The following is a 57671-nucleotide window of genomic DNA, read 5'->3' as shown; positions in this document are numbered from 1 at the left end:
TTGGTTCAGTAGCTTGTAAAATTGATACCAGTTTTGCAGGTGAAGCTCCTAGTCCAAAGGTCGAAGCTCCAAAAGAAGAAGTTGTTGGAGAGAAAGCAGAAAAAACATCAAGTTCAGCTCCAGCAGCCGATATCAAATCTGAAAATTACAAGGATGTAAAAATCTCTCCGGTTGCCAAAAAGCTGATGGAAGAAAACCAGCTTTCGGTTGATGATGTTATTGCAGGCTTGCAAAGATTATCCAAAAAAGATATTCAGGCAGTTGTTGACAACAAAAACAATCAACCTATAACAGTTGCTGCTGCTCCAAAAGAAATTTCACGCGAAGAGAAACGCACCAAAATGACCAATCTTCGCAAGAAGTTAAGTGCTCGTTTGGTATCGGTGAAGAACGAAACTGCCATGTTAACTACCTTTAACGAGGTTGACATGAGTGCAGTAATGGAGTTAAGAAAAAAGTATCAGAAGAAATTCGTTGAGACTCATGACATCAAATTGGGTTTCATGTCATTCTTTACCAAAGCGGTTACCGAGGCCTTAAAGGCTCACCCAATGGTGAACTCGATGATTGATGGAGAAGAAATTGTAACGCCTGATTTTGCCGATGTTGCAATTGCCGTGCAAACACCAAAAGGATTGATGGTTCCTGTTATCAGAAATGCAGAATCGTTAGGTTTGGCTGATATCGAAAAGAAACTAATGGAGCTGGCTACCAAGGCTCGCGCGGGTAAAATTAGCCTGGATGAAATGACTGGCGGAACCTTTACCATCACCAATGGTGGTGTGTTTGGATCTCTTTTGAGTACCCCAATTATCAACCCACCTCAATCGGGAATTTTAGGAATGCACAATATTGTTGAGCGACCAGTTGCTGTAAACGGCAAGGTAGAAATTCGCCCAATGATGTACATTGCACTTTCCTACGACCACCGTGTAATTGATGGTAAGGATTCGGTAGGATTCCTGGTGAAAATCAAAGAAATGATTGAAAACCCACACAAAATGTTGTTCGACGGAAAAGATCCGGATAGCATGCTGCTGGGATTATAAAAATAAAAGAAGAGCGATGAAATTTCATCGCTCTTCTTTTTTTATAATTTACTCACATATTTCTTTTTTTCTCGTCTGCTAAATTCTTGAGTTATTAACTCATCATTGCAATCTGACGAATAGTAATTATTTGGAAGCAACAAAGATCTACCTCCTTTGTAACAAAAAATTGGATTCACATATCCGTATTGATTGTGTTTATTTTCTTCTTGCTTAGAATCAAACAATTTTTTTGTTTTAAGGTAATACACCATTAATGTCAGCCTGCAATTTTTATTAGAGTCGAACCTTCCCACAATTCCTATTGGATCCATTGGGTTTACCATATCCCCTTCTTTTACATTTATGGTTCCTGATTTAAATCCAGAGTATTCAGCTAAAGTGCCATCTTTATGCTCTATGAGAACTCTATTCGTAGAACTCACAAAACTGTATTTTCGCGTGGTATCAGCTATATGTTTATCTTCAACTTGCACTACCAATCCTTTTCGTGCAGCAACAACAGTTTCCTCTTTTTCAACATTAAACACAAATGCATTAAAATCATCAGGAGAACCATTTCCAAAGGTAAGTCCCATGTATTCTGCCTTACGCACTTTTACTTTTGTGCCTGGTTTAAAAGGCAACATATAAACCATATCATCTTTAATTTTAGGGTTCACCTTTCCCCTCTGATAAATGTAAGTATAAGAAAATCCTATGCCATTAGCCGGATTTTTTGGTTTCAAAGTAAAAAAACGACCTGTACGTCCACTTACATGCGATCCATAACTTGTTTGCATGGCATTAGTTAAATCATCAAATTTAATTAGCAAATAGTAGGTTCCATAAACCTTTTTGGAATAGGTAAAATCAACACTATTATCACTTTTTCTTTCGTATTTCAACTCAATATCAGATTGAGCTAAAGATGTTTTACCTACTACAACAAGCAAGCAAAAACAAATACACAAGGTAATTTTATTCATAAAGGTAATATTAACTGATCATATACTTTACAAATGTACATTTTATTTTTACAACATAAAAAAAATACAATAAAGTAAAATGTTCTTTAACAGATTAAAGTCATAAGCAAACACTTGCAAATAGTCTAAAATCGTAATACAACTATTCCTTTTTCTTTGTTTTATTTTTCCTCCTGATCAATTCCAAAGCCTCATCGTAAAAAAAGCCTGACAGAACACTGCCAGGCTTTAAGCTATATCATTGAACCTAGATTTTATAATCTTTGTCCTCTCAAAATCACCGCATCAATCAAATTACTTCCATAAGCATATGGCATAAATTCAATAGATGGAATTTCTTTAGTAATAAAGACGTTCGCAATCTTACCACGTGCAATACTTCCCAACTCTTCCTGAACACCCATTGCGTAAGCCGAATTGATGGTTGTAGCATTCACTGCCTCCTGTGGCAACATTTTGTAATTGATACAAGCCAACGACATAATGAATTTCATATTTCCAGATGGTGATGAACCTGGATTAAAGTCAGAAGCCAAAGCTACTGGTAATCCTGCATTCATCATATCGCGCACAGGTGAACAAACCATGTTCAAAAAGAAAGCTGCACCCGGTAATACAGTTGGCATGGTTTCAGAATCTTTCAAACACTTGATTTCTTCCTCTCCAACAAACTCAAGGTGATCAACCGAAAGTGCATTATACTTCACTCCTACTTGAATACCTCCCGAGTAATCCAACTCATTGGCATGGATTTTAGGACGCATACCATACTTCATCCCTGCATTCAAAATACGATCAGTCTCTTCTACAGTAAAGAATCCCTCGTCACAGAACACATCAATGTAGTCTGCCAATTCTTCTGCAGCAACCATAGGAATCATTTCGTTGATTACCAAATCAACATACTCTCCCTGACGACCTCTGTATTCTGCAGGTACAGCATGTGCACCCAAAAAGCTCGATTTAACGGTTAGTGGTGTTGTTTCTTTAATTCGCTTGATTACTCGAAGCATCTTCAACTCATCCTCAACAGTCAATCCATAACCACTCTTGATTTCAACCGCACCGGTTCCCATGCTGATGATTTCATGAATGCGTTCCATAGCTGCTTCGTACAATTCATCTTCGGTTGCATTGTGCATCCGTTTTGCTGAATTCAAAATTCCACCTCCACGCTTTGCTATTTCTTCGTACGAAAGGCCTTTAATCTTATCTGTATATTCAATCTCACGACTACCAGCATATACCAAATGAGTATGCGAATCGCAAAATGATGGAAATACCATGCGACCTGTAGCATCGATCTCTTCTACATGATCAAAACCTTCCATTTCATCGTAATTTGGCATATCTTCCATTTTACCAAAATCCGAAATCTTCTCATCCTCAATAAGCAAATATGCATCATCAATGCAATTCAAATTTGCCATATCGGTACCAGCAACCCACTTTCGTGGAGTTTCCTCAACCTGAACAAGAGTTTTTATATTACTTATTAACAGTTTCATATCTATATCAATTAATAATTAGCAATTCATAATGAACCATTTGAAGGAAAGAATTAATACTGAAGGTATCACTGTTTCAATCCATATCCACTCATTCACTTTAACATGCAAATATTAGCTAATTCTGAACAAATTGCAAACCTTTTCGATCTGCTCTTTAAAATTATTTTATATCACTGATTCTGTACATATTTTTCTATTTTTACGCATTCAATTTTAAGGGGTAAAACCAAAACACAATCTAAATCAACCTATATGTTTAAAAAGATACCACACACTTATGTAATTGTATTTGCAATAGTTGTATTATCTGCAATATTAACTTGGATCATTCCAGGAGGAGAATTTGATCGAACAACAGTAAACGTGAATGGCACCGACCGTGAAGTTATTGTTCAAGGGTCATATCATCAAATTGAAAGCCAAGGACAAAGTTGGGAAATTTTTTCTTCTTTCTTTAAAGGATTTGTTGACAAGGCCGATATTATCATGTTTATTTTGGTAATTGGTGGGGCATTCTGGATTATGAATGCCAGTAAATCTATTGATGTAGGGATTTATTCATTTCTTAAATTCACACAGAAACTCGAGAAGAATAAAACCATACGGAAAATTGGAGTCAACAACATTATACTGACCTTAATCATGCTGGTATTTAGTGCCTTTGGCGCCACATTTGGGATGAGTGAGGAAACCATTGCCTTTGTCATCATTTTTGTTCCGATGTCCATTAAAATGGGATATGATTCTATTGTTGGGGTTTGTATCTGTTTTGTGGCTGCCGGACTTGGATTTGCAGGAGCACTTTTAAATCCATTTACCATTGGTATTGCACAAGGTTTATCGAATTTGCCATTATTCTCGGGTATTGAATACAGGTTATTTTGCTGGCTGGTAATTAATGTAATAGGATTTGCTTTCATTTTAAGATATGCAGCTAAGATTCGCAAAAACCCACAAGCATCTTTGGTATACTCCGATGATGCTTACTGGAGAAAACATACCGATACAGATATCGAAGAGTTGGAATTCTATACTCCAAAATCAGCATGGGTTACCTATTTCATTCTTTTAATTACAATGGTAGTTTTCTCTTTCCATTATCCAATGACTACCTTGAAAGTTGGTAATTCGGAAATGACAACCTATGTACTACCAATTGTTACAGGACTATTTGCAATTTTAGGTCTGGTATCTCTTCTTAAGTCAGTACACTTTTACATTCTAAACCTATTACTTTTTACAATTATTTACCTGATTGTTGGTGTAATGGGATATGGTTGGTACATCATGGAGATTGCGACCTTATTCTTTGCCATGGGTATTTTCTCGGGTATTGCATTCAATAATACTGCCAACGAAATCACAAACCTATTTCTTGAAGGAGCAAGAGACATTCTTTCTGCTGCAATGATTGTAGGTTTAGCAGGTGGTATTCTAATTGTATTGGAAGAAGGAAATGTGATCGATTCGATTCTTTACTATATTTCACAATCGATGAACGATTTTGGTAAGATGGCTTCAGTTTCTATCATGTATCTGATTCAGAATATTATTAATGTAATCATCCCTTCGGGATCTGCCAAAGCAGCTTTAACTATGCCAATGATGTCTCAGTTTTCTGATTTAATTGGTGTATCGCGTCAGGCAACTGTAATGGCATTCCAGTTTGGGGATGGTTTTACCAATATGATAACACCAACTTCGGGCGTATTAATCGGCGTTCTTGGAGTTGCAAAAATTCCATACGACAAGTGGGTAAAATGGATTGGCGGATTTATGGCAATTCTGATCATTCTAGGATTATTACTTTTGATTCCTACTGTTACCATGGAGTTAAATGGATTCTAAAAAAATATACAAACAAAGGGGCTCAAAAGAGCCCCTTTTTAATTCTACTAACCACACGGGAAATTAATATCCGGGATTTTGGGAAAATAATGGATTCAAATCTCTTTCTCGTGTTGGAATAGGCCAAACTGTTTTACCAGCACCAAATGCGGCTGCAGAAAAATTTGGATCTCCTACAGGTCTTAAACCCTGTTCATTTCTTAAAAGATCCATTCTTCTATGCCCCTCGAAACAAAGTTCCTTTCTTCTTTCCTCTAAAATATCATCTAGCTCAACGAAGATAAATCAGCCAAACCAGCACGATCTCTAAGAGTATTAATGTCATCTAAAGGATCTTCACCTGTTGAGGTTCCTGCTCTGAAGTTAGCCTCTGCTCTTGTCAAGTACATTTCTGTAATTCTTATTACTGGTGCATTATCAGCGTTGGTTATTCCATCAACGTATTTTGTAGTAAAGAACGAAATTGTATTCTGAGCATCAGTACCTTGCTCCGTAAGAGTTGTAAAACGCAAGTCATTATCAGTATCATACGCATTAATTAAATAATCAGAGAAAGGAGCATCTCCACGTCCTTCTGGTGATGGATTGTATAATCCAGAAAATCCTTCTCCACTATTCTGTCCATCTGCCGCAGTGTTAACCAAAGTGAAAATATGTTCCTTGGAACCTTCGTTTTGGAAGAAACTATAATCCTCGGCTAATTCAAAATTAGTATCGTTGATTACTGCATTAGCTAAAGTTGCCGCATCCGACCATTCACCTCTATATAGGTGCAGTCTGGCTCTCAGTGCTTGAGCGGCTCCTCTTGTAGCCAAAGTACGATCTGTTCCTGTTAAGTTTGCTATAGCAAAGTCCAAATCTGCAGCAATAAATGCATGTACATCATTTAAACTAGATCTTGGAATTTCAAACTCTGTTGTACTACCAGTAAAAATAAAATCTACAATAGGCAAACAGTCGTTTGAACCATTAGAAAGCTGATATGGTGCCGAAAACCAATTGGCCATATTAAAATAGATCAATGCTCGAATAAATCTTGCTTCTGCAATTAAGGCATTCTTATCTGCTTCTTCAAAACCAGGTTCATCTAAAGCTGGCACACCATCAATAACAAAATTAGCGGCCATTACAACTTCAAAGCAGTCTCTCCAAACTTCTTCAATTGAAGTATTATTTGCAAGTATTGTAAAATCTCTTACTTGCAAGAAAGTTGGGAAAGATCCTACAAATCTAACATTATCAGCATGCCACTCTCCCATTGATTGTGGAGTACCATTTAATACATCATCATCCTGACATTTACTATACAACCCCATTACAGCTAATTCTGCTCCCTGACTTGTTGTAAAAATAACATCTTGTGATACATCATCTTCCGGTACCAAATCCAAATCATTATCGCACGACGCCATAACTAATAGCATTGTGAAAAATATTGGTAATATATATTTAATTTTTTTCATCATTTTTTTAAGAATTAGGTTCAACATTATTAAAAGCTTACTCTTAAACCAAGAATGTATGATTTAGACTGAGGAGGCGTAAAGAAAGTCTCTCCTTGTGCAAGAGGATCGGTATCATCCGTAACTTCTGGATCAATACCTTCAAGATCATTACTCTTAATGGTAAACACATTATTCATGGTAACATAGAATCTAGCAGACTTAATAAATCCACCCATTAAATTAAGGGTTGACTCAGGTAGTGTATATCCTAAGGTTAAGTTCTTCATGCGTAAGTATGATGCATTAAATAAGAATAAATCTGATCGTTGAGCAAAAATACCAGCTGTAGAACTTGATGGTGATGGGGCATAAGCATTATCGCCAGGCTGCTTCCAATAATTCAATACTTTTTTACGAATATTAAAGGTAGCTGTTGCACGATCTGTAAATCTAAAGCCATCAACCATAATCTTGTTTCCAGAACTGTAATTAAAGAAACCACTCAAATCGAAGCCCTTGTATTTTAATGTAGTACTAAATCCTCCAAAAAAATCTGGTTGTGCACTACCAACATAAACACGGTCAGAATCACCTGGGTCAGTTGTTTTTTCTCCATCTGCAGTCAACCATTCAGCATCTCCAGTTTGAGGGTTAATTCCTGAATATCTAATTAAATAGAATTCATTTGCTGATTTTCCTACTACTGCTCTTTGTGCACTTGTACCTGCAATAAAGTTAGATCCATTTACATCTGTACTTGTATTAGGTAAAGCAGTAATTTCGTTTTTAACAGTAGTCATATTAAAGTTGGCACTCCATTCCAATTCAGGAGTTTTAACAATTGTAGCATTAATATCAAATTCAAAACCACTGTTTTGCATTTCACCAACATTTTTAGCAACTGCATCATATCCTGTAATATAGGTTAGTGGTTGATTAATTAACAAATCAGAAATGTCCTTACGATAATACGTCACATCAAATCTTAATCTACCATTTAACCAACGAGATCTTAATCCAAGATCTAATGACTTATTTTCCTCCCACTTCAAACCTTCATTACCAGCCTGGTCTGGAACCAAACCCGGATTACCATTATAGTTTCCATCTGCACCAGCTGTATATAGGAAAAATGAAGGGTAATATCCTATCTTATCATTACCTGACACACCATAACTTGCAGTAAGTTTTAAGAAGTCCAATCCAGGTATTGCATCCTGCATAAATTCCTCTTCAGAAATTGCGTAACCACCAGCAACAGACCAGAATGTACCGTATTTATTCTCTGGTCCAAATCGAGAAGATCCATCTCGTCTTAACGACCCCTCAAAAGTATATTTCCCAGCATAACTATATCCAATTCTGGAGAAAAGTGAGAATAATGACCATTGGTTTCGAATATGCGAAGTTGTTGTTTTTTCTGCAGCAGACTCCACATTTCGTAAGGCATCAAGAGGAAAATTAGATCCTTCAACCCAAGTTCTTCCTAAAGTAGATTCCTCATAAGATATACCCCCTAATGCTGTAACCCTATGCATTCCATTAATTAGTTTATCAAAACTCGCCGTAGTTGTAGTCAACCATTTTGAATCCTCAACAATTCTGTTAGAACCATATCCTCCTGATGAATTAATTTCATATGAACGTTCGGTTTCCTCTACTGAGAGTTGATCAAAACCAAAATCGGTTTTTAGCTTCAACCCATCGATAATATCTAATTCTGCATAAAAATTTCCATAACTTCTTTTCGAGACTACATCATCAAGATCTAGATCCTCTATTGCAATTACATTAGCAATAAAACCTGTGTTTATATAATTTCCATTTTCATCATATGGCTCTACCCAAGGATATTGGAGGTAAGCTGAAGTCATTGGAGCAAATGTAGAATTCTCCAATCCCACACGGTCAATCTTATTCTGACTCACATTTAGGTTGGCACCAATATTTAGATATTCTTTAGCTTTCACTTCAAAATTTAAACGACCTCCAATACGTTGCATTTCATTCCCAACAACAAATCCCTCCTGATCAGAATAAGTTGCTCCCAAATAGTATTTAATACGTTCAGATCCGCCTCGAACAGAAACATCAGCATTATAAGAAAAACCCGTTTGTGTTACCGCAGAAGGCCAATCGAATGATCCTTGTGGCAATTCATCAACACTAGAAGCATCTCCTATATCCACCAAATACTGTCTATATTCATCAGCATTTGTCATATCAATTTCATCTGTTGATTCGGTCCATTGAGTATAGAAATCTGCTGTTACAGTAGCATCTTGTTTATATGAACCACTCTTTGTTTTAATGATAATAACACCATTAGCTCCTCTAGATCCATAAATGGCGGTTGCTGATGCATCTTTTAATACATTCATCGACTCAATATCATTTGGGTTGATATCAATTAAGGTATTCAATCCAGTGTTACCACCTTGTGTATTCGTGTAGTTAAAGTCTGCACCATCATTCATTGGAACTCCATCAACTACAACCAATGGCGAAGAACCTGCTGTTAAAGATCCTACACCACGCACACGAACAACGGAAAATGCACCAAGTACACCTGAAGATTGTGTCATTTGTACACCTGAAGCTCGACCTTGTAACAGTTCCTGAGAAGATGTAGCTGTTAAATTTTCCAATGTTTCTTCATCAATTACAGCAACATTTTGCACCAAGCGTTTCTCATCAACCGTGCCATAACCTACAACTACAACCTCATCCATTCCAATTGATTCTGTTTCTAAAGTTACATTAATAACAGTTTGGCTACCTACAGGTATTTCCTGAGCCACCATACCAACAAAACTAAATACCAAAATGTCAGATGACTTGACCTCTATTGAGTATTTTCCATCAATATCAGTACTGGTTCCTGAGGTTGTACCTTTAATAACGACCGAAACTCCGGGCATTCCCATGCCATCATCGGCACTTGTTACTGTACCTGAAACCTGCTTTGTTTGAGCACTTATCAATTGAGTAGACATGATAATAGCACAAACAATAAATATCAGTCTTTTCATAAATTTCATTTTTTGTTAGAATTACATCAGTAAGGATCGGACTTGCACCCGATAAAATTTTTCAATCCTTAAAACACAAATGCTAATTCAAACCATATAAAATAGCGTGTGCAGTAATACACCTACAACTACAATAGTCTAGTCTAAATTGAACGTAACACCTCTCTACAAAGCCATATAGGCTATGCAATTACAATAAATGGTGGTGGATTTGGGCTTAAGGCGAACAGAGAGTTAGGTCAGTTTATTGAATCCCACTGTCGACAAAAAAGGATTCAATAACAAATCAAATTATAAAACTAATTTGATGTTAATAAAAATGTTTATTGAATTCTACAGATAGTAACTTCATTTTAAAGATTCTTTTCGTTAGTAGAATTAATAACAACAAAGCAATTTCCCCTACAGAATTTGACATGTTGTTTAAAGTTAAAAATTAAGGTCCCTTATATAAAAGATGATCTTCTGATCAAATTCCCTATCAATTTAATGATTTTTTTTCATTAAAAACAAAAATAAAAAAGGAACCTAGCTAGGTTCCTCTCAAGTATTCAGTCATTTAGCTAAATCAATCAGCTTCTGAAATAGCCTCTACAGGACATACTTCTGCGCATGCACCACAGTCAATACAGGTATCTGGATCGATAACATAAATATCTCCCTCTGATATTGCATCAACAGGGCATTCATTGATACAAGAACCGCAAGCGGTACAGTCATCTGATATAATGTAAGCCATAACAATTCGTTTTTAATTGATAAATCACTTGTAATTAAAATTACAATTTGGTTTCAATCAAAACAAGATGTTAATATCCTAAATTCTTATTTAGAATTATTCCAATTAATCATTATATTTACTCCATCAAAACAATTAAACAGACTAAAAAACAATACATGGAATTCGAATATTCTTCAACAACAGTATTAATAGCATTTGGTTTGACATTATTTGCAGGTTTATCTACAGGTATAGGAAGTGCTATAGCCTTTTTTGCAAAGCGGACCAACACCAAATTTTTATCTCTATCCTTAGGATTTTCAGCCGGTGTAATGATTTATGTATCTCTTATTGAGATTTTTCAGAAAGCAAAAGATGCTTTAATCACAGATCATGGCGAAGTTGCAGGAACTTGGTATACTGTACTTTCATTCTTTGGTGGCATTTTATTTATTGCAGTCATAGATCAATTAATTCCTTCTTTTGAAAACCCACATGAGGTTAAAAAGATTGAAGACATTGATGAGACAAATATCAAAAACAAAAAATTGATGAGGATGGGTATATTCTCTGCATTAGCCATTGCAATTCATAACTTTCCTGAAGGATTAGCGACTTTTGCTGCAGCTCTTGCCGATCCAACAATTGCTGTTCCAATTGCTGTTGCCATCGCAATTCATAACGTACCTGAAGGAATTGCCGTTTCCGTTCCAATTTATTATGCTACAGGTAGCAAGAAAAAAGCATTCTTACTATCATTTCTTTCTGGTTTGGCAGAGCCTATTGGAGCTTTAATAGGATTTATTCTTATCTATTCTTTGCTAGGCTTAAACAATACAATTTTTGGCGTATTGTTCGGAGGTGTTGCAGGAATTATGGTGTTCATTTCCTTAGATGAACTATTACCAACAGCAGAAGAATATGGAGAACATCACAATGCAATATATGGATTGATAGCCGGAATGGCAGTAATGGCAGTAAGTCTCTTATTATTTCTTTAAAATACAAAAGCCTCAAACGAGGCTTTTTTTATTTCTTTTCTTTCTTCTTTTCTTCTCTTTGGAAGTATCTACAATATTCCTTTAATCCACATGATTTACATTTGGGTTTTCGAGCCAAACAAACATATCTTCCATGAAGAATTATCCAATGATGAGCTGTAGCAATCAATTCCTCCGGAATATAACTCACCAAAACCTTTTCTGTTTCTAATGGCGTTTTTGACTTGGTTGTTAACCCTAGTCTTTCCGAAACTCTAAAAACATGAGTATCCACCGCCATTGCAGGCTTATCGTAAACAACCGATGCAATTACATTCGCAGTTTTTCTTCCAACTCCCGGAAGTTTTTGTAGCTCTTTTACATCATCAGGAACCACTTCCTTAAAATCCTCTACCAACATCTTTGCCATTCCTAACAAGTGCTTTGCCTTATTATTTGGATACGAACATGATCGGATCAAGTCAAAAATATCATCCTGAGTTGCATGAGACAAATCAAATGCACTGGGATACTTTTCAAATAATGGAGGTGTAATCTGGTTAACCCTTTTATCGGTACATTGAGCTGACAATATAACGGCAACCAATAATTCGTAGGGATTGGTATAATTTAATTCAGTTTCAGCAATTGGCATGTTCTCCTGAAACCAAGCTATTATTTTTTCAAATCTTTCTTTCTTACGCATAGTTAATTCTGTTTTACAATTGCGAGCTAACGAAATTAATAAACTCTAACGAAAAACCTTATTTGCTTGTAGAAAAGTAAGTATTGAGATACTTATTCTTAAATTTGCATCACAATTTTAGCAAAGAACACAATGATATCATATTTACAGGTTGAAAACCTAAGCAAAAGTTACGGAGATCTAACATTATTTGAAGGCATTGGTTTTGGAGTTGGCCAAGGTCAGAAAATTGCATTAATTGCAAAAAATGGTACCGGAAAAACTTCTCTTCTAAATATTATTGCAGGAATCGACTCTCAAGATTCTGGAGATGTAATTTTTCGCAATGATATCAAAGTTGCCTACTTACAACAAAACCCCAATCTGGAAAACAGCAATACTGTTCTTAACGAAGTTTTTAACTCCGATGATCCTGTACTTTCTGTAATCAGAGAATATGAAGAAGCAATTAATTCGAATGATCAGGAAAAAATGACTGAGATTCTCGAGAAAATGGATCAATACAAAGCCTGGGATTACGAGAATAAAGTCAAGCAAATTCTATCTAAACTTAAAATTACCAATTTCGATCAGGTAGTAGGACAACTTTCGGGTGGGCAAAAAAAGAGAGTTGGATTGGCAAAAGTATTAATTACAGACCCTGACTTTTTGATTTTGGATGAGCCAACCAACCATCTGGACTTGGAGATGATTGAATGGCTGGAGGAGTATTTGAACAAGTCGAAAGGAACTTTGCTGATGGTTACTCACGATCGTTATTTTTTGGACCGAGTTTGTAATGAAATCATTGAAATGGATGCAAATTCCATTTATACCTATAAAGGCAATTATTCCTATTATCTTGAGAAGAGAGCTGAAAGAATTGAAAATATAAATGCTGAAGTTGGAAAAGCTCAAAAACTATTAAAAACAGAGCAAGAATGGATGCGAAGAATGCCTCAGGCGCGTGGAACAAAGGCAAAATATCGTATTGATGCATTTTACGATCTTAAGAAAAAAGCAGCAGCTGGTTTCAAAGAAGATAGCATGGAGCTGGATATTAAATCAGCTCGATTGGGAAAGAAAATTCTGGAATTGGAAGGTTTGTACAAGAGCTTTGGAGATTTAAAAATTCTTGAAGATTTCAGTTACAAATTTCAACGTGGAGAAAAAATTGGAATTGTAGGTAAAAATGGAACAGGAAAATCTACTTTTCTAAACATCATAACCAGAAATCTTGAACCTGATTCGGGCTCAATTGAAATCGGCGAAACCGTTGTGTACGGTTATTACAGACAGGATGGAATTACAATCAATGAAAATGAGAGAATCATCGATGTAATAAAAGATATAGCAGAATCTATTGATCTTGGTAATGGCAAAGTGATGTCGGCATCTCAGTTTTTGGAATATTTCCTATTTCCACCAAAAACCCAATACAACTATGTATCAAAATTAAGTGGTGGAGAAAAACGTCGTTTGTATTTGATGACGGTTTTAATGAAAAATCCAAACTTCCTGATTTTGGATGAGCCTACAAACGATTTGGATATCATGACTCTTAATGTTTTGGAGGAATACCTGATGAACTTTAAAGGTTGCTTAATCATTGTTTCTCACGACCGTTACTTTATGGATAAAGTAGTTGACCAGATGTTTGCTTTCGAAGGAATGGGAAAAATCAGAAACTTCCCGGGAAATTATACAATTTACCGAGATACAATTGATGAAGAGGAAAAAGAGCTCAAGAAAATTGAAAAACCTGCAAAACCTAAAAAAGAAAAACCAAAGTCCAATAATACTGCTAAAAAACTCTCTTTTAACGAAAAACGTGAATTTGAGCAATTGGAAGTTGATTTAGAAGCATTAAATACCGAAAAAGAGGAATTGGAAACCGCAATGAGCTCTGGCACATTAACAAATGATGAATTATTGCAAAAAGCTAGCAGAATTGAAGAAGTGATCAATTTGATTGATGAGAAAGAAATGCGTTGGCTAGAATTAAGTGAACGAGCTTAGTTGTTAACCACTGTTAAACATTTGTATTTTTTTTGAGAATGATGATAAAATTGAGAGCTTTGTAACCCTACAAAAAAGCTGAATGAAAGATTTTACAAGCGGAAACGTAACCAAGTTAATTTTCAACTTTACGCTACCAATGCTATTGGGAAATGTATTTCAACAACTATACAATGTTGTTGATAGCATTATTGTGGGTAAAGTTTTGGGCAAAGAGGCCTTAGCTTCTGTAGGTGCATCATTTCCAATCATTTTCACACTAATTGCATTGTTAATAGGAATTGGTTCTGGTTTCTCTATTGTTATATCACAATTTTATGGAGCAAAAGATATCAACAGCGTAAAAAAATCCATCGATACTATGTATATATTCCTGTTCGTAGCAGGTTTTTTTGCGTCAATATTTGGCATTTACTATAGCGAAGTGCTTTTCCTTCTTTTACAATTGCCCCAAGAGCTAATCCCTCAGGCTACTACTTATCTTGACATTTATATGGCAGGAATGATCCTGTTCTTTGGGTTTAACGGAACAAGTTCGGTTCTACGAGGTTTGGGAGATTCTAAAACTCCTCTCTATTTTTTAATCCTTGCATCGCTTTTTAATATCCTATTTGATGTACTGTTTGTAATGGTATTTAAATGGGGAATTGCAGGTGCAGCCTGGGCAACGGTAATCGCTCAAGGAGGTGCATTTGTTACTGGCATCTTATACCTTAATCGCACACATAATATCATGAAATTTTCTCTGTCAAAACTCGCTTTTGATAAAGATCTTTTCATTAAGAGTTTAAAAATTGGTTTGCCATCGGGTATTCAACACACATTTGTAGCTCTTGGAATGATGGCCTTGCTTGGAATTGTAAATACCTTTGGTACCGATGTCATAGCAGCTTACACTGCCGCTGGTAGAATAGATTCGCTAGCCATGATGCCAGCCATGAACTTTTCTCAAGCCGTAGCTGCATTCGTTGGTCAAAACCTGGGAGCCAACAAAATTGAAAGAGTACGAAAAGGATTTAAAGCAACATTTTTAATGTCAAATCTGTTCTGCATTTTAATGACGGCCATTATTGTGATATTCGGAAGTCAACTTATGAAAATGTTTACCACCGATCCCAACGTAATTGCAATTGGCGAAAAGTACTTAATCATTGTAAGTTCCTTCTACTTGTTATTTTCAACTCTATTCACAACAAACGGGGTATTACGTGGAGCAGGTGATACATTAATACCAATGTTCATAACCTTATTCTCTTTATGGATTATAAGAATTCCTGTTGCGTATTTTCTTTCTGCAAAAATTGGAGAAACAGGAATTTGGTGGTCAATTCCAATTGGATGGTCAATGGGAGCTCTTCTTTCCTATTTGTATTATTTGACAGGAAAATGGAAAAGTAAATCCGTTGTACCTAACAAAGCTTGATTCCTACAATCCAATTAGTTTGTAATTCCACTTCAATCTCTTACCTTTGCGAAAATAAATATTTCGTATATGTTAATATCGATGACCGGCTTTGGTAAAGCCACTCTAGAATTGGAAAACAAAAAGGTTTCCATCGAAATTAAGTCTCTAAACAGCAAGCAGCTGGATATAAATACCAGAATTCCTAACCTTTATAAAGAAAAGGATTTGGTTCTTAGGAACGAAATCAAAAATCAACTTGAACGTGGTAAAGTTGAACTATCTGTTTTTATAGAGAGTGTTGGTACCGATAAAGATACTAAAATAAACAAACCAATTGTTGAAGCTTACTATCAACAACTTACTGAACTTTCTTCAGAATTAGGTATTCCTATGGATAAAGAACCTATTCTTCAAACTATCGTAAAGCTTCCGGATGCATTAAAAACAGAGCATCAAGAGCTGGATGAAGAAGAATGGAACCAAATTTTTGCAGGATTTAAATCGGCTGTTGCTGATCTAAACTCATTTAGAAAGCAAGAAGGAGATGCTTTACAAGCGGATATATTTGAACGAATTTCCAATATTGAAAAACTATTGGAAAAGGTTCCTCAATACGAATCAAAACGTATCGAAACTGTTAAAACAAGAATCAACGATAACTTGAAAGAATTTGTTGAAAAACAAAATGTAGATAAAAACAGATTCGAGCAGGAGATTATCTATTATCTTGAAAAACTAGATATTACCGAAGAAAAAGTCCGTTTGGCAAACCATTGCAAATACTTTATTGAAACGGCTAACAATGGCAATTCAATTGGCAAAAAATTAGGTTTTATCGCTCAGGAAATTGGTAGAGAAATAAACACTTTGGGATCGAAAGCAAACGATTCTGATATTCAAAAAATAGTGATTCAGATGAAGGACGAGTTGGAGAAGATAAAAGAACAGCTCCTAAACGTCTTATAAGATATAAAAAACGAAATTCAATAGAAGCGTAGGGTCAAAACTCTGCGCTTTTTTATAATTTTAAAACAACATACAAATTAAATATGTCAGGAAAATTATTCATTTTTTCAGCTCCAAGTGGTTCAGGTAAAACAACCATTGTTCGTCATTTACTTGAACAGGATTTTAAACTTGAATTTTCTGTTTCAGCAACCAGTCGTGCCAGCAGAGCCAAGGAAGTACATGGTAAGGATTATTACTTCTTAAGCACCGAGGAATTCAAACAAAAAATTGAAAATGATGAATTTTTGGAGTGGGAAGAAGTGTACGAAGGATGTTTTTACGGCACTCTAAAAAGTGAAATTGAAAGAATAAGAAATAAAGGCAACAATGTTATTTTTGATGTTGACGTTGTAGGTGGTGTGAACATCAAAAAATACTACAAAGATGATGCTTTGGCTGTTTTTATTCAACCACCATCAATTGAAGAATTAGAAAAAAGGTTAAGAGGAAGAAATACTGATAGCAAAGAAGTAATTGCTGAACGAATTAAAAAATTTCAATTTGAATTGGGATTTGCAGATCAGTTTGATAAGGTAATTATTAACGACAAGCTTGAGGATGCTTTACAAGAAGCAGAAAATACTTTAAGCGAATTCATAAAAAAATAATATGAGGCTTAAAATTGGATTATATTTTGGATCGTTCAATCCAATTCACATTGGACATTTGGCCATTGCAAATTACATGGCCGAATACTCCGATTTAGATCAAATCTGGTTTGTCGTAAGTCCACAAAACCCATTTAAGCAAAAAACAAGTCTACTTAACGATTATCACAGGTTAGAGTTGGTAAATCGCTCAATTGAGACATATCCTAAGTTGAAAGCCTCAAATATTGAATTTGGTTTACCTAAACCGTCCTATACAATTGATACGCTTACTTATTTAAAAGAGAAATACTCCGAGTATGAGTTTTCTTTAATTATGGGTTCGGATAACCTGAAAAATTTCGAAAAGTGGAAAAACTACGAATTAATTCTGCAGGAACATGATTTGTATGTGTATCCAAGGCCTGGATTTAAGGATAAAGAAGTTGAGTTAAAAGGAACTGTTCATTTGGTGAATGCACCGCTTATGGAAATATCATCAAGCTTTATTAGAGAGGCTATAAAGGAGAAGAAAGATATTCCATATTTTATGCCTGAGGCGGCATACAGTTACTTAAAAGAGATGCACTTCTACGAAAAATGATAAAAACAAAAAGGCAGGTCCCCACCTGCCTTTTTCTAACCCAAAATGATTTCCAATACGAAACTTTAACCCTAAAACCTTATACAATTCATATTGAAATGTCGATTCGTTCAACGTGCCTAACCACTACACTCCCGAATCGGAGTGCAAAGGTAGACATTATTTTTAATCTGCAAAGGAAATTTAAATTATTTTTCTAAAATTTAGTTCTAAGTAAATAGAACACTATCTAAAAGCCTTATTCAAAAAGTCTTCATGCAAAAAAAGAGGCTACAATTGCAGCCTCTTTAAATATATTATCTAATCTTGTTAGTTAAAAATTGAATCATCCACACCTTTGTTTACAAGCAATTCTTTAATGGTTAAAGGCATTTCCTGTGGTCCCATCTTTGTAATGGTTTGGAATGGAAACTTCACGCCATCAACTTCTTTGTAATCCTTGTACAACATGATCATGCTCATGCCTTGTTGCTGTGCAACGGTCTTAACTTTCAAACCTGTATTGGCATTAAAGAAATCAAATCTTGAATTTCCTTGTGGGTCTTTAATTTCCAGTTTATAAGCTTTTTCACCATCTACTTTCTCAGCACCAACAAGTTCCATTTCATAACCTAATTTCTCCATAGATAGTTCAGGACACATTTGTGCTTGTTGTTTAAATCCAACCAATTGTGCTTCATTGGCTGCCATTTCCTGCCCCTGTGCAACTACTCTACCAGCAATCCCATTGTAATACATTGCTTGCATTACCTGGCCATTCATGGTCATTTTCATACAGAATTTCTCATTGTTTTTCTGTGCCGTCTCAACATTAATACTCATTGGACCCATTTTCATTTCTCCTTTGATGCTAATGTCTTTTACAGCTTCCCACTTATCACGACCTCCAATTGCAGCAACGTAATTTTCAATTACTGATTTACAGGTCAATCCTTCTGGAATAGCATTAGGATCTTCTTTTACGATATCACCTTTGTAGTCATATTCTTCAACTTCACCATCAGAATCTAACTTTGCCAATCTCGTTTTGTATTTTTTATCACCAACAACCAAGTAAACTGCGTTATTAGGATCAACATACTTTTTAGCCATTGCCTGAACATCTTCCAAAGTAACTTTATCTAATTTTTCAAGATAAGTTGCATAATAATCAGAAGGCAAGTTGTAACGTTCAATAGCCATTGCAAATCTTGCAATAGTACCTGGATCTTCAAGAGATCTGGCAAAGTCACCTGCCATAGTTGCTTTGGTCATATTCAAATGATCTTGAGTCAACTTCGTATCTCTGATTCGATTCATTTCAACAACCATTTCCATTAAAGCGCTATCAGTTACTTCAGCTTTAACTTCTGAACTAGTGTAAAAACCACCAACCAATCTATCTGAATATAATCTAGAGCCTGCACCGTAAGTATATGCTTTATCTTCACGCAAATTTTTCATTAATAATCCAGAAAAACCACGTCCTAACATTGCATTCATAACTGATGCTGGAATCACATCAGGATTACCTTTCTTCAATTCAAATGAGTTGTAGATTCTCACCAAAGACTGAGGAGCAGCATCTTTATTTGCCAATACTACACGCTTACCTTCCATTTTTGCAAGCATTTCATAAGAATGACTTGGAACTTCAGTATCTTCCCACTCTCCAAAATACTTTTTAACCAACTTTTTAGCCTCTTTGGCAGTAATATCACCAACAATTGCCATTAATGCTTTATTTGGCTTAAAATAGGTTTCGTAGTACTTTTTACAATCATCAATAGTAATGCTCTTAACAGTCTCTTCTGTTACAACATCTCGGTAAGGGTGATTGGCAGGATAAAGCACTTTGCTTCTCATATTTCCTGCCATTGATTTAGGATCTGTTTTATTGGCTTCCAAACCTGATAAAGTTTGTTTTACGATTTTATCAAATTCCTCTTGTGGAAAAGTTGGATTCAACAACACATCAGCCATCAATTCAAGAATTTGTTCCTTATATCTGGACAAACCACCAGCATCAACTCCTGATGAAGAAACTCCCAATTCAGCACCAATAAAATCAATTTCATCAGCAATTTGCTTTGAAGATCTTGTTGCTGTACCACGATCAAGAAGTTGCCCCATAATCGACAAATAACCAGCCTTGTCACCTTCAGCAATAGGATCATTTAACAACGAGATTGCAAAACCAACTTGAGGTAACTTATGGTTTTCAACAACCAATACTTTCATTCCGTTTTTAAGGGTAAAACTATCGTAATCACCCAATTGTACTTTTGGAGCCGGACCCGCCTTAGGAGCTTTTGTTCGGTCAACCTGAGCACTAGCTGTAAATACAAAACATACAACTACAACAAGTGCAAAAAATCTATATAAGTTTTTCATTTTCATATATTTTCTTTTCTGGAAATTTCAATTAAGAACTTCTATATTATTTCTGCTTTGGTAAGTAATACAAAACAACTCTGTTCTCTGGAACAAAATACTTCTTAGCAACATTTCTAATGTCATCTTTTGTTACAGCAAAATATTTTTCAAGCTCCTTGTTTACTCTTTCTGTATCTTTAAAATAAGTATAAGAAGTAGCAAGGTTTTCTGCACGATCGGCAATCGTTGCATTAGAACTTACAAGCTCGTTCTCAATTTTGTTTCTTAGCTTTTGGAATTCTCGATCTGAGATTAATTCGTCTCTTACGACAGAAAACTGTTTGTCCATTTCATCCTCTAAAGCTTTTGGATCTACTCCCATGTTTGGAATACCAAAAGCAAGGGTCAAACCTGGATCCTCATAAGGCATTGGGAAAGCCATTAACTGAATTGCTTTTTGTTGGTTATCAACCAATTCTTTGTAAAGACGAGAACTCTTTCCATCAGTCATCAATTTTGATAACATATCCACTGCATAAAAATCAGGAGTTCCAACTGCAGGAATGTGATATGCTTGAATAACTGCAGGCAATTGAATATTATCAAATACTGTATCTCTAACCTCAGCAGTCTTTTTAGGCTCTTCAATATTTGGACGGTAGATTTCTTTGGTTCCTTTAGGAATTTCAGCGAAATAATCATTTACTAATTTTTTAGCTTCAGCTTTGTCAAAATCTCCACAAATCGTTAATACAGCATTATTTGGCACATAAAACTCCTTGTAAAAGTTCACGAAGTCCTCATCCTTTGCATTACTTATGTGTTCTTCATCTCCAATTGGAGTCCAACGATATGGATGCTTTTCGTAGGCATGAGCCATTGTTTGAGGCAAAATTGTACCATATGGAGGGTTATCATATCGCTGCTTCTTCTCCTGAATTACAACACCTTTTTGCGTCTTAATTCCAATTTCTTCAACTTTTGCATGCAACATTCTTTCCGACTCTAACCATAAGCCCAATGCCAATTGGTTTGATGGAAGCATTTCAAAGTAATAGGTTCTATCAGTAGAAGTATTCGCATTCAATTCACCACCTGCTCTTGACACATATTTGTCATATTGGTGACGAGGAATATTTTTTGTTCCTTCAAACATTAAATGCTCAAAGAAATGTGCAAAACCAGTAAGTTCAGGATTCTCGTTCTTCGAACCTACATGGTACATTACCGAAACTACAATGTTTGGTGTAGTATGATCTTGTTGCAAAATAACGTGCAAGCCATTGTCCAAATCATACTCTTCGAACTCAATTTTTCCATTTTGGGAAAAGCCACTTGCCAGACCAAATACAACTAGCAATGAAAGTAGTAGAAGCTTTTTCATCATCATTTGATATTGTTTTACATTATTAATTGGATTCTATTAGAATCTAAAAACTGCTAAACAATATTAAATGATTAAATCTCCAATATCAATTTTTTTGGATAAACTACGTTTTAACTCGATAAAACGATGTATTAAACTGTTAAACCTATTTAACTGAACAAAACAGTTAAAATTTGTTAATAATTTAATGTAAAAAGAGGAGCTCTAATGAACTCCTCTAAACTTATGAAATGTATGTTATGTCTGTTTTGATTACAGCACTTGAACATTTTCAACACTATCGATTCCTTTTTGAATTGCTTCAATATTTAGAGGAATCAATTTGTGGTGACGTTCTGGTAAAGATTTCTCCAAACCTTTCTTAACATTTTCAATTTTAACAATAGGCTTCACATTTAAGAAACCTCCTAATATAATCATGTTAAAAGTTTTAGGATTCCCCATCTCAGCAGCCAAAGCAGCTCCAGGAATCTTAAAAATGTTAATATCTTTTCTTTCAGGATGACGAGTGATACCATTTGGATCATACAATAATGTTCCTCCTGGTTTAACATCATTTTCGAATTTATCCATCGACTGTTGATTAAGAATGATAGCTGTATCAAACTTCTTCAAAACAGGTGAACTAATTCTGTCATCACTTAAAATTACTGTTACGTTAGCAGTACCTCCACGCATCTCAGGACCATATGATGGCATCCACGAAACTTCCTGATCTTGCATAATACCTGAGTAAGCTAAAATTTTACCCATTGAAAGTACACCTTGACCACCAAATCCTGCAATGATAATTTCTTCTGTCATTTTTTTACAGTTTTTATTGATTTAAAATGGAGTTCTATTCATCTTTTAATGTACCCAATGGATAATAAGGGAACATATTTTCTTTCATCCATTCATTTGATTGAGTTGGAGACAATTTCCAACCTGAAGAACAAGTTCCAACAATTTCGATGAAAGAAAGACCTTTCTTCTCTCTAGTATTCTCAAATCCTTTACGGATAGCTTTCTTCAACTTTCTTACTGCACCTGCAGTTTCTGCTGATTGACGAGTCACAAAGCGTGTACCCGGTAACAAGCTAACCATTTCACTCATTTTCATTGGGTAACCAGTAGAAGTACAATCACGTCCGTAAGGAGAAGTTGCAGTTACCTGATTCTCCAAAGTAGTTGGAGCCATTTGACCACCAGTCATACCGTAAATTGCATTGTTTACGAATACAACTACTATGTTTTCTCCACGGTTACAAGCGTGAATAATTTCACCACATCCAATAGATGCCAAGTCACCATCACCTTGATAAGTAAAAACATATTTATCTGGCATTAAACGAGATGTAGCTGTAGCTAATGCAGGAGCACGTCCATGAGCTGCTTGTTGCCAGTCAATATCTATATAATTATAGGCTAATACAGAACAACCTACTGGCGAAACACCAATTGTCTTATCCTGAATATCCATTTCCTCGATAACCTCAGCAATTACCTTATGAATTACACCATGTGTACAACCTGGGCAATAGTGCATTTCGTTATCTAGAAGAACATCGGTTTTCTTGTAAACCAAGTTCTCTTCACTAATAATATTATTGATTTCAGTTGTTGCTGTCATAACTTATTTTCCTAAAATTTTTTCTTCCAATGCTTCCACAACCTCTTCTGGTGTTGGAATAATTCCACCATAGCGTCCGAAGTGTTCTACTGGAACTTTACCTTCAACTGCTAGTCTAACATCTTCAACCATTTGACCAGCACTCATTTCTACAGATAGGATACCCTTAACCTGTCCCAACATTTCCTGAATTTGTTTTGTTGGATAAGGGAATAGAGTTATTGGACGTAACAAACCAACTTTAATACCTTTTTCTCTTGCTAGCTCAATTGATTTTTGGCAAATTCTTGCACTTGAACCATAAGCTACGAATAAGTATTCCGCATCGTCACAGGCAATTTTTTCGAAACGAACATCGTTTTCTTCCATTGCTCTGTATTTAGCTTGAAGTTTGTGATTGAACACTTCTTGCTTTGCAGAATCCAAATCCAAAGAAGTTGAAATATTACGTTCGCTACCAGCTTTCTTACCATTAGTTGCCCATGATCCTGAAATCTTTTCGATTTCTTCATCTGTCCAACGTGGTTTGTAATCAGACAATTCTACCTTTTCCATCATCTGACCGATAACACCATCAGATAGAATCATTGCTGGATTTAAGTATTTAAATGAAAGCTCAAACCCTAAGTCAACAAAATCGTTCATTTCCTGAACTGAAGCTGGAGCCAAAACGATCAATTTATAATCACCATGACCACCACCTTTTACCGCCTGGAAATAATCCGACTGAGCAGGTTGAATAGTTCCCAAACCTGGGCCTCCTCGTACAATATTTACAATTAATGCAGGAAGTTCAGCACCTGCCAAATAAGTAATACCTTCTGCTTTCAAACTAATCCCTGGACTAGATGAAGAAGTCATTACTTTCTTACCGCAAGAAGCTCCACCATAAACCATGTTAATAGCAGCAACCTCACTCTCAGCTTGTAGAACCACCATACCAGTTTCTTCTGCTGGCTTGCGGATCATTAGGGTCTCCATAATTTCGGATTGAGGAGTAATTGGATATCCGAAATATCCATCGCAACCACAGCGAATTGCTGCTTCTGCAATTACCTCATTTCCTTTCATTAAACGAACGTCTCCCATTACGAATATTTTTTATGAATTTTTCAGATTTTAGTAATAAGTACTTATTGTACTAGCTAGCCTTGGCTCTGTAAACCGTAATTACAGTATCAGGACAAACCAAGCCACAGCTTGAACAACCAATACAAGCATCTGGATTGGCCATATGAGCATAATGATAACCTTTACCATTTACTCCTCTTGCCAGTTCGATAACCGCTGTTGGACAAGACACTACACAAAGTCCACATCCTTTACATTTTTCGGTATCAACTACAATAGCACCTTTAAATTTTGCCATAGCATTTATAATTAAAAATTAAATGTTTTTACACTCTAAAGGTAACAAATTAAAAGCAATACTTAAGTTTTCACTTTCAATTTATCATCCCATTAAATCGACTGAATTTCAACTCCTTACACCTAAACACTAGAATTTACAATCAGTCTAAATAATATAATCCATTAAGGATTAAAACATTATATCTTTTTCTTTAGCTTAACTTACTTTCCAATTGATGATGCTTTTCAAACTCTTTTAATCTGAACTCAAGATCTTTGAATTGATCACGAGAAATTTGAGAAACACATGCTCTTAGTCCTTCTTTTAAACTACCTGTTTCGTTCAAACAAATTGCTGAAATTCCATAATACAATAATTCTTTGTTCAACTCAGCACCTGTCATTCCCGGATATGAAACCGTAAAATAGAATCCATCAGCCAATGGAACATTTACATCAGTATCATAAACCAACTCAAAACCATTTTCAAGAAACATTTTTTTCATGATTTGAGCTCTTTCACCATACTCTTTCACATCATTGATAAAATCAAAACTTCCTTCGTTTGCAGCTTTCAACATCGCACATAAAGCATATTGTGCAGAATGCGCTGTTCCTGAAGAAAGTGTATAAATAATTCTATAGATGATTGTATATCCAAACTCACCAGTTCCACCAAATCTTTTCTTAAGATTTTCAAACTTGCGATTATACAATTTGTCTGAAATACAAAGTAAACCAATTCGCTGACCAGCATAACTAAATGCTTTTGAACTCGAAATCATCAACACATAGTTGTCTGTATAATTTGCAACACTTGGCTGATAAGGAGCTACACCCGGTTTACCGAGATCCGAACGGAAATCCATAGCAAAATATGCCAAGTCTTCCATCACGATCGTATCATATTTATTAGCTAGTTCGCCAATAATTTTAAGTTCTTCTTCGTTAAAGCAAATCCATGCCGGATTGTTTGGATTTGAATAAATCATTCCAGCGATATTGCCTTTTGAAAGGAATTCTTCTAATTTTTCTCTTAGTTTTTCTCCTCTATAATTGTATACATCGAACGATTCGTATTTCTGTCCCATAACCTCCAGCTGTGTTTTCTGCACAGGAAAACCCGGATCGATAAACAATATTGTATCTTTTTTAGGGTCACAATTTCCAATTGCCATGAAAGTTGCATATCCTCCCTGCATTGAACCTACAGTTGGAACAATACCATCCGATTTGATATCGATGTTCATGAAATTCTTCACAAAGCGAGAACCTTCCTCTTTTAAAGCTTTAACACCTTCTAACATTGGATATGCTGAAGCCGCTCCTTCTTCTAAAGCTTTTTTCTCTGCCTCTATACCTACTTTAGCAGGTTTTAAGCCAGGAACTCCCATCTCCATTCTAATGAACTTCTCACCACTTTCCTCCTGAATTAAATTTACAACACGAACGACATCACGTATTGTTGCCTCAGCCATATTATTGATTCCGCAATACGCTAACTGTTTATCAACGACTTCTTTATTTATGGGGGTGTTTTTCATCTCACTTTGTTTTTGTGGTTAAGGTCAATAGCTGGCAAGTATTTTTAGCTTTTTCAACTTAATATCTTTCAATTTTTAAGTATCTACTATTACTCACCTTATTAATTCCATGCAATTTTACGAATTTTAATAACAAATTAAAACATCAAACTCTTATTTGATTGCAATCTAAACAAAGAAATCGTTTTAAATGTTTCAATTCGTCACATTAAGGGTTCATTACCTTATAAATTAAAAGAGGCTGATCGGAATACCGTCAGCCTCTAATATTTTTTACTCTACTAGAATATTATTCAAACTCAGGAAGAATAACGTCTAACCATTTCTGTACTCTTTCTTCAGTAAGGTCTGATTCGAAATCTTCATCCAACGGCAGGCCAACAAACTTACCATCAACAAATGCTCTTGATTCATTAAACTCGTAGCCTTCGTCACTAACTTGACCAATTATTTCGGCTCCTGTAGGTTTGATTGCCTCAGCTAAATCTCCCATTGAATCCACAAAGAAATCAGCATAAGCAATATGATCTCCTAAACCGAAAAGAGCAATTTTTTTACCTTTCAGATCTAAACCATTCAGCTTTGGTAAAAAATTATCCCAATCATTTCCAGAATTATCAGATGACCAAGTGTGTTTTCCAAGAGTTGAAATTCCCATGATGATATTTGAATACTCCGCCAATTTTTCAGCATCAGTTTCTTTAACCAAATGAACTTCAACTTTTTTAGTAGTTATCTTTTCAGCTACAATTTTAGCGACCTTATCTACATTTCCGCCTTCAGGTCCGTAAAACAATCCAATTTTACTCATAGGACAATATTATTTGTTAGTGTGTTTCTTGTTTCTTCTACAAAGTTAAAACTATTTAGCACTTTTCAAACTTGCAATAGCAAGCAATACGCCCAAAACTATACCTAATACCGCTGCAAATAAAACTTGAAAATCTGGGGGCAACAAAAAGGTTATGGTATGAGCTGGAATCCAGAAAAATGGGATTGTCTTTTTGAACACGAAGTTCCATTGAACATCCCAATTCAAATTCACAAAAATGTTTGAAAATTTGATCGGACGTAACAATCCTGCTACCGTTCCACCATTGTTAACAATATGAGTATCGGTAATTTTATGCAGTGTCATCATTATTGGTGCATAAATCAGGTTCATGAATGCACTAATACAAAATGCTACCAATAATTTATTCGCTGAGAATGGTTGTTTCATGGCCTCAACAGCTCCTTCAACTCCAAGATATGATAAGAAAATTGGTGTACCCGTAGCAAAAATTACAAATGCAAGCTTAATGGTTAATCCTAAGAATCCCCATACAATAGCACGAGGAATCACACCAAATCCTTTTTGATAATAATTTCCTGTACGAATTCTTAATCCAATTACTTCACCAATGGTTGCCAAAATTGCAAACTTGATAAAGCTGGTCACCATACCATGTTCTTTGTTAAAATCGATATAAAAATCGAAAACAGTTTGAGATACAAAAAATGGCAAGAACAACAATACGAATCCCAGCCAAAAAATAACATCCTGTTTTTTCATTGTCTATTATTTATTTATTGAACACAAATAGCATGAGAACTCTCCCATGCTATTGTATTTATTTTTCTGATTGCTCTGTATAATTTTCAAGACCTTTAAAGAATCCTGTCTTCACTTCTTTCCATTTTATAGCTATCCCTATTAAAAGGATAATTACAAAGCTGATTAACATTTTCTCATTCTTATTCAGATCTTTCCACTTTCTCATCGCAACTATTTTTAGATAAGATGTTAGTAATAATAAATCTCATCACTAACATCCATAATCTGTGTCAATTATTCTTTTTCTATTCTGATACGAGCATCAACAGCTGTTACCGCATCTTTGTTACCCAATAGTGGGTTCAAGTCCATTTCGAAGATTTCAGGAGCAACTTTCATTAATGCTGCTACACGAGTTACCGCCTCAGCAAAACGATCTTCATTCACTGGTTCCTGACCTCTTACACCTTTAATGATTCCATATGAATTTAATCCTTGAATCATTTCGTGAGCTTCCTCAGTTGAAATCGGAGCAAGAGATGCTTTTACATCTTTTAATACCTCGATAAAGATACCTCCTAAACCACACAATACCATGTGACCAAATTTTTCTTCACGCTTCGCACCGATGAATACCTCAGTTCCGCTAAGCATCTGAGCCAACATCACAGCATAAGTATCTTTAATCTGCATCATTCTCTTGAACTCAGAACGAACAGTTTCCTCATCTTTCACATTCAAGGTAACACCACCCACATCTGATTTGTGAACTGGCCCAACAACTTTCATTACCAATGGGAAGCCTATTTTCTTAGCCAAAGCAACGATTTCTTCTTCAGTATCAGCAACACCTTCCTTAGCTCGTGCAATCCCTGCAGCGTCTAACAAATTGTGAATTTGCTCAGGACTTAAATATCCGTTATCAGCCTCGTCAACAATTTTGCGAATTCCAGCTACATCAACATCTGGCATTGCAATTTCTTCTGGCTGTGGTTTTGGTGTATTGTACACTTTCGCCAATGCGTTACCAAATACTACCTCATCAGGAAAGTTGATTCTACCTTTAGCTAAGAAATGTTCAATCTCATCCTTCACATTAATCACGGATGGAAGAATTGGATAGATCGGCTTTTTATCACTCTTTCATCTTCTCATGAAGCAGATCGTATACATCATAAACTGGGAACAATCCAGGGCTACCGAAAATTACAGCCATTGCATCGATGTTATCAAAATCATTTTCACAAGCATCGATGATATCACCCAATTGCTGAGCTGTTCCTGTTGCCAAAAAGTCGATTGGATTTGAAACGGAAGAACCAGCGTACAATTTCTCTAATAAAGCATCAGCCTTAGGACCTTCGATGTGAGGAACGTCCAAACCATTGTTTGAAAGTGAATCTGTCAACATTACTGCAGGACCACCAGCGTGGGTAATTACAGCAACATTCTTGCCTTGCAACTCTGGATGCATAAAAATTGATGCAACAGTTGCCAACTCTTCACGACCACTACAACGAACGATACCAGCTTTCTTGAACAATGCATCAACAGCAACATCAGAGCTAGCCAAAGCACCAGTGTGAGATGAAGCTGCACGGCTACCAGCTTCTGAACTACCTGATTTTATAGCTGCAATCTTACATCCTTTACGAATCAAAGATGAAGCGTGCTTCAATAACATTTCAGGTTTATCAATATTTTCAATATACAAAAGCTTAACTTTCGAACTAGTTTCCGGATCGAAGCTTTCATCTAAGTATTTCAAAATTTCTTCAACACCCATTTGTGCTGAGTTACCTACCGAATAAACACTAGAGAATGACAATCCTTTCGGAACACCAGATTCCATAATAAATACTGCAGTAGCACCCGATCCTGAAATAAAATCACATCCTTTAGGATCTAGACTTGGAATTGGAGTAGTGAAAACACCGTTATAGTTAGAGTTTAATACACCAACACAGTTAGGACCAATTAATGAACCACCAACTGAATTTACTGTATTAACAATTTCTTGTTCAAGTTTAGCACCTTCTTCATTTTCTTCGCTAAAACCAGCAGATAGAATTATGAATGCACGAGTATTTCTTTCTTCTGCTAAAAATTTAATGGTAGAAGGGCAAAATTTAGCTGCGATTGCCAAAATTGCAAGATCTACATTTGGCAAATCCTTAGGATCTTTAAATGATTTAATTCCTTGTACTTCATCCAATTTTGGATTTGCTACATAAAGCTCGCCTTTGAAATCTCCATCGATAAGGTTTTTTAAAACCTTTCCACCTGGCTTTTGCACATCGTCGGAACCACCAACTACAACTATACTTTGGGGGTTAAGTAATTGTTCGTTTATCATTTTTTGTTGTTTATAATTTTGCGATTTTGCGACAAATATAGTAATAATCTGCTCCTATTAAGCTGATTTATCAAACAATCCGTAAGTAAAATTCATTTTTTTGCTTATTGATATTGTTATTTAGAGGCTAAGCTATCTTGTTTTTACTCAAACGTTTTCGAATTGTATCATTTTAAGATTTAAGAGTATTTTATTCCAAATTGTATCCATGGGTACAAAAAGCTAGAATTTTATAAGTATTTTTGTCCGAGAAAATACAGATACAAAATCAGATGTCAAAAAGTATTCAACAAATCCTAGAGCAAGATTCTTTAACAAAAGAAAATATAATCCAATTATTAAAATCCACTGAAGAAGATGAAAAAGCATTGTTTGCCAAATCATCTGAAATAAAGCTTAATTACATTGGGAAAAATGTTCATTTCAGAGGTTTGGTTGAATTCTCGAATATTTGCAAGAAGGATTGTTTATACTGCGGCATTCGGGCGGGCAACAAAAATGTTAACCGTTACGACATTGCTGACGAAGAAATTTTAAAAGCCGCAAAATTTGCCTACGATAATAACTATGGCTCTGTAGTACTTCAATCAGGGGAAAGATCGAATAAAGCATTTGTCGATAGAATAGAAAATCTGCTAAAGGAGATTAAAAAACTTAGTAACAATGAGCTTGGCATTACCATTTCTTTGGGTGAACAAAGCAAAGAAACTTACCAGCGTTGGTTCAATGCAGGAGCTCACCGATACTTACTAAGAATTGAATCGAGCAATCGTGAATTGTATGAAAAAATTCATCCAAAAAATGAAAACCATGCTCACGAAACAAGGTTAAAATGCCTGAAAGATTTACAGGATATTGGTTACCAAACCGGAACAGGTGTAATGATTGGCATTCCATTTCAGACTTATGAAGATTTGGCCAATGACTTGCTGTTCATGAAAGAGTTTGACATTGACATGGTAGGCATGGGCCCCTTCATTGAGCATGATGAAACTCCCTTATACGAATATCGTGATCAACTGATGAGTTTGAATGATAGGTTCAGGTTAACCCTTAAAATGATTGCCGTTTTGCGCATTTTAATGAAGGACATTAACATTGCATCGGCAACAGCTCTGCAGGCTATTGATCCGTTGGGACGTGAAAAAGCCCTAAAGATTGGCGCCAACATCATCATGCCAAATATTACCCCAACAAACGAAAGAGCAAACTATCTGCTTTATCAGAACAAACCTTGTATTGACGAAGGTGCTGATGATTGTACAAACTGCATGGAAGCAAGAATAAATATGGCAGATGGAGAGATTGGATATGGAGAGTGGGGAGATTCAAGACACTATGCAAAAAGAAGGAAAAATTCTTAAAAGGCAAATAACAAAAAACTAAGCCATTCAGCCATATAAACACTTTCAATTCCTTTAAAAAAATTGTACCTTAAATAGCATTAGCATATTTAGTTACATTTAAAGGAGTATTATGAGATATTTTGTGGTGTTTTGTATGGTTCTTTGTTTGATTTTACTCCCCAATCATCATTCCAAAGCGCAACAGTATAGCTTCCAAAACTATTCCCTTGAGGAAGGATTACCTCAGTCGGAAGTTTTTAGTTTAATACAGGATAGAAAAGGAAATTTATGGCTTGGAACCAATGGTGGCGGCATTTCCCGCTTCAATGGCAAAGAGTTTATTTCCTACGATCGCCGCCATGGTTTAGCTGACAATAACATTAGAGCTCTGCATCAGGATTCAAAAGATAACTTATGGATTGGAACAAGTATTGGCATCAGCAGTTTTAACGGCGTATCGTTTAAAAACTTTGGCACAGAGGATAATGTACCCAATGCTATTTATTTTAATATTTTTGAAGACAAGAGAGGACGAATATGGACCTTGGGAAATGATCAGAATAATCGACAAATCATTTACCGCGAAAAGGGTCAATTTAAAGATTTCATTGAAGAGCACAAAAATGTAATAAACAGAAATCAAGTGAGAAACCTGCTTATGGATAATGATGGAACAATCTACATTATTACCATAGATGGCTTATTTGAATTTAAGGATGAAACTCTCGCCAAATCGCCACTTAACGATCTTCCTGAATTTGAAGGGCAAATTGTTGCTCCTGCTTTAGTCGATGAAAACAATCAATTGTGGTTTTCAAATTTCATTCCAAACCAGGGATTTGTATTCTATAAAATGGTGGATAGCAAACCTATAAAAATTGATTTGCCAATTAGCACTCCGATCCAAAATATCGGTTCAGTTACTCTCGACTCCGATAATCGTTTATGGATTAGCGTTTTTGGAACCGGAGTTTTGGTTATAGATGAAAAATACGGCAAAATAATAGATGCCAGTCGTGGCCTGATCAATCCATTTATCAACAACATTGTTGAAGACCGGGAAGGTAACATATGGATGACAACTAGTGGCAATGGATTAATTAAGTATGGCAATAATAAGTTCCTATCCATTGATTTTACCAATGATATTGGGGGTAATATCGTTCGAGCAATCATGCAGGATTCCAAAAACAATTACTGGTTTAGCATATCTGGCAAAGGAATTGTTCAATACAAAAAAAACGAACGAAAAGCCTACACTCCTGCCGATCACCCAGGACTTATAAATATTCGTGATTTTTACGAACTGCCAAATGGAAATATTTTAATGGCAGGATTCAATGGTTTAATTGAATTTAATGGCACAAGATTTCGAGATGTATCACAACGCTATAATTTACCTGCAGGAACTGGAATTATAGATATTCTTGAAAAGGATGGAGAAATGTGGTTTACTACCCAGGGGTTTGGAGTGATACATTACGACAAAGCCGGCAATAGAACTCAAATTACCACGCAAAGTCATGGGTTAAAAACCAATCAAATCACAAATGTTTATGTAGACTCAAAAAATCGTGCATGGTTCTCTCACTTCCAGGGATTGAGCATGTTTGATAGAGATACTGTAATCAACTTTGATGAAACCAATGGCCTAAATTACAAATGGGTAATGCAAGTAACCGAAGATCAAAATGGAAACATTTGGGCAGCTACATTTAGTGGAGGAATCAATATCTGGGATGGAAAAAAGTGGAAATATATTACTACTGACAATGGATTAAGCTCAGACATCGCATACTCAATTTTAACAGATCAAGATGGCACAATTTGGGTTGGAGCACAAAATGGTGTTGATCGAATTAATTACGACGAAAAAGGTGAAATTAAAACCATTCGAAACTACAACAAATTTGACGGTTTTGTTGGAGTGGAAAACAATGGTTCGTGCAATTACATCGACAAAAAGGGCAACTTATGGTTTGGAACAATTAACGGTGCTATGATGTTTAGTCCAACAAAAGATGTTGTCAATCCCAATCCCCCCATCATTCAATTGACCGACATTAAACTATTTTTCCGAAAAGTAAACTGGAGAGACGAGAAGTACAGCAAATGCATGTGTGGTGTCAATCCTTGGTTCCCATTACCACAGGATCTTAATCTCACTCATGATATGCATCACCTCACCTTTAAATTTGAAGCATTAAGCTATAAAGCACCCGAGAAAGTAAAATACAAATGGAAATTGGAAGGACTAGATCAAGAATGGTCTCCAGTAAGTGACAAAAGTGAAGCAATCTACTCAAGAATTCCACCAGGAGAATATACTTTTAAAATTAAAGCATCAAACAGTGATGGCATTTGGACTCCGAATTCATATGAATATGATTTTAAAATTAGGCCTCCATGGTATAAAACATGGTGGGCAATAAGCCTTGAAATCATACTAATCGCACTTGTTGTTTATCTATTAATGAGAGCTCGCATAAGAAGTATCCAGCTAAAAAGAATTGAATTAGAGAAACTGGTAACTGAAAAAACCAAGGAAGTTCGTGAACAAAAATTCGAAATTGAAGCTCAAAACAAAATTTTGGCTGAGCAAAAAGATGAAATAAGCGAACAGGCTCACAACCTCCAGAAATCATATATAAATCTGATACATTTGAATGATATTGGCAAAGTGATTACCGCCAATTTATCCGTTGAAAGTATCATAGATACAGTATATGAATCGGTAAATGAACTAATGGATGCAGCTATTTTTGGTATTGGCATCTATCAAAAAGAGAGCAATAGTTTGGTGTTCCCAAGAATTAAAGAAGATGGAGCAAACCTTGACTCAGTGGAATTCGCTCTCGAGGATGATACCAGGTTGGCAATTTACTGTTACAAAGAACAAAAAGATGTATTTATTAAAGATTTACAGAAAGAATATCACAAATACATCACTAAAATTATTCCTGTTGAAAAATCCGAAACTCCAAAATCTGTTATTTACCTTCCGCTAAAAGTTAAAAACAAAACAACAGGAGTAATCACAGTGCAAAGCTTCAAGAAAAATGCTTATCAAAACTATCATCTATCGCTATTGCAAAACATAGCCGTGTATGCAAGCATAGCTGTGGAGAATGCTCAATCGTACCGAAAGATTGAAGCTCAAAGTAAAATATTACAAAGGGCCAATAAAGACATTAAGAAGCAAAAAGAAGAAATACAGATTAAAAATTCGGAACTAACAGAATTAAATCATGAAAAAAATCATCTAATAGGGATTATTGCTCATGATTTAAAGAATCCACTGACTTCAACAATATCAATTACAGAATATTTAAAGAACAAAATGATTTCGGAGAACAATTCTGAAGATCTTGAGAATGTATCATTCATGCTAAAAGCTCTACAGAGGATGAATCAAATGATTTCAAAAATTCTTGATATAGGTGTAATCGAGTCGAATTCTATCAACATACAGCTGGAAAAAACCAACTTAAAAAAGTTGATCGAAATGGTGAATTTGCATTTTAAAGATCATTTACAACAAAAACAGTTAAATCTTAAGCTTGATGTTTATGATACCTATGCTATGGTAGATCCAAATTACATGACACAGGTATATGAAAATTTGGTTTCCAATGCGATTAAATTTTCTCCAAAAAACAAGAACATTCACATTAAAATTTGGGAAGAAGGGGATAAAATCCGAACATTGGTTAGCGATGAAGGCCCAGGTATTTCAGTAGAAGATCAAGGGAAGTTATTCGGGAAATTTCAAATATTAAGTTCAAAACCTACCGGAGGTGAAAAGTCAACCGGACTTGGCTTGTCCATTGTAAAGAAATACGTAGAAGCCATGAAAGGTAGAGTTTGGTGTGAAAGCGAACTTGGAAAAGGAGCCAACTTTTATATTGATCTTGAAAAAGCGATCTAAAAGAAAATGTCCGACACATGTCGGACATTCTTTTAGATTAAGGCTTAAAAAACATATGTTGAATTTCAACCCCTTCAATTGCGTAAATTTCTTTTTCGAACCGATCCATATCTTTTTCTGAGCCAATCACCTGAATTAAAATCAGTCCATAAGGGTAATTTTCTACATGCTCAACTTCATAAATACCTAACCTGGTTTTTATTGAATTGACGTATCGAGCCAGAATTTCTTGAACACAGCCATTTTCTTTATCCTTATCACGGATAAGAATCCCAAAAATTCGAATTGTTGATCCAATCATCGTCAAAGAATTTTGAATTAGAGTATAGGGCCTTATCAAGTTACAAAAAAAGCTCTAGTTTATAAATTCAAAATCCAACACACAAATTAGAAATAAAGGTCGCGCTCCCCCTTCTTAACAAGTTCTAAACGCTCTTCGAGCTGCTCAACTTTTTGAGTATCTTGTAGCTCTTTTTTCTTTAGCTCGATTAATTTATATCCTTTTTCTTTCATTTCCGGAGTTCCGTAATCTTCAAGATATTCTGCAAGGGTAAGAATTGCATTTTGGGTACAATATCTCTTTATGAATCCAGGCACAGAAAATTCCATAAAATGCTCTCCTGTTCTTCCTTTTCGATAACAAGCCGTACAGAAAGAAGGCAAGTACTGCTTGTCTAAAAGTTCATCGATTACTTCTCCAAGGCTTCTGGTATCACCAATCTCGAATTGTTCATGATCCAATTTTTGTTCTTCTCTCGATTCTTCGCTATACCCTCCCAACTGGATATTGGTTCCTGCATCAATTTGTGAAACGCCAAGTTTAATTACCTCTTCACGTATTTCTTGAGTTTCACGAGCCGTTAAGATTAATCCTGTATATGGAACTGCCAATCTTAAGATTGCAACCAAACGAATAAAATCTTCATCGCTTACTTCGAATTTTGGATCAATCGTAGAATCTGAGGCTGCCTTAATTCTTGGAAAAGATATAGTGTGTGGTCCAACATTGTAACAAGCCTCAAAATGATTTACATGACGAACCAAGCCCATTACGTCAAATTTCCAATCATATAATCCAAATAAGGCTCCAATGCCCACATCATCAATTAAAGCTTCTTGTGCACGATCCAGGCCAGTTAGTCGCCAATCATAATCAGCTTTCTTCCCACTAATATGATATCGCGAATAAGCCTCTCTATGGTATGTCTCCTGGAATATCTGATATGTTCCAATTCCTGCCTCTTTTATCTTTTTGTATCCTTCAATATCCAGAGGAGCAGCATTAATATTCACACGGCGAATTTCACCATTACCAGATTTCACCTTATAAACAGTTCTTACCGAATCGGCAATAAAGTCAGCATCATACATCGGGTGTTCACCATACACCAATATCAACCGTTTCTGACCATTATCCTCCAAAGCCTTTACATCACTAATGATCTGATCATGAGCAAGAGTTGTTCTTTTCTGCTTTTTATTAGAGGCTCTAAATCCACAATATGTACAATTATTTGTACACTTATTCCCAATGTATAAAGGAGCAAAAATTACAATTCTATCACCATACACTTTTTCTTTTAATGTACGAGCTCCTTCTTTAATCTCCTCAATTAATACAGGGTCCTCTGTTTTCAAAAGAGCCGCAGTCTCTTGTAAACTCAGTCGATTCTTATCAAGAGATTTTTTAATAATTCGACGAATATTGTCCTTTGATGCGTCAGCTTCATCAAGCATTTCCCAAATTTCAGATTCATCAATAAAAGGTTTCATCCTTTCATCCTTAATCCGATACTCTTGAGGTTTGTAGATCATTTTCATGTTATTCGCTGTATATCTTCAACTCAATCATTAATAACGATCAAGTTTAATAGTATTTTGTTAGTTTTCAGCACAAAATTAATCATTATTATTTTGAAATGATTACAAATTGGAGTTTGAGGTCCAAATTTTCTATTTAAAACTCAAACACAAAAAAACCCTTGGGCTCTCCCAAGGGTTTCAATTTTATATCAAATAGATTATTAATGATATTTTCTCTTAATAAACCAATTTTCGAACAAGTTCAATTCTAAATTAATTCGCCCAAAATCTTCTCTTACCAAATTATTGGATGTTAAGCCCATCTGCCCAAATTCAAATGACATATTAATCATTCCTTTTCCTCTTGACAATGGCATACCTACTCCAAAGCTAAATCCTTTTGTTTTGATTCGTTCATCTCGCACCATCATATAGCCAGTATCATAAAATGCTCCAAAACGGTATGTCAACTTCTTAAAAAACTTCGTTGCATAACCATCATTTGCATTATATATGGTTGCAAGTGAAAACTTACTACGATCAACCAACTGATTCTCTTTCTCAAATTTTTTAGTCTCACTCCATTTTTCTAACAAATAATCAGCTCCAACCCATAGTTGCTTTCCTTTTTTCACACCTAAGGATACACCATAAATCTCAGGAACATCATATCTTCCACGATCAGTATCATTGTATTTTATCACCCCCATATTCAATACCTCTATCTTTCGCTTCGCTCCAACGCCAATTTGGGGTTGATACTTCACTCCTAACACTACTGCATTATCAACGAAGTTAAATTGATATTGCGCACCCACATTAAAATTTAATCCTGTTGAAATTAATTTTGTAGTATTCATATAACTCGCACTACTACCTCCCTGAGGAATAATTGACTCATCTCTGGTATTGTTCCCAAAAATATAAATTCCATTTACACCTAAAGATAAGTTATCTGTAATCTTAAAACCATTGGATAGTACTAATTGGTTCAGTCCTCCTGTACCTTTTAAAGATCGGGTAAAATAATTCGTTCCCCCTTCTACAAGTTCTCTACTGGTTATATCATATCCTAAACTTGTATAGGGAGTTAATGAGACTGCAATACCATAACCAGGTGCAGCTCTAAAACCAAAAGCCAATTTCGAAAAGTTCAAATCATTAAACGTATCGTCATCATTCCCTTGGTTTAGCTTGCTAAATTTAGCTGTCATTCCAAATTGAAAAATAAATTTCAAGCTATCCAACTGAGAAAGTGCTGCCGGATTATTTATATTTAGAACACTACCATCACTATATGACAAACTTGCCATACCAGTTGAGTTAATAATATCTTGAGTCATTAATTCTCCATAGCCATAATAGGAATATGGGGAACTTGTATTGTTTTGTGCCGACAAATCAGAGGACATATATATTAATCCAATTACTGTCAAAAAGCAGATTTTACCAACAGATTTTAAGCTTTTCATTAATCTAGCTATATATATTTTGTAAATATTTTTATTAACTCTCTCAATTATCGCTGAATAACGTAAGTAACTTTCAGTCTAATTCTAAAATCCGAATTTGGTTCATCTTCTATAATTAAACGATCATAAGTATTACCGACTGCTTCCCTCTGAAAACCAATCAAAATAGCATCTTCATATTCTTGACCATTTACAAGAATATTATTCACATAAGAAGTCAAATCTGTCACAAAATAAGATTCATCCTTATTTTGAGGATTCCTCACAAAGGCAAAACTTAAAGCCGTATTGTTTGGACCAGGCAGTACCGACCTAAATTTATTATCTGCCATCGTATTATATAGAATCAAATTGTTTTTAGGCAAAGGAAACAATTCTTCATCATAACTTTCATCCCTAGGGTATACTTGCAATTCTGCACTTAAAATTCCGCCTGTCAATCCTAGGGTTTTTAGGTTTTCAATGTAAGGAATTTTAATTTTAGTATACAAACCTATACCACCCTGAATAAATGTTAGGTTATCCGTTTGATCAGAATTCAATTCATTCTCTTGTTCAATTAAACGATCTAATTGTTGTGGCGTACTTGAACGATCAGAAGAATAATTTACAAAACTTAATCGCTCGTTCGGTCCACCTTGCACAACAGGGAAATCATGATATTTTTGTTTACCAGCATCTGCATAATCAGTTTCATGATAATATAGCCTTAGTCTTAACTTATTCTCACCAATTGGAGCTTGCCACATAACAGTATTATTATCTCCTGGACGAATAACAATACCTTTGATAAATCTATGCCACTGATTTACCTCTGTTACTGTATCGCTTTCTGCATTTACCAATTCCACAATTTCTTTACCTAAGGAAATTGCTTCTTCACTATCCATTTTTATATAGATTCCATCCCCATAATACTTTCCATAGTAGTCAATTACACCATTAGTTCCCTCATTAACCTTTCCATGAGAATCAATCACTTGATCATATTTAGATTGCTTGACTGGCTTTAGAAAAAACTCCGAATCTAAAAGAGGTGTTTCAGCATAATTAAATTTGGTATGACTATAAAAGAAATCTTCATTATCCGGCAATTCTAATTCCTCTGTTAATCGGTTGATTAGTAATCTTTGTACCTGCAATGTATCTCCAAAGTATTCTTTATTTGGATATGCCATAAAAACCAAAGAATCAAACTCTATAGGCACTTTCACAGTTACCTTATCAACCTCTTTTGTTGGTTTTGAGAATCCATTATTATAATCTAGTACTCCATAGTACTCAGTTTTAACATCTCCAAGAAATTCATCCTTATAACTACCAAGTATAGCATTTTTAAATCCTGAAGTAATCAAAGAATCCAAGATTACAGTCGAGGTCTTTATTGTAAGCGTATCGATAAGAACAACTTCTGAGGTTTCATCAATAAGATTATCCCCTATCTGATGCTCTTCAAAGTTGTTTGAGTTACAACTAATAAGAAAACTTAGTGTTAACAGCAATAAAAGTACATGGTTTGTTCTCATTCTCATAATTTAAAATACTAATCATATAACTTAAGGAGTCAATATAATTTATGATTAACTATAAACCTTTGTCATATTTTTGGATAACGCACAAATATAAATAAAATATTGAGACTATCGAATTTATTCTTTAATTGGTAAAATTTGTTAAATACCGCTTATTTTTACTGTCTAAAAATGAACTTATGGATTTTTATTTTATATTTGTCGTCTACATAATTTAAGATGTTTTAAACACTAGTAAGAAATTAAAAATTAATTGATAAAATCATAACAAATGAAACAACGACTATTAATAGTATTATTTGCATTATCTCTGTTTTTTACCAGTTGTGGTAGCGATAATGATTTAGTAGGTAACTGGATTAAAAGTTCTTCATTTGAAGGACGTGCTAGAAGCGGTGCTGTAAGCTTTGTAATTGGTGATTACGCTTACGTTGGTACAGGTTATGATGGAAAAGACGCATTAAAGACATTTTACAAGTACAGCCTTCAAGATGGTTGGAGCAAAGTTCAAAATGATTTTCCTGGTACAGGAAGAAGAGAAGCTGTAGCTTTCGAAGCTAATGGAAAAGTATATGTTGGATTAGGAGTAAATGATGATGATGAAAGATTAGGTGATTTCTACGAGTTTGATCCTTCAACAGACACATGGAATTCTACTGCAATTGACATGACCGGAGGACCATCTGCAAGACAAGGTGCAATTGCTTTTTCAATTAATGGCGTTGGATATGTTGGTACTGGTTACGGATTTCAGGAAGGTGAAGACCGCACAAATTTGAAAGACTTCTACAAATACGATGGAAGCTGGACTAAAATTGCATATGATGGAGAAAAATCCAGAAACGCTACTGCATTTGTAATCGATAATAAAGCCTACATTGTTTCAGGAGAAAATAGCATGAAATATGTATGGGAATACGATCCATCAAAAGTTAGCAACACATTTAATGGTTGGACTAGAAAAGAAGACCTTGATGACGATAACAATTGGGAGGGCGTACAGCGTTCGGGAGCTGTTTCATTTGTAATCAATGGTAAAGGTTATATAGCAACAGGTAGAAATACTGGTTTATCAAGAGAAGTTTGGGAGTATAATCCTGTAAATGATCGTTGGGATGAAAAAACGTCACTTGAAAGCCCTGAAGTTGCATCAAGAGAAAATGCTGTTGCATTTAGCTTAAACAACAGAGGTTTTGTAACTACTGGTACTGTTTCTGGTTCTGGTGCTTACTTTGATGACACTTGGGAATTTAACCCAACAATGGATGAAGACGATAAGGATAACTAGAAATTAATCTTATAATCTCAAAAGCCGTTTCAAATCTGAAACGGCTTTTTTTATGACTAAATTTAACGAAATTTGAGACTGCCAAACTGTTACTAACAGTTGCTACTACAAAGTTTTATTATCCAAAGACTAATAAACTTTTAACTGTTTAAAACAACAACAACAAAAGAAACATCTAACATATTTAAATTAGTTTGTCATTTATTTAACAAGTTTTAACTTTTAATTGTTAATAAATGTTAACAAAAAAACCTCCGACACAATGTCGGAGGTTTTAAAATATATCAATTTACTTATTTACGATTGATACTCTTTAATGATATCCGCTACATCACCAGCTGCAACACGTCCATAAACGCGCTCTCCAATGGTAACAACTGGAGCCAAACCACAAGCTCCTACACAACGCAGACAGCTTATTGAGAATTTACCATCCTCAGTAGTCTCTCCAACAGGAACGTTAAGTTGACGCTTGAACTCTTCCAATACTTTCTCAGCACCTCTAACATAGCAGGCAGTTCCCATACAGATAGAAATTGGGAATTCACCCTTTGGTACCATTGAAAAGAATGAGTAGAACGTTACAACACCATAAACGTGAGCAACAGAAACGTTTAATTCACGAGCAATGATTTCCTGAACTTCTGCAGGCAGGTAACCAAATGTCTCTTGAGCCTTATGAAGCACATTGATCAATTCGCTTCCTTCATTATTAAATGATTTGCAAATCTCCACAAGCTTATCCACTTTGGATTTTGCTAATTTAATTTTTGCCATAATATAAACTCCTTATATTAATTGGATTTCAAAAATCCAGATGGTTCAAAATAATTTATTCAATCTCGATTTCGTTACTCTTATCGAAATAATGAGTATGTAACAATTTATGAGATAATTCACTACATGGCTTACCCAAGAACTCTTCATACAATTTAATAATGTATGGGTTCTCGTGCGATTTACGGATTGCCTTACCTTCATCTTCGCGATAAAGAGCAGCAGCACGTTTCTTCAAGATTGAAGAATCGCCATGGTGCAATGGCTGACCACCACCACCAATACAACCACCTGGACAAGCCATAATTTCGATTGCATGATATTCTGATTTACCATCACGGATGTCTTCAAGAAGTTTACGAGCATTACCTAGACCATGAGCAATACCAATATTAATTGGAAGACCATCGAAATCTACAGTAGCACTGCGAATACCATCCATACCACGTAAAGCTTCGAAATCAACTTTCTCAAGAGTTTTACCTGTGTATACCTCGTAAGCAGTGCGAGCAGCAGCTTCGATTACACCACCTGTAGCACCAAAGATAACACCAGCACCAGTAGACTCGCCAAGAGGGTTATCGAAATCTTCATCAGGCATAATGCTAAGATCCATATTAGCCTGCTTAATCAAGTTAGCCAACTCACGAGTAGAGATTGAATAGTTTACATCAGGATCTCCGTCAACCTTGAATTCATCGCGCTGACACTCGTATTTTTTAGCCAAACAAGGCATGATAGAAACCACGATCATGTCCTCACGATTGATTCCCATTTGTTTTGCCAAATAGTTCTTGGCAATAGGACCAAACATTTGTTGAGGAGAACGAGCTGTAGAAGGAATATCCTTCATTTCTGGGAAATGGTGCTCGAAGAAATTCACCCAACCTGGACAACAAGAAGTCAGGATAGGAAGTTTCACATCCTTATCACCATCCAAATGCTTCTGCAAACGCTCTAGCAACTCAGTACCTTCCTCCATAATTGTAAGGTCGGCAGCAAAATCAGTATCGAATACTTTATCAAAACCTAATTGACGAAGAGCTGAAACCATTTTACCTGTTACCAAAGTACCAGCTTCCATTCCGAATTCTTCACCTAAAGCAGCACGAACCGCTGGAGCAGTTTGTACAACAACAGTTTTCTTAGGATCGGCAAGATCTCTAATCAACTGGTTGGTATGATCTTTTTCAGTTAATGCACCAGTAGGACATACAGCTACACACTGACCACAATAAGTACAAGTTGATTTCTCCAAATCCATTTCGAATGCTGGAGCTACAACAGACTCAAAACCTCTGTTTACAGCAGAAAGAGCACCTACAGTTTGTACGTCATTACACATGGTTTCACAACGACGACACATGATACATTTATCCATATCACGGATAATAGATGGAGAGTAATCTACCTTATAAGTTGATTGCTCACCTTTGTAGTGCAACTCGCGAACACCAAACTGATGTGCCATAGTTTGTAAATCACAGTTCCCTGATTTTGCACAAACCAAACAATCAAATGGGTGATCAGAAAGCATCAACTCCATTACAGTTTTACGAGCATTTAACACTCTCATGTTGTGAGTATGAATAACCATTCCTTCCTCACATTTTGAGTTACAAGAAGGTGCCAAGTTACGACGTCCTTCTACCTCAACAACACAAATTCGACATCCGCCAGGCTTGTGTTCAATGCCCATATCTCCCAAGTGCATATAACAAAGCGTTGGGATTTCGATTCCTAACTGCTTTGCTGCTTCATAAATAGTAGTTCCCTGGGGTACTTCTATTTGTTTATTATCAATGGTTAATTTGATCATTTTTTCCATTTTAAGATCCTCCTTACTGAATGCTAATCGCATTAAACTTACATTTCTCCATACAAGCACCACACTTGATACACTTAGCCGTATCGATAATGTGAGCTTCCTTACGATCTCCGGCAATACAATCAACCGGACAGTTGCGAGCACAAAGAGTACATCCAACACAAAGTTCAGGATCAATCACATATTGCATCAATGCCTTACACTGACCAGATGGACATTTGTGTTCCTCAACGTGAGCAATATACTCATCATAGAAGTTTTCAATTGTAGAAAGAACAGGGTTTGGTGAAGTCTGTCCTAAACCACAAAGAGAAGTATCTTTAATTACTGTACTTAGGTTTCTCAACAAGTCAAGATCTTCCTTAGTACCTTTTCCTTCAGTAATCTTATCCAATAATTCATACAAGCGCTTGTTACCTACACGACATGGAGTACATTTACCACATGATTCTTCTACAGTAAAATCAAGGTAGAATTTCGCAACAGAAACCATACAGTCATCTTCGTCCATTACGATCATACCACCTGATCCCATCATAGAACCAACAGCAAGAAGGTTATCAAAATCGATTGGAGTATCCAAATGTTTCTCAGTTAAACAACCACCTGATGGACCACCAGTTTGAACTGCCTTAAATTTCTTACCATCCTTGATACCACCACCAATTTCGTAAATTACTTCACGAAGAGTAGTACCCATTGGAACCTCTATCAAACCTACGTTATTGATCTTACCGGCCAAAGCAAATACTTTAGTACCTGTAGATTTTTCAGTACCAATTTTCTTAAACCATTTTGCTCCTTTGTTAATGATAACAGGAACATTCGCAAATGTTTCAACATTATTTACGTTGGTTGGTTTGCCGTTGTAACCAGATTCAGCTGGGAATGGAGGCTTTACAGTTGGCTCACCACGAAGGCCTTCCATAGAGTGAATCAAAGCAGTTTCCTCACCACACACAAAAGCTCCTGCTCCGTAACGCATTTCAACGTCAAAGTTGAAACCTGATCCCATGATATCCTTACCCAAAAGACCATATTCACGAGCCTGCTTAATTGCAACTTTCAAACGCTCGATAGCAAGTGGATACTCAGCACGGATATAAATTAATCCTTTATCAGCACCCATTGTATAACCACAAATTGCCATAGCTTCAAGTACTGAGTGAGGATCACCTTCCAAAATGGAACGGTCCATAAATGCTCCTGGGTCTCCCTCATCAGCATTACAAACCACATATTTCTGATCAGCCTCGTTCTTAGAAGCAAATTCCCACTTCAAACCAGTTGGGAATCCTCCACCTCCTCGTCCACGAAGACCAGATTCTTTAATTTCATCAATTACCGCCTGAGGAGTCATCTCGGTCAAACATTTTCCAAGAGCTGCGTATCCATCAGTAGCAATATATTCATTGATATTTTCAGGATTAATAAAACCACAGTTACGAAGTGCAATACGAATCTGCTTCTTATAAAATCCCATATGCTTTGAATCACTTACCACCTCTTTTTTCTCTGGGTCTGTGTAAAGCAAACGCATTACTTTACGACCTTTGATGATATGCTCCTCTATAATTTCTTCAGCATCTTCAGGCTTCACTTCGATATAGAAGGTATTGTCAGGAAGAATTTTTACGATAGGTCCTTTTTCACAAAATCCAAAGCAACCTGTCATTACTACCTGAACCTCTTCTTCAAGCCCTTTAGCTTTTAGAGCATCCTGTAGATTATTTTGAATAGCCTCACTTGCAGATGCACGACATCCTGTACCTCCACAAATAAGAATATGCATTTTATACTTTTCCATAATTGCGTTTTCTTTTGTTAGTTGTTGTCAATAGTTTTGTAGTTAACAGGAATAATGCCATCTACCAATTCACCTTGTTTGATGTATTTCTCAATCACTTCATCAGCTTTCTTAAGATCAACATCTCCAAAAACAACAGGCTCTTTACCTGGCATTGTTACTTCAATTGTTGGTTCTGCATAACAGTATCCCATACAACCTGTTTGAGTAACAATAGAATTAATACCTCTTTTGGCAGTAGCTTCAATTAGAAACTCCATTACCTCTTTTGCTCCTGATGCAATTCCGCAAGTTGCCATACCAACTTTAATTTGCACCTGAGCGTCTGGATCGTTGCTCTTCTCCCTAAGATCCATCTTTGCATGCAGCTCTTCTTTTATCTTCTTCAGATCTGCAAGGGATTTAACTTTTGCCATAATCTCAAATTATTAAAGGTTAGAATTTAATTATCTATATTATAATGTGTTTAGGTTCTCTTTAATCATTTCCTTTAAGTATCGCATGATATTCGGATCTGAAACCGGCATATCATCCAAAACTTCCTTTACTTCTTTTGTATCAAAAATATATTCACCCCCATCGGTAATATGCGTGTAAACAAAATCCATTTCAGGATTTGCCCCAACCAACAAGACCATTGTTCCTGCTATATCTCCTAATGCAGGTCGATCAAGGTGCTTGTGTGAAAAAGTTGCTTTCAACTCAGTACCAACCCCTACCTTAGATGATATCTCCATCTTTCCTCCTGTCATTTCAGCATTTTGCTTTAACAATGACAATCCCAAACCTACTTTACGTGTAGTTCTGGTTGTAAAAAAAGGATCAATCGCTTTAGCCAATACCTCTTCAGACATTCCAAAACCATTGTCTTTAATCGAGATTGAAAACAAGTCCTCTTTCTGACTTTCGGTAATTTTCAATTCAACCAAAGATGCTTCAGCTCTCACTGAATTTTGGATGATATCCATTATGTGCATCGACAAATCTTTCATTCTTCAATCTCTACTTTTCGACCTTCTTCTAATCTCAACGCTTTTCTTACTTCACAAAAACTTAATTCTTCCATAAAGAAATTGGTCCACTTATTTCCGACATTTTCTATATAATGAGCATCCGAACTTTTAATAAAGTTGTACTTGCTCAAATACTTATTCTTTTTTAAGAACTCTTCTTTTGTTATATGATGAGAGAGTTCCAATGCATCAACATTCAAATCCGGAGGTAAAAATCCTAGCTGACTGATAATGCTGTTCATCATCTTATTAATATGAGCGGGAATAAACAATCCTTCCAATTCGTGAACTTTTCTTTCAATTTCTTCTATACTTTGATTCAATCCTGAAATCAAAAGGCATTCTATTTCATCAATAATCTCCTCTTTCTCGTTTACCACTACCTGATATCCAAATTTATTCTCGTCATTAGGTATTTTTGGCAAATGCTGATCTAAGTATTTCTGAAATTCAGAAAGCTTTTCCTCATTCTCAAAAAAGCACAAGCAATGCACCTCTTCTTTGGTTGTTACCTCTGCTCCCATCAAAACCATAATTCCTTCCTTTGCTGCCAATTCTTTAATTAGCGGTGCGTGCAAAGTTGAATTGTGGTCGGTTATTCCCAATATGTCAATACCACATTCTTTGGTTTTTTGAACAATATTTACCGGACTCATCTCCAAGTCTCCGCAGGGAGATAAAACAGTGTGCGTATGCAAATCTGCCCGGTATTTGTTCATCTGTTTATAATTTTTAGCAATTTGTCAGATGGAAGCCACAAGATTAAAATAATTATTGTCCTACTATTTAATAATTATTTTAATCATGCTTGTTTCATTCTACTTTGCCTGATTTATGATTTCATATAATTTCCCAGTCAGTTCAAAAGCTTCCTCCTCTGAAGAAAGAATTGGAATTCCTTCCTCATTACTTTGTTCCAAAGTATCTGCTTCAGGCTCATATCCTTTTACCAAAACAATAGCTGCCAATTCTTTTAAAGAGGCAATTGCCATGATATTTTTATGAGTTTGCAATGTTACCCAAACATGGTTTTCATCTGCATTTCCCATAACATCGCTTAACAAATCCGAAGTATAACCTCCTTCAATTTCACGATTCAATCCATTTGCTCCTGAACAAACTTTCAGTCCTAATTTTTCAACTATATCTTGTACTATCATAATACTAATGATCGTTTAAATTCTTTTTTTCAAACCTGCTTTTACCCCAAGTATCTTCTGAAATATCAAATGATTCTTGAGGAGATATCAAACCTTCTTTGGTTAACATCTTTTGAAGAAAAACACATTGTGTCATTTTAGCCTTCCCCTGAACCACATCCTCTGCCAAAGCCTGACAGCGTGGTGCTCCACAAGCTCCACAATCGATTCCGGGAAGAACTTTCATAATGCGATTAATTTTCTTCATTTTCTTCATGGCAACCATCATATCCGAATCTAAACTTAAAATCGATCGTGGTTCCACTTTATTGATTGAGATGTTTTCCTGCAAATATGGCTTATACAGGTCAATCTCTCTTTCGGGCAATATCATTGGCTTGTTTCTATGATACCAAGCTGCACGTTTTCTCAAACGTTCAATCGCAAGAAAACGATTCTCCGTTGCCAGTACTCCACCAGCACAAGAGTGATCACAAGCTCGAAGTTCCAAAAAGTCGACATCCGTTATTTCTTCGTTCTCTAACTTTTCCAAAACTTCAATTACATTATGAATCTCATCAATAGCCAAACACCTTCCTGAGTATCTCGATGCCTCCCCCGTTGTTAACGTCCAACCAATGCTTCGTCGAGACATATGAATATTTTCCGGATATTTTTTAGTTTCCTTATTACTATTCTTAATACTCAACAAAACCTTATTATAGATGAAATCCATATTAATAACTCCATCTATTAAAGATTCTTCCTCTCCCACAGGACTTTTTACAGCAGCAATTTTTGCCGCACAAGGAGTCACATAAAAAATTCCTATTTCTTCCTTAGAATAGCCTTTATCTTCTAGTTTCTTGCGATAAAACTGAGCAGAAATATCAATTACAGGCTTTAAGCGAATAATATTGTCAACTAAAGCTGGGAATTTAACCTGTATTAAACGAACTATGGCAGGGCAAAAACTTGAAATAAAAGGTCTCTCCTGGTGATGCTTGTGCATGAATTTTTTAGTAGAATCAATTAACACATCTACAGCGCCATCTACCTCATAAACATGAGTAAATCCAAGATTTTTAATTTCATTATAGATTTGAACCTCGGAAACATCATCAGGAAATTGTCCAAGTAAAACAGTAGGTAAAAGAGCTACTCTTTGTTTATAGTTAAAGATTTGAGTGAAATCATCTTGCTCGACAATTATTGCATTAACAGGGCATGCTTGTAAGCATTCACCACAATCAACGCAAGCATTTTTATTTATATCAGCAGTACCATTTTTTACACGAATAGCGGCAGTTGGGCATACGTTCATACAGTGCGTACATCCGATACACACTTCATCAACTACCTTTAATGCGTGATAAAAATGAGTTTGCTCCATCTATCCGAAATAATTTATGATTTCAACCTCTGTACCTACATCAACCTTGCTAGTAATGTTCATTTGATCAGAATTTCGCTTGATGTTTGGCAATCCCATTCCAGCACCAAACCCCATTTCTCTTACCTGTGGTGTAGCTGTGGAGTATCCTTCTTGCATGGCCTGATCAATATCAGGAATTCCAGGACCTTTATCTTCAATCTTTACGATAATCTTGTCAGTATCAATATCCACATTCATGCAGCCTTCAAAAGCATGAGCCACAACATTAACTTCTGCCTCATATAATGAAACAACTGTTCTTTTTATAATTTTAGGATTTACATTTAGCTGTTTTAGGATTTTTTTCACTTCGCTCGAAGCTGATCCTGCTTTAGAAAAATTACCGCCTTCTATTGCAAACTTAAATTCCATTCTCGTCTATTAATACACAGGCTGTAAACCTATCTCGTTTAAAATTGAACAAGCACTAAACATTGAATGACCACATTCAAGTAAAGTCATCTCATTCTCACATGCCAACTGTTTCATTTCCTCTGTTGCCTTCTTATCTCTTACAAACAAAATGAAAGATATATCAGACATTTCCGATGTACGAATGGTCTGCAGATTATTTAAACCTGTTATTAAAAGAAGATTTTCTGTATCTATGGTTAGTACGTCACTCATTAAATCCGAAGCAAATCCAAATTGAATTTCTTGATCCATATTACTGCTTCCACAAATAACACGCGCATTAAGTTTATCAACCACATCTGCTACTTTCACCATTATCGCAGTATTAAGTTATGTTTATCTTTTCAGTCTTTCTTAACGGCACTAAGATAAGAATTTGAGGTATATTAATAAATGATATTTAAAGGAATAGATTTATTTTAATCAAATACATAATTAGTCTAAATAATACCCCATAAACTATCAATTCTAAATAAAAATACGATCTTGTTTTTAAGCCTTAGTTCTCAGAATCTATTTAAAAATTAAGATTAAACTATAAGTTTGTTATTATTAGGTAGGAGATTTTTTTTAAGTATATTCGCCTTATAGCTGGATACATTTTGCTCATTTAGCAAATTATTTCTTTAATTAATGGGGAGAAAAACACAACATATACTGGTCTTTATTCAAGATCAAAATTATATGAGAAAGGCAATAGTGCATGCATTTAAGCTAGCATCTATATTTAAAACAGAGGTAGCATTTGCCCAAATTTCAAAAAGTACTTCCAATAATAAATTGCCAATAAGTTTAATTGATGAGCTGAATACGGAAAACATAGCTTACAAGGAAATATCATTGGGAAACCTGGCGATTGAACCCAATAATACAATTCAGCAACTTGAAGCCATTTTTATTGTTACGGAATTTGCAAAAGGTAAGCTTTCTGCGATTAAACAGAATGAGGTTTTCACTTATTTATACAAGGCCAAAATCCCAAGCATTTTGCTAGGAGAAAAAAGCGAGGAAAAGTGTAATTACCAAAATATTACTGTGCCTGTTGATTTCAAAAGAGAAACAAAAGAAAAAATGATATGGGCAAGCTATTTTGGACGCTTTAATCAGGCAGTAATTCATTTATTTGTTGCCAACCACAAAACTGAATCAGCTCAAAGAAAAATTAAGGCTACACTAATTTTTACCAAGAGAATGTATGAGCAATTCAATTTTGATTATAAAATTGTAAAATCAGAGAGAAGTAGTAACTGGTTGAAACAAGATGCCTATTCGTTTTCTGAACAATTCCACTCTGATTTAATTGTTCTGTTATCTCAAAAAAATAATGGATTATTAAACAAATATTTTGGTCCTGCTGAGATTAAAAAACATTTGCGTAATAATAAAAACCCAATTCTTTTTATTAATCCATTAAAGGATTATTACCTACCGTGCAATTAGTTAGAAAAAACAGATTGAACCTGTAAACCCATAATCTCTAAAGAAGATTAGTAATTTCTAAAATAGAATATTAACTTTAGGGTAATTATTACAAACAGACAAACAACATCAACTTTAGTTTTCTTTTCATGTCTGTTTAATTATCAAACAAAAAAAGGAATTACCCAATCGGTAATTCCTTTTTTGTTAATATATAAAAATGACCTTATCTTACAATATTCATTTCATCAAGTAAATAACCTGCTCCAGCAAACTTATCTACAATAAAAAGAACATATCTGATATCAAGAGATACATTTCTACAAATTTCAGGATCATACATCAAATCAGACATCACACCTTCCCAGGCACGGTCGAAATTCAACCCAATTAACTCTCCATTTGCATTCAAAACCGGACTACCTGAATTTCCCCCTGTAGTATGATTGGTTGCTGCAAAACAAACTGGCATTTCACCTTTGGCATTTGCATAATCACCAAAATCTTTTGAGTCATAAAGATCTCTTAATTTTTGAGGTACATCGTAATCGAAAATTTCAGGATTATCTTTTTCTATGATTCCATCCAGTGTTGTGTAATGAGCATAGCTTACAGCATTTCTTGGTTTATAACCAAACACTTTACCATAATGAACTCGGAAAGTTGAATTTGCATCAGGATAAAATACCTTTTCTGGTTGCATTTCCATTAAACCTGCCATATATGTGCGTTGTAGCTTATCAATCTGATCCATGATTTTATTGTAATCAGGAGCTATTCTAGAGCCATAGAAAAATGAGATGTCACTTGATAATACAAACAAAGGATCCTTGCTTAATTTTTTAGCTTGAGAAACTTTATAATTATCAATGAACTGATCTAATTTAGCTTGACTGGCAAATATCGATTTTGCAAATGCTTTTTCTGCAAACGCCTCAAAATCACCTTTGTATTTTTGCTTGATATTCTTTATCTCCTCAGGTAAAAATTCATCAGATAAATTTTCACTATACATTTTTAAAGTAGCTGCCAGTAATTTTTTCTCTGTTGGCAGGTTGAAATTCTTAAAGAATTTTGCACTTTCTTCCTTTAATTTGTATAATTCAGGTTGAATCTTTTCTGAATCCTCTTTCTTAAGATTGATAGAGTTTTGAATTTACCAGCCAAACCTACAGTTTCAGCTCCTCTAAATCCAGCTTCCATTGCATAATCTCGAGCTAAGCTAAGTGGAGTTACCTGGTTGTAATATGCTTTCATTTTAGCCAGAATACCAGCATATTTCTTCTTCAATTCAGGAGTAGAGTTTGCCCACTCTTCAAATTTCTTCTCAAGAGCCTCTTTCTTCTCAATTGCATTCAATCGATTCAATCCTTTAATTTCACCTTGCCATCTTTTCCAAGAGTTAGCAACACCAGCATATTTAGCCGAATATTGAATTCTAACCATTGGCGAAGCATCCATATCTGCACGCATCAAATCCAACTTCTTGGTTCTGATTTTGATTTTATGAGGATTATCAACCTCTGTCATCATTTTTAAAGCATAAGATGTCAGGTATTCTGTTGTTGTTCCAGGGTATCCAAAAACCATGGTAAAATCATCCTGATTTACTCCTTTTAATGAGATTTTGAATGACTGTTTAGGCTTTAAAGGCACATTATCTTTTGAATACGAAGCAGGCTTATTGTCTTTTCCTGCATAGATTCTGAACATTGAAAAGTCACCAGTATGACGTGGCCACATCCAATTGTCTGTATCACCACCAAACTTACCAATTGCTGAAGGAGGAGCTCCTACTAAACGTACATCTTTAAAGATTTCGTATACAGCCATGAAGTACTGATTACCGTTGAAATAAGCCTTCACACTTGCTCTGTAGTTAGTATCTTTTTCCGCCTCTTCAATAATAGCTTTAGTGTTTTTCTTAATCAACTTCTGACGATCAGATTCCTTCATATCATCAGTTACACCATCCAATACCTTCACTGTAACATCAGCCATACGAATTAAAAATGAAGCTGTAATTCCTTCATTTGCCAATTCCTCTTCACGACTCATGGCCCAGAAACCATCTTTTAAGTAATCATGCTCAAGGGTTGAATGTGATTGGATTGCACCATATCCACAATGGTGATTCGTAATCATCAAACCTTGGTCTGAAACCAATTCCCCGGTACAAAAGTGATGAAATGGTCTTCCCTCTCTACCAAGTCCAACCACAGCATCTTTTAAACATGCCTGGTTAATGTCGTAAATATCTTCTGCAGTTAACTTGAAACCAGCTTTCTGCATGTCTTCAATATTGTACTTCTTTAAAAGCATTGGAATCCACATTCCCTCATCCGCTTTCACAGTGCTTCCTATTAGCAGTAATACTGCCAATAAAAGCAAGCTAATCTTTCTCATAATGGTCTATGTTTTAGTATAGTTGTTTAAAATCTTGTTAACTCTTCATATAATCTTTGAATTGGCAAACCTACAACATTAAAGTATGATCCTTCAATCCCATCAATTCCAATAAAGCCAATCCATTCCTGAATGCCATAGGCTCCAGCTTTATCGAAAGGCTCATAATTATCGATATAGTAATCAATCTCTTGCTTTGACAACTCTTTAAAATGAACATTGGTGGTAGTGGAAAAACTTACTTTTTTACCTTTACTTTTTAAGCAAACTCCACTGATTACCTGATGCGATCTACCTGATAGCGCGCTTAACATCTTAAATGCATCTTCTCTATCTTTAGGTTTTCCTAGAATCCAATCGTCAATACATACAATAGTGTCAGCAGTAATTACCAATTCATTGTTTGTAAAATCAGATTCAAATGCAGAAGCCTTTAATTCTGCCAAATAAACAGGAATTTCTTCTGGTGACAATCCTTCAGGATAAACCTCATCAACCTCCTTGGTTCTAATTTCAAATTCTAATCCCAATTCTTTCAACATTTGATGTCTACGTGGAGATTGAGAAGCTAATATTAAATGATAATCTTTAAGATTATTCAACATGGTTCTATTAATTATGAGTTATAAATGATCAATTATGAATTACTTTCATAACTAATCTTTATAATTTTTCGACAATATAATTGACAACAAAGGCATAAGATATTCCTGCCAAAAAAGCGAATCGAAGTAAAAATTTGCCCAGTTTAAATAGATCACCTTCTTTAAATTTAACTACTTGATATGCTAATAAAATCAATGGCAGAATAATAAGTATGGTGAAATACCAAGGCGTAATTTTATCCATAGGCGCATTTAAGAATTGATACCAAACTCCAAAAACTGATGCAGATAAAAATAATATCAATACTACAATAATCACTTTTGCCCATTTCAAACCAATAACAACTGGTAAGCTTTGTCTTTGAATTTCTTTATCTCCTTTTAAAGAAAGCATATCCCGGATAAATTGACCGATCAGCACTCCAAAAAATGCAAAAAACGAGAATGCTCCAACCCAATACAGTAAATAATTGAAATTTGTTTTTGAAGCCAGTAAAACATCTGCATAAGTTTTATTCAAAGGCGGTATTTCATAAATAACCACCAATAATGGAACTGCTGCTGCAACCATTGCCATAAGTAAACTTCCCAAGAGAAAATAGTACTTGTAAGAGGTTGAATAAAACCAAAGCAAGCCTCCAGCCATAAAAAAAATGAAAACAAACTGCCAATGTCCTACACTATAGGATACATATCCGCCAAGCAAAATTGAAATACCAGTTAACACCTGATGCATTACCAAAGCAATTCTTCTGGTAATTTTTCTTCCTACAATTACATCCTTTTTGTTAAAACGATCAGCCTTTGTATCAAAATAATCGTTAATAATATAGCCAGCAGCAGCCATACAAACTGTGGCCAAAACCAGCATGGCAAATTCAACATCGGAAAACTGTAGCTTAATACTATTGATCCCCAAGATTGGTTCTATAATAAAATACCGCATTACATACTGAACCAATGCTATAATTAGTAGGTTTGGAAAACGAATTAGCTTCAAAAAATTACTCATGATTTTAGCTTTTTACCGAATCAATATCTCATTTGTAACTATCCATTATTATACTCAAGGTATTATTCATTGATAATTACTAATTCTTAATTGTATTAGATGCTTTGTATGTTTGTATCAGATTCGTACCACTTTGAGTGTGCTCTTAACACCTGCTCAATTACATCACGCACACATCCGCATCCTCCATCTTTATCTGATATGTAATTTGATATCGCTTTGATTTGTTCAACTGCATTTGCAGGACAAGTAGGAACCCCAATTCTCTTCATCACTTCAAAATCCGGCAAGTCATCACCCATATACATTATGTGGTCCGGATCTAAATTGTGTTTGGCAATAAAATCTTCAAAATCTTTAATTTTATTCTTCGAAGCCATGTAAATGTCGGTCATCCCCAAACCGCGGTAACGCTTTTCAACCGCATCAGAAAAACCACCAGTAATAATGGCTACAGGATAGCCTTTCTTAATTGCATACTGAATAGCATAACCATCCTTGGTATTGGCAGTACGCAACATTTCACCATTGGAGTCAATCACAATCGATTCGGTTGAAAGTACTCCATCAACATCAAAAATGAAAGCCTTAACTTTCATTAAATCTTCCTTAAAAAAAGCCATATTTTATGTGTGTAAATTGTTCTATTTCTTCTCTGAATGCATCTTAAAAATGCTTTCACTGACAAATCTATATAATTTTTGAAAATCAGGTAAATCTTTTAACTCATTCTCATGTTTTGCCATGATTTCTTTGTCGAACCGGATGGCAGGTCCGGTTTGTGCAGATAAAGGATCTAGTTCCTGCACCTTTTCAGCAGTTTCCTTGATGAGTGGTTTCAACAAATCAAAATCTACATCCTTCTCTGCCAACAACTTTTGCCCTATGCTGTACATGTGATTGGCAAAGTTACAGGTAAATACCGCCGACAAATGTAATTGCTTTCTTTGCTCAGAATCGATAAGATGAATATTATTTGAGATTCTTTCTGCCAACTCCATCAAATCCTCTTGTAAACCCAAATTATTGGATTCTATGCAAATGGGAATATTTGAAAAATCAACCTTTCGATCTTTAGAGAAGGTTTGTAGTGGATAAAACACTCCGTAACATTCCGCATAATTATCAAACACATCCATAGGAATGCTTCCTGCGGTATGAACTACATTGCCAATTGGAATTGATAACTGATCTAATACAGGCTGCAAAGCTTTATCGCTTAAGGCAAAAATGTACAAATCTGCATCTACAGCCAGCTTCTTCACTTCTGTTAGCGAAGTAGAACTCACTTTCTCTGCCAAAACAGAAGCCGATTGTATGGTTCTGCTATAAACTTGCATGATGTTTACACCTGCATCATTTAATGCAATGGCCAATTGTGTAGCCAAATTTCCTGCTCCCAGAATAACTACTTTATTAATCTTACTCATAGCTTTATTTAATGCCCAATTCCTCGGGTGATGCAGCAATCTTCTTCAAAGGAACTTTTCCCTTGTCAATCATTCCAAACAATTTGTGGCAACCTTTTACCAAATCTTCATACATATCCTCGGCCACCAATACCAGTCTGTCATCTAAAAAATCGAGATGATCTGCTTCTTCTGGTTGATTGGCTCTTGAACAAAGCAGTAAAGATTTACTTGGCACAAAGGAATGTGTTAGCTGGTTTCTTAACTTATCGTACAACCAATGATCTTTATTTACGGCTCTATAATCATTCCCCATAAGGATATTTAATGATTTTGAGAATCGTTTTGATGATTGGGCACGAGCTTTTAATGGTTTGTTATCCATAAAGCATCCCAGCGCCTCAATAGCTTGTCCCATAACGATAAACGAAAAGAAATAGAATCCTTCCTTCTGAAGTCGTCCTATTTCATCAATAAAAATCCGTTTAATAAATTCTTTTTCTTGTTCGGCTTGCGATTTATCCATGTAGCAAATATACAGATATTATCGAATTGCATTAACTCCAATGCAGAACCACTGAGCTCCGATTTCGAGGGTATTTTTGTTGGTATCGCAAAAATGGAGACTTTTGGAAAGTACTCGGAGCAATTTGAAAACATCGGCGAGATGTTATGGATTTTACAAAATCGTATTTTTTATCAGAAAAGACCTTTTGAAAGCCTCAACACAACTTAAAGTTCCAAATCAACACTTGTCTGAAGGGAAACACAATTAAAATGGACAAATCAGGATTGATTTGTTAAGAAAACACGGCTTCGATTGCTAAAAAAAGGCCTGTGTTGATACCTCAAATTGGTTTGGTGAGCACTTTACAAATGTGATGAACTTCTTTTTATCCCTCCCTGAATGAATGAAAATGTGTTTTATGATTTTTTTAGTTAAAATTTCATTTTAGACTCCAACAAAAAATGCTGTCCATTGAAGACAGCATTATATTCTTATTTCCTTAACTTTATTCTTAGAACGAAAACTGT

Annotated in this window: 53 protein-coding genes (2 of these 53 cut by a window edge); 12 read left to right on the top strand and 41 right to left on the bottom strand. The window is 35.3% G+C overall.

Annotation, left to right across the window (positions count from 1 at the left end; genetic code table 11):
• Positions 1–1049, top strand: the 3' portion of a protein-coding gene (gene odhB / locus JCM15579_RS04505) for a 2-oxoglutarate dehydrogenase complex dihydrolipoyllysine-residue succinyltransferase (RefSeq protein ID WP_218186051.1). The gene continues 199 nt to the left of window position 1, outside the view; only the last 1049 of its 1248 coding nucleotides appear in the window; its start codon lies off the left edge, out of view; its stop codon occupies positions 1047–1049.
• Between the two features lie 41 nt (positions 1050–1090).
• Here the strand turns inward: odhB and JCM15579_RS04500 are convergent, their stop codons facing one another.
• Together JCM15579_RS04500 and hutI are read right to left on the bottom strand one after the other, a co-directional pair.
• A complete protein-coding gene (locus JCM15579_RS04500; protein WP_054716314.1) occupies positions 1091–2017 on the bottom strand; it encodes a M23 family metallopeptidase in 927 nt (308 codons plus the stop codon).
• Positions 2018–2271: 254 nt separating this feature from the next.
• Complete coding sequence (gene hutI, locus JCM15579_RS04495; protein WP_054716311.1) at positions 2272–3525, bottom strand: imidazolonepropionase; 1254 nt, start codon at positions 3523–3525, stop codon at positions 2272–2274.
• A 255-nt stretch (positions 3526–3780) separates the two neighbouring features.
• Between hutI and JCM15579_RS04490 the strand changes: the two genes are divergently transcribed.
• Complete coding sequence (locus JCM15579_RS04490; protein WP_054716308.1) at positions 3781–5376, top strand: YfcC family protein; 1596 nt, start codon at positions 3781–3783, stop codon at positions 5374–5376.
• Positions 5377–5439: 63 nt separating this feature from the next.
• Here JCM15579_RS04490 and JCM15579_RS21775 read toward each other — a convergent pair whose 3' ends face one another.
• The 4 genes from JCM15579_RS21775 to fdxA form a co-directional block, all read right to left on the bottom strand.
• Complete coding sequence (locus JCM15579_RS21775; protein WP_262493483.1) at positions 5440–5589, bottom strand: RagB/SusD family nutrient uptake outer membrane protein; 150 nt, start codon at positions 5587–5589, stop codon at positions 5440–5442.
• A gap of 53 nt (positions 5590–5642) precedes the next feature.
• The gene (locus JCM15579_RS04485) at positions 5643–6800 is read right to left on the bottom strand and encodes a RagB/SusD family nutrient uptake outer membrane protein (RefSeq protein WP_172677360.1); all 1158 of its coding nucleotides are present in this window, start codon (positions 6798–6800) and stop codon (positions 5643–5645) included.
• 68 nt (positions 6801–6868) lie between these two features.
• Positions 6869–9853 carry a SusC/RagA family TonB-linked outer membrane protein gene (locus tag JCM15579_RS04480; RefSeq protein WP_054716302.1) on the bottom strand — a complete coding sequence of 995 codons (2985 nt, stop codon included), beginning with the start codon at positions 9851–9853 and terminating at the stop codon, positions 6869–6871.
• Positions 9854–10421: 568 nt separating this feature from the next.
• Positions 10422–10592, bottom strand: a complete 171-nt coding sequence (fdxA, locus tag JCM15579_RS19995) for a 4Fe-4S ferredoxin (protein ID WP_083464524.1) — start codon at positions 10590–10592, stop codon at positions 10422–10424.
• Between the two features lie 158 nt (positions 10593–10750).
• On the opposite strand from fdxA, the gene zupT reads away from it, so the two are divergent.
• The gene (gene zupT / locus JCM15579_RS04475) at positions 10751–11575 is read left to right on the top strand and encodes a zinc transporter ZupT (RefSeq protein ID WP_054716299.1); all 825 of its coding nucleotides are present in this window, start codon (positions 10751–10753) and stop codon (positions 11573–11575) included.
• A 28-nt stretch (positions 11576–11603) separates the two neighbouring features.
• Here zupT and nth read toward each other — a convergent pair whose 3' ends face one another.
• Positions 11604–12260 carry an endonuclease III gene (gene nth, locus JCM15579_RS04470; RefSeq protein ID WP_054716297.1) on the bottom strand — a complete coding sequence of 219 codons (657 nt, stop codon included), beginning with the start codon at positions 12258–12260 and terminating at the stop codon, positions 11604–11606.
• A gap of 132 nt (positions 12261–12392) precedes the next feature.
• Between nth and JCM15579_RS04465 the strand changes: the two genes are divergently transcribed.
• From JCM15579_RS04465 to nadD, 5 genes are all read left to right on the top strand, one after another.
• Positions 12393–14258 carry an ABC-F family ATP-binding cassette domain-containing protein gene (locus JCM15579_RS04465; protein ID WP_054716295.1) on the top strand — a complete coding sequence of 622 codons (1866 nt, stop codon included), beginning with the start codon at positions 12393–12395 and terminating at the stop codon, positions 14256–14258.
• 82 nt (positions 14259–14340) lie between these two features.
• Positions 14341–15681: an MATE family efflux transporter gene (locus tag JCM15579_RS04460; protein ID WP_054716292.1), complete on the top strand. Its 1341-nt coding sequence runs from the start codon at positions 14341–14343 to the stop codon at positions 15679–15681.
• A 69-nt stretch (positions 15682–15750) separates the two neighbouring features.
• Complete coding sequence (locus JCM15579_RS04455) at positions 15751–16629, top strand: YicC/YloC family endoribonuclease (protein ID WP_172677359.1); 879 nt, start codon at positions 15751–15753, stop codon at positions 16627–16629.
• Positions 16630–16712: 83 nt separating this feature from the next.
• Complete coding sequence (gmk, locus tag JCM15579_RS04450) at positions 16713–17279, top strand: guanylate kinase (RefSeq protein ID WP_054716288.1); 567 nt, start codon at positions 16713–16715, stop codon at positions 17277–17279.
• A gap of 1 nt (position 17280) precedes the next feature.
• Entirely contained in the window at positions 17281–17862 is a 582-nt protein-coding gene (gene nadD / locus JCM15579_RS04445) for a nicotinate (nicotinamide) nucleotide adenylyltransferase (protein ID WP_054716285.1), read from the top strand.
• A gap of 309 nt (positions 17863–18171) precedes the next feature.
• On the opposite strand, the gene JCM15579_RS04440 is transcribed toward nadD, so the two are convergent.
• From JCM15579_RS04440 to JCM15579_RS21310, 12 genes are all read right to left on the bottom strand, one after another.
• Positions 18172–20235, bottom strand: a complete 2064-nt coding sequence (locus JCM15579_RS04440; RefSeq protein ID WP_172677358.1) for an insulinase family protein — start codon at positions 20233–20235, stop codon at positions 18172–18174.
• A 46-nt stretch (positions 20236–20281) separates the two neighbouring features.
• The gene (locus JCM15579_RS04435) at positions 20282–21601 is read right to left on the bottom strand and encodes a M16 family metallopeptidase (protein WP_054716431.1); all 1320 of its coding nucleotides are present in this window, start codon (positions 21599–21601) and stop codon (positions 20282–20284) included.
• 255 nt (positions 21602–21856) lie between these two features.
• The gene (locus tag JCM15579_RS04430; protein WP_054716281.1) at positions 21857–22408 is read right to left on the bottom strand and encodes a 2-oxoacid:ferredoxin oxidoreductase subunit gamma family protein; all 552 of its coding nucleotides are present in this window, start codon (positions 22406–22408) and stop codon (positions 21857–21859) included.
• Positions 22409–22442: 34 nt separating this feature from the next.
• A complete protein-coding gene (locus JCM15579_RS04425; protein ID WP_054716278.1) occupies positions 22443–23216 on the bottom strand; it encodes a thiamine pyrophosphate-dependent enzyme in 774 nt (257 codons plus the stop codon).
• A 3-nt stretch (positions 23217–23219) separates the two neighbouring features.
• Positions 23220–24305, bottom strand: a complete 1086-nt coding sequence (locus tag JCM15579_RS04420; protein ID WP_054716275.1) for a 3-methyl-2-oxobutanoate dehydrogenase subunit VorB — start codon at positions 24303–24305, stop codon at positions 23220–23222.
• A 52-nt stretch (positions 24306–24357) separates the two neighbouring features.
• Complete coding sequence (locus JCM15579_RS04415) at positions 24358–24585, bottom strand: 4Fe-4S dicluster domain-containing protein (protein ID WP_054716272.1); 228 nt, start codon at positions 24583–24585, stop codon at positions 24358–24360.
• 193 nt (positions 24586–24778) lie between these two features.
• Positions 24779–26110 carry an aminotransferase class I/II-fold pyridoxal phosphate-dependent enzyme gene (locus JCM15579_RS04410; RefSeq protein WP_054716270.1) on the bottom strand — a complete coding sequence of 444 codons (1332 nt, stop codon included), beginning with the start codon at positions 26108–26110 and terminating at the stop codon, positions 24779–24781.
• Positions 26111–26399: 289 nt separating this feature from the next.
• Positions 26400–26921 carry a flavodoxin gene (locus JCM15579_RS04405; RefSeq protein ID WP_054716267.1) on the bottom strand — a complete coding sequence of 174 codons (522 nt, stop codon included), beginning with the start codon at positions 26919–26921 and terminating at the stop codon, positions 26400–26402.
• 51 nt (positions 26922–26972) lie between these two features.
• Entirely contained in the window at positions 26973–27665 is a 693-nt protein-coding gene (locus JCM15579_RS04400; RefSeq protein ID WP_054716264.1) for a hypothetical protein, read from the bottom strand.
• 58 nt (positions 27666–27723) lie between these two features.
• Positions 27724–27873, bottom strand: coding sequence for a hypothetical protein (locus tag JCM15579_RS20160; protein ID WP_157471332.1), 150 nt, complete (start codon positions 27871–27873; stop codon positions 27724–27726).
• 68 nt (positions 27874–27941) lie between these two features.
• Entirely contained in the window at positions 27942–28751 is an 810-nt protein-coding gene (locus tag JCM15579_RS21315; protein WP_245625825.1) for an acetate--CoA ligase family protein, read from the bottom strand.
• 31 nt (positions 28752–28782) lie between these two features.
• Complete coding sequence (locus JCM15579_RS21310; RefSeq protein WP_245625824.1) at positions 28783–30003, bottom strand: acetate--CoA ligase family protein; 1221 nt, start codon at positions 30001–30003, stop codon at positions 28783–28785.
• A 272-nt stretch (positions 30004–30275) separates the two neighbouring features.
• Between JCM15579_RS21310 and hydE the strand changes: the two genes are divergently transcribed.
• Both hydE and JCM15579_RS04385 read left to right on the top strand, forming a co-directional pair.
• Entirely contained in the window at positions 30276–31367 is a 1092-nt protein-coding gene (gene hydE / locus JCM15579_RS04390) for a [FeFe] hydrogenase H-cluster radical SAM maturase HydE (RefSeq protein WP_054716262.1), read from the top strand.
• A 112-nt stretch (positions 31368–31479) separates the two neighbouring features.
• Complete coding sequence (locus tag JCM15579_RS04385) at positions 31480–35277, top strand: sensor histidine kinase (RefSeq protein WP_083464523.1); 3798 nt, start codon at positions 31480–31482, stop codon at positions 35275–35277.
• 37 nt (positions 35278–35314) lie between these two features.
• Here JCM15579_RS04385 and JCM15579_RS04380 read toward each other — a convergent pair whose 3' ends face one another.
• The 4 genes from JCM15579_RS04380 to JCM15579_RS04365 form a co-directional block, all read right to left on the bottom strand.
• A complete protein-coding gene (locus JCM15579_RS04380; RefSeq protein ID WP_054716257.1) occupies positions 35315–35578 on the bottom strand; it encodes a hypothetical protein in 264 nt (87 codons plus the stop codon).
• An 86-nt stretch (positions 35579–35664) separates the two neighbouring features.
• A complete protein-coding gene (gene hydG / locus JCM15579_RS04375; RefSeq protein WP_245625823.1) occupies positions 35665–37092 on the bottom strand; it encodes a [FeFe] hydrogenase H-cluster radical SAM maturase HydG in 1428 nt (475 codons plus the stop codon).
• A gap of 209 nt (positions 37093–37301) precedes the next feature.
• On the bottom strand, positions 37302–38552 hold the full coding sequence (gene bamG / locus JCM15579_RS04370) for a BamG family beta-barrel-assembly machinery protein (RefSeq protein ID WP_054716251.1): 1251 nt from the start codon (positions 38550–38552) through the stop codon (positions 37302–37304).
• Positions 38553–38599: 47 nt separating this feature from the next.
• On the bottom strand, positions 38600–40078 hold the full coding sequence (locus JCM15579_RS04365) for a DUF4270 family protein (RefSeq protein WP_172677357.1): 1479 nt from the start codon (positions 40076–40078) through the stop codon (positions 38600–38602).
• Positions 40079–40355: 277 nt separating this feature from the next.
• On the opposite strand from JCM15579_RS04365, the gene JCM15579_RS04360 reads away from it, so the two are divergent.
• Positions 40356–41372 (top strand): Kelch repeat-containing protein, encoded by a 1017-nt coding sequence (locus tag JCM15579_RS04360; RefSeq protein ID WP_054716245.1) that lies wholly within the window; start codon positions 40356–40358, stop codon positions 41370–41372.
• A 297-nt stretch (positions 41373–41669) separates the two neighbouring features.
• Here the strand turns inward: JCM15579_RS04360 and JCM15579_RS04355 are convergent, their stop codons facing one another.
• The 10 genes from JCM15579_RS04355 to JCM15579_RS04310 all read right to left on the bottom strand — a co-directional run bounded on the left by JCM15579_RS04355 (position 41670) and on the right by JCM15579_RS04310 (position 50100).
• Positions 41670–42149 (bottom strand): NADH-quinone oxidoreductase subunit NuoE family protein, encoded by a 480-nt coding sequence (locus JCM15579_RS04355; RefSeq protein ID WP_054716241.1) that lies wholly within the window; start codon positions 42147–42149, stop codon positions 41670–41672.
• 55 nt (positions 42150–42204) lie between these two features.
• Entirely contained in the window at positions 42205–43968 is a 1764-nt protein-coding gene (locus tag JCM15579_RS04350) for an NADH-dependent [FeFe] hydrogenase, group A6 (RefSeq protein ID WP_305067096.1), read from the bottom strand.
• Positions 43969–43990: 22 nt separating this feature from the next.
• Positions 43991–45784, bottom strand: a complete 1794-nt coding sequence (nuoF, locus tag JCM15579_RS04345) for an NADH-quinone oxidoreductase subunit NuoF (protein ID WP_054716238.1) — start codon at positions 45782–45784, stop codon at positions 43991–43993.
• Positions 45785–45801: 17 nt separating this feature from the next.
• Positions 45802–46200: a (2Fe-2S) ferredoxin domain-containing protein gene (locus JCM15579_RS04340; RefSeq protein WP_054716235.1), complete on the bottom strand. Its 399-nt coding sequence runs from the start codon at positions 46198–46200 to the stop codon at positions 45802–45804.
• A gap of 39 nt (positions 46201–46239) precedes the next feature.
• The gene (locus JCM15579_RS04335; RefSeq protein ID WP_054716232.1) at positions 46240–46776 is read right to left on the bottom strand and encodes an ATP-binding protein; all 537 of its coding nucleotides are present in this window, start codon (positions 46774–46776) and stop codon (positions 46240–46242) included.
• The gene (locus JCM15579_RS04330) at positions 46773–47516 is read right to left on the bottom strand and encodes a PHP domain-containing protein (RefSeq protein ID WP_054716228.1); all 744 of its coding nucleotides are present in this window, start codon (positions 47514–47516) and stop codon (positions 46773–46775) included. Before JCM15579_RS04330 ends, JCM15579_RS04335 begins: the two co-directional genes overlap by 4 nt.
• Positions 47517–47615: 99 nt before the next feature.
• Positions 47616–47957, bottom strand: coding sequence for a DRTGG domain-containing protein (locus tag JCM15579_RS04325; RefSeq protein ID WP_054716225.1), 342 nt, complete (start codon positions 47955–47957; stop codon positions 47616–47618).
• Between the two features lie 4 nt (positions 47958–47961).
• Positions 47962–49329 carry a [Fe-Fe] hydrogenase large subunit C-terminal domain-containing protein gene (locus tag JCM15579_RS04320; protein WP_054716223.1) on the bottom strand — a complete coding sequence of 456 codons (1368 nt, stop codon included), beginning with the start codon at positions 49327–49329 and terminating at the stop codon, positions 47962–47964.
• Positions 49330–49743 (bottom strand): ATP-binding protein, encoded by a 414-nt coding sequence (locus JCM15579_RS04315; RefSeq protein ID WP_054716219.1) that lies wholly within the window; start codon positions 49741–49743, stop codon positions 49330–49332. It abuts the gene before it with no gap.
• A gap of 9 nt (positions 49744–49752) precedes the next feature.
• Entirely contained in the window at positions 49753–50100 is a 348-nt protein-coding gene (locus tag JCM15579_RS04310) for a DRTGG domain-containing protein (RefSeq protein ID WP_157471331.1), read from the bottom strand.
• A gap of 369 nt (positions 50101–50469) precedes the next feature.
• On the opposite strand from JCM15579_RS04310, the gene JCM15579_RS04305 reads away from it, so the two are divergent.
• Positions 50470–51225, top strand: a complete 756-nt coding sequence (locus JCM15579_RS04305) for a hypothetical protein (protein WP_054716216.1) — start codon at positions 50470–50472, stop codon at positions 51223–51225.
• 205 nt (positions 51226–51430) lie between these two features.
• On the opposite strand, the gene JCM15579_RS22225 is transcribed toward JCM15579_RS04305, so the two are convergent.
• The 8 genes from JCM15579_RS22225 to JCM15579_RS04270 all read right to left on the bottom strand — a co-directional run.
• Positions 51431–52318 (bottom strand): S46 family peptidase, encoded by an 888-nt coding sequence (locus JCM15579_RS22225; protein ID WP_262493484.1) that lies wholly within the window; start codon positions 52316–52318, stop codon positions 51431–51433.
• Complete coding sequence (locus JCM15579_RS22220) at positions 52294–53610, bottom strand: S46 family peptidase (protein WP_262493482.1); 1317 nt, start codon at positions 53608–53610, stop codon at positions 52294–52296. Before JCM15579_RS22220 ends, JCM15579_RS22225 begins: the two co-directional genes overlap by 25 nt.
• A 26-nt stretch (positions 53611–53636) precedes the next feature.
• Positions 53637–54215 carry a Maf-like protein gene (locus tag JCM15579_RS04295; protein ID WP_054716213.1) on the bottom strand — a complete coding sequence of 193 codons (579 nt, stop codon included), beginning with the start codon at positions 54213–54215 and terminating at the stop codon, positions 53637–53639.
• A 58-nt stretch (positions 54216–54273) separates the two neighbouring features.
• Positions 54274–55227: a UbiA family prenyltransferase gene (locus JCM15579_RS04290; protein ID WP_054716211.1), complete on the bottom strand. Its 954-nt coding sequence runs from the start codon at positions 55225–55227 to the stop codon at positions 54274–54276.
• A 95-nt stretch (positions 55228–55322) separates the two neighbouring features.
• Positions 55323–55850 carry a KdsC family phosphatase gene (locus tag JCM15579_RS04285; protein ID WP_054716208.1) on the bottom strand — a complete coding sequence of 176 codons (528 nt, stop codon included), beginning with the start codon at positions 55848–55850 and terminating at the stop codon, positions 55323–55325.
• 21 nt (positions 55851–55871) lie between these two features.
• The gene (locus tag JCM15579_RS04280) at positions 55872–56657 is read right to left on the bottom strand and encodes a Rossmann-like and DUF2520 domain-containing protein (protein ID WP_054716205.1); all 786 of its coding nucleotides are present in this window, start codon (positions 56655–56657) and stop codon (positions 55872–55874) included.
• A gap of 4 nt (positions 56658–56661) precedes the next feature.
• Positions 56662–57162, bottom strand: coding sequence for a hypothetical protein (locus JCM15579_RS04275; RefSeq protein ID WP_054716202.1), 501 nt, complete (start codon positions 57160–57162; stop codon positions 56662–56664).
• A gap of 493 nt (positions 57163–57655) precedes the next feature.
• Positions 57656–57671, bottom strand: the final stretch of a protein-coding gene (locus JCM15579_RS04270; RefSeq protein WP_083464522.1) for an OprO/OprP family phosphate-selective porin. It continues 1220 nt past the right edge of the window; 16 of the gene's 1236 nt are visible here — the last part of the coding sequence; the start codon falls outside the window, past its right edge; the stop codon is at positions 57656–57658.

It is taken from the genome of Marinifilum fragile JCM 15579 (assembly GCF_001310955.1).
GTDB classification, from domain to species: domain Bacteria; phylum Bacteroidota; class Bacteroidia; order Bacteroidales; family Marinifilaceae; genus Marinifilum; species Marinifilum fragile.
The sequence above is the reverse complement of the archived record's forward strand: the minus strand, read 5'-3'. Positions and strand labels throughout refer to the sequence as shown.

Coding starts and splice junctions, on each gene's coding strand:
- JCM15579_RS04500 (WP_054716314.1), bottom strand. CDS start 2,017: ATGAATAAAATTACCTTGTGTATTTGTTTTTGCTTGCTTGTTGTAGTA.
- hutI (WP_054716311.1), bottom strand. CDS start 3,525: ATGAAACTGTTAATAAGTAATATAAAAACTCTTGTTCAGGTTGAGGAA.
- JCM15579_RS04490 (WP_054716308.1), top strand. CDS start 3,781: ATGTTTAAAAAGATACCACACACTTATGTAATTGTATTTGCAATAGTT.
- JCM15579_RS21775 (WP_262493483.1), bottom strand. CDS start 5,589: ATGGATCTTTTAAGAAATGAACAGGGTTTAAGACCTGTAGGAGATCCA.
- JCM15579_RS04485 (WP_172677360.1), bottom strand. CDS start 6,800: ATGCTATTAGTTATGGCGTCGTGCGATAATGATTTGGATTTGGTACCG.
- JCM15579_RS04480 (WP_054716302.1), bottom strand. CDS start 9,853: ATGAAAAGACTGATATTTATTGTTTGTGCTATTATCATGTCTACTCAA.
- fdxA (WP_083464524.1), bottom strand. CDS start 10,592: ATGGCTTACATTATATCAGATGACTGTACCGCTTGCGGTTCTTGTATC.
- zupT (WP_054716299.1), top strand. CDS start 10,751: ATGGAATTCGAATATTCTTCAACAACAGTATTAATAGCATTTGGTTTG.
- nth (WP_054716297.1), bottom strand. CDS start 12,260: ATGCGTAAGAAAGAAAGATTTGAAAAAATAATAGCTTGGTTTCAGGAG.
- JCM15579_RS04465 (WP_054716295.1), top strand. CDS start 12,393: ATGATATCATATTTACAGGTTGAAAACCTAAGCAAAAGTTACGGAGAT.
- JCM15579_RS04460 (WP_054716292.1), top strand. CDS start 14,341: ATGAAAGATTTTACAAGCGGAAACGTAACCAAGTTAATTTTCAACTTT.
- JCM15579_RS04455 (WP_172677359.1), top strand. CDS start 15,751: ATGTTAATATCGATGACCGGCTTTGGTAAAGCCACTCTAGAATTGGAA.
- gmk (WP_054716288.1), top strand. CDS start 16,713: ATGTCAGGAAAATTATTCATTTTTTCAGCTCCAAGTGGTTCAGGTAAA.
- nadD (WP_054716285.1), top strand. CDS start 17,281: ATGAGGCTTAAAATTGGATTATATTTTGGATCGTTCAATCCAATTCAC.
- JCM15579_RS04440 (WP_172677358.1), bottom strand. CDS start 20,235: ATGAAAAACTTATATAGATTTTTTGCACTTGTTGTAGTTGTATGTTTT.
- JCM15579_RS04435 (WP_054716431.1), bottom strand. CDS start 21,601: ATGAAAAAGCTTCTACTACTTTCATTGCTAGTTGTATTTGGTCTGGCA.
- JCM15579_RS04430 (WP_054716281.1), bottom strand. CDS start 22,408: ATGACAGAAGAAATTATCATTGCAGGATTTGGTGGTCAAGGTGTACTT.
- JCM15579_RS04425 (WP_054716278.1), bottom strand. CDS start 23,216: ATGACAGCAACAACTGAAATCAATAATATTATTAGTGAAGAGAACTTG.
- JCM15579_RS04420 (WP_054716275.1), bottom strand. CDS start 24,305: ATGGGAGACGTTCGTTTAATGAAAGGAAATGAGGTAATTGCAGAAGCA.
- JCM15579_RS04415 (WP_054716272.1), bottom strand. CDS start 24,585: ATGGCAAAATTTAAAGGTGCTATTGTAGTTGATACCGAAAAATGTAAA.
- JCM15579_RS04410 (WP_054716270.1), bottom strand. CDS start 26,110: ATGAAAAACACCCCCATAAATAAAGAAGTCGTTGATAAACAGTTAGCG.
- JCM15579_RS04405 (WP_054716267.1), bottom strand. CDS start 26,921: ATGAGTAAAATTGGATTGTTTTACGGACCTGAAGGCGGAAATGTAGAT.
- JCM15579_RS04400 (WP_054716264.1), bottom strand. CDS start 27,665: ATGAAAAAACAGGATGTTATTTTTTGGCTGGGATTCGTATTGTTGTTC.
- JCM15579_RS20160 (WP_157471332.1), bottom strand. CDS start 27,873: ATGAGAAAGTGGAAAGATCTGAATAAGAATGAGAAAATGTTAATCAGC.
- JCM15579_RS21310 (WP_245625824.1), bottom strand. CDS start 30,003: ATGATAAACGAACAATTACTTAACCCCCAAAGTATAGTTGTAGTTGGT.
- hydE (WP_054716262.1), top strand. CDS start 30,276: ATGTCAAAAAGTATTCAACAAATCCTAGAGCAAGATTCTTTAACAAAA.
- JCM15579_RS04385 (WP_083464523.1), top strand. CDS start 31,480: ATGAGATATTTTGTGGTGTTTTGTATGGTTCTTTGTTTGATTTTACTC.
- JCM15579_RS04380 (WP_054716257.1), bottom strand. CDS start 35,578: ATGATTGGATCAACAATTCGAATTTTTGGGATTCTTATCCGTGATAAG.
- hydG (WP_245625823.1), bottom strand. CDS start 37,092: ATGATCTACAAACCTCAAGAGTATCGGATTAAGGATGAAAGGATGAAA.
- bamG (WP_054716251.1), bottom strand. CDS start 38,552: ATGAAAAGCTTAAAATCTGTTGGTAAAATCTGCTTTTTGACAGTAATT.
- JCM15579_RS04365 (WP_172677357.1), bottom strand. CDS start 40,078: ATGAGAACAAACCATGTACTTTTATTGCTGTTAACACTAAGTTTTCTT.
- JCM15579_RS04360 (WP_054716245.1), top strand. CDS start 40,356: ATGAAACAACGACTATTAATAGTATTATTTGCATTATCTCTGTTTTTT.
- JCM15579_RS04355 (WP_054716241.1), bottom strand. CDS start 42,149: ATGGCAAAAATTAAATTAGCAAAATCCAAAGTGGATAAGCTTGTGGAG.
- JCM15579_RS04350 (WP_305067096.1), bottom strand. CDS start 43,968: ATGATCAAATTAACCATTGATAATAAACAAATAGAAGTACCCCAGGGA.
- nuoF (WP_054716238.1), bottom strand. CDS start 45,784: ATGGAAAAGTATAAAATGCATATTCTTATTTGTGGAGGTACAGGATGT.
- JCM15579_RS04340 (WP_054716235.1), bottom strand. CDS start 46,200: ATGGCAAAAGTTAAATCCCTTGCAGATCTGAAGAAGATAAAAGAAGAG.
- JCM15579_RS04335 (WP_054716232.1), bottom strand. CDS start 46,776: ATGAAAGATTTGTCGATGCACATAATGGATATCATCCAAAATTCAGTG.
- JCM15579_RS04330 (WP_054716228.1), bottom strand. CDS start 47,516: ATGAACAAATACCGGGCAGATTTGCATACGCACACTGTTTTATCTCCC.
- JCM15579_RS04325 (WP_054716225.1), bottom strand. CDS start 47,957: ATGATAGTACAAGATATAGTTGAAAAATTAGGACTGAAAGTTTGTTCA.
- JCM15579_RS04320 (WP_054716223.1), bottom strand. CDS start 49,329: ATGGAGCAAACTCATTTTTATCACGCATTAAAGGTAGTTGATGAAGTG.
- JCM15579_RS04315 (WP_054716219.1), bottom strand. CDS start 49,743: ATGGAATTTAAGTTTGCAATAGAAGGCGGTAATTTTTCTAAAGCAGGA.
- JCM15579_RS04310 (WP_157471331.1), bottom strand. CDS start 50,100: ATGGTGAAAGTAGCAGATGTGGTTGATAAACTTAATGCGCGTGTTATT.
- JCM15579_RS04305 (WP_054716216.1), top strand. CDS start 50,470: ATGAGAAAGGCAATAGTGCATGCATTTAAGCTAGCATCTATATTTAAA.
- JCM15579_RS22220 (WP_262493482.1), bottom strand. CDS start 53,610: ATGAGAAAGATTAGCTTGCTTTTATTGGCAGTATTACTGCTAATAGGA.
- JCM15579_RS04295 (WP_054716213.1), bottom strand. CDS start 54,215: ATGTTGAATAATCTTAAAGATTATCATTTAATATTAGCTTCTCAATCT.
- JCM15579_RS04290 (WP_054716211.1), bottom strand. CDS start 55,227: ATGAGTAATTTTTTGAAGCTAATTCGTTTTCCAAACCTACTAATTATA.
- JCM15579_RS04285 (WP_054716208.1), bottom strand. CDS start 55,850: ATGGCTTTTTTTAAGGAAGATTTAATGAAAGTTAAGGCTTTCATTTTT.
- JCM15579_RS04280 (WP_054716205.1), bottom strand. CDS start 56,657: ATGAGTAAGATTAATAAAGTAGTTATTCTGGGAGCAGGAAATTTGGCT.
- JCM15579_RS04275 (WP_054716202.1), bottom strand. CDS start 57,162: ATGGATAAATCGCAAGCCGAACAAGAAAAAGAATTTATTAAACGGATT.